This window comes from Hydrocarboniphaga daqingensis (genome assembly GCF_900129825.1).
Taxonomy (GTDB): Bacteria; Pseudomonadota; Gammaproteobacteria; order Nevskiales; family Nevskiaceae; genus Hydrocarboniphaga; species Hydrocarboniphaga daqingensis.
In genome coordinates this window covers 207,675-262,649 of sequence record NZ_FQWZ01000004.1, presented here as the reverse complement: position 1 = coordinate 262,649, position 54,975 = coordinate 207,675, and the positions used below count along the sequence as shown (strand labels likewise).

Below are 54,975 nucleotides of genomic sequence, written 5' to 3'. Positions count from 1 at the left end.
GTGCCAGCAGCAAGGCACCGCCGCCGTGGCCGCCGCGTTGTACCGCCTGGGTCGACGGCAACGCCAGCAGCAGCATCAGCACCAGCAGCAGCGGCGCGGCATAACTACGGTACAGCGCGGTGCGATACCAACTCAGCGGCCGGTCGCCGACGCGCGCGCCGGTCAGCACGTCGAGCAGCGTGGCACTCGACATCGGCAGGCTTGGCGAATCCAGACGGCGCAAGTCGGACGGCTGCAGATTGGATCGCCACGGCGCCTGTGCCTGCTGTTCGCGCTGCAGCGTGCCGTCGCCCAAGCTGATGCTGTCCATCCGGCTCAAGCTCCAGGCGCGATCCTGCCAGTCAAGCGCATCGGCGCTGATGCGTCCGGTGAAACGCCCATCGGCATCGCGTCGGTAGATCGTCACACCGTCCAGATGGCGACCGTCGCGGCTGGCCTGTTTCACCGACACCAAGCCGTCATCGGTACGGAACCACGACAGCTGCCGATCCTGCTTGCGATCAGGATCTTTGGCTGGCGGCGCGGTCGACTGCCACCACGCGGCGAGCGCCGCTTCGCTGCGCGGCACGATGCGGTCGGCGATCGCGAACTGCAGCAGCGCAAACAACACGGCCACCGGCAGCATCGCGCCAACCACCGATCTCAGCCGGATGCCGGCAGCGCGTACCGCAACGTATTCGTGATGACGGGCCAGCGTGTAGAACGTGAACAAGCTGCCGACCAGCATCGCCAACGGCAGCGACAGCACCAACTCGGTCGGCAGACGCAGCATCGTGTAGCGCAGCACGCCGGCAAGGCCCAGGTGCCGCTTGAGGATGTCGGTGGTCACGTCGAGCATTTCCAGCAACTGCAGCAGCGCCGTCAGCGCCACCAGCACGCCGATCGTCCGCGACAGCAGCAGACGCCGCAGGTAGGCCGCCAGCGGCCCGCGCATCATGTCGATACTCCGGCTGGTGCCGGCTTGCGGCGACGCAGCTGAATACCGCCGATCAAGGTTTCGACGACGCCAACCAGTCGTGCCACCGGATTGTCGCCAGGGCTGCGCAAGCTGCCGCGGAACAGCCACAGGCTCACCGCCGAGAACATCGCGAACGGTGTCCATACCGCCGGGATCGCGCCGACCTTGCCGGTCTCGGCCAAGCTCTCGCCCAGCTGAACCCCGTGGTGCAGAAACAGCAGCATCAAGCAGGCGATGACGACGCCCGGTGCACGTCGGCCACGCTTGGCCGCCATACCCAGCGGAAACGCCAGCAGCGGCAGCAACGGCAAGCTCAGACTGCGCACCAAGCGGCCATGGAACTCGCCCGCCAACTCGGCATAAGGCTGCGGTGGCGACGGCTGATGCATCGCCGCCCACAACTCGGTGATCGTCAGCTCACGCTCGCTGTCGCCGCGCACGCGAAACGGCGGCGCGCCCGCATCGAACTGTTCGTTGGCCACGCCGCTGTCGAACGCGATGTCTTCGATGCCGTCGACGCCTGCATCACGAACGATGCGGCCAGGACCGAGCTTGAGCAGCAGCTTGCCGTCGGCCGTCGGCATCAGCTCGCCGGTGGTGGCGGTGGTCACTTCGTCGACACCGTTCGCGTCACGGCGGATGAACACCCGCGTCATCTGCCGGCCGGTGCCATCGACTTTGTCGGCCGTCAGCACGAAGCCGCGACCGGCATCGGCGAACACGTTTTCCTGCACGCGCGCATTCCAGCCGCTATGCAAGGCCTCATACAGATTTTCGCGGTAGCGGTAGCGGCTCTCGGGCTGCAGAAAGCCGAAGAGGTACAGCGCGAACAGCGACAGCAGCAGCGCCACGCCGAGAAACGGCCGCGTCAACTCCGCGATCGAGCGGCCGGCTGCGAGCATCGCATCGAGCTCGTTGTCTTCGCCGAGCTTGGCGACGACCGAGAAAATGCTGGCAAAAAACGCGGCCGGCAGCGCCAGGCCCAGGTAATGCGGCACCAGATTGGCGACCATCACCAGCACCGGTTCAAGCCCCGAGCCGCTCGCGGCGACCAGGTCGAACAAGCGCAGCAGACGCTCCAGCACCAGTGCGATCAGCACCACGCCCAGCGACAGCGCCAGCGGCGGCAGCAGCAGCCGCAGCAGATACGCTTCGAGACGTCCGGTCAGCGCCGCAATCATCGGGTGGCGCGCAGCCTCATTCGGCGGCCTGCCACAGCGCGCGCAACTCGGCCATCAGCGCATCGCGCTGCGCGGCGTCGAGCGTGATGACTTGATCCAGCGCCGGCGGTCCTGGCCATCCGGCATCGACGAAGCGGCTGCCGTGAAACTCGCGCGGCTCGGCATAGCGCGGCAGCACATGAAAATGCACGTCCGGGTCGACCATCATCAGCATCAGGTGATTGATCCGGTCGAAGCCGACCCGCTGCTGCAGCACACGCTCGGCGCGCGCGACCACCGGCTGCAACGCGGTGAAGTCGTCGGCCGGCAAGCTGCCGAACGCGCGTGCATCGCTGCGATGGACGATGGTCAGCGCGCCCAGCGTCGGCGCCTTGGGCCGCAGCAGCACCAGCCAGGGCCCGTGTTCGGCGATCAGCGTCTGCGGGTATCCGAACTTGATGGCAGTGGCATTGGGCATGTCGGCAGCGGCGATGGAGGCGGCAGCGAAGTTTAGCCGCCGATCTGACGCGGCAACGCAAACACGAAATCGCCGGCCGAGACAAAGCCTTGCCGGCCGATGTCCCACATCCGCACGCGCTGGCGCAAGCGCCAGCCGCCGGCGGCAGCCGGCTCCAGTTCCAGCAACTGCCAGCGCGAGCCGCCGTCGCGGGAACTGGGCAGCGCCGATGCTGACGGCAGGCCGAGCACCGGAATCGGCCCGGCCGGGCCGCTGATCGCATCGAGCCGTGCATCGCGCGCGTGGCCGTGAATCACCAGCTCGGCACCGTGCCGGGCCAGCAGCGCGCGCAACTCGGCGGCGTCGGCGAGCGCCTTGCGGCGCGAGATCGCGCCGGCAGCGGGTGGGTGATGGATCATCAGCACGCGGCACAAGCCGCGCCGGCCGAGCTCGTCCAGCAGCGCCGCCAGCCGCTGCAACTGCGCCGTGCCGATGCGGCCGCTGGCCAGCAGCGGCGCCGTCGGCAGCGCCGAACTGACGCCGATCAGCGCCACATCGCCGCGCTGGCGCCAATACGGCCACGCCGGATGTCCGTCGTCGCCGGCAACCCAGGGCTGCCAATGAAGCCAGCCTTGGTCCACCGGCATCGCAACCAGCGCATCGTGATTGCCGGGCACGATGCTGACGCGGTCGCGGGCGTCGAGCGCGTCGAGCCAACGAGCGGCTTGGGTGAACTCACCGGGCAGCGAGAAGTTGACGATGTCGCCGGTAATGGCCCAATGCTCAGGCTGAAACGGGCGCGCGTCGGCGATCAAGCGGTCGAGCAAGTCGGCCTGCTGCGAGCGATGGCGGCTGCGCCACCAGCTTAGGGCGCTGAGCTGGCGTTTGCTGAAGCGCTGGCGCAGCGTCAAGCGCGGCTCGAATGCCAGATGCGGGTCAGACAAATGCGCCAGCCGGAACGGGCCGACGGATGCGGTTGGGGAGGAGGTCACGGATAATGGCGGGCTTTACGGCATCGAAACGATCATGACACAGCTGCAAGCGTCTTCCGGCGGCCCGCGCGCAACCGAACGGCCCCTGGCCCTGGTGGTTGGCGATGCACCCGTGCGGCTGTGGGGTTTGAGTTCGCGGCAGCGGATCGGCCGCCAGCTGCAGCGGCTCGGCGTCGGCATCGTCGACACTGCCGACGCGGTAGCCGGCGCGCGCAGCGTGCTCGTCGTCGATGCCGGCTGGGTGTATGACGAACCGCTGGTCGCCGCGCTGGTGCAAGCCGCCAACGGCACGCTGCTGGTCGACGAGGTCAGCGGCCGGGCAGTCGCCGCCAAGGTCGATGCCGATCAGGCCGCTGCGATCGCTGCCACGCTGCTGCAAGGCGCCGATCCGGCGACACCGCTGGACCGGCGCACGCCGGCAACGCTGGCGAGCCACTACAACAACAAGCTGCGCAAACGCGAAACGCCCTACCTGCTGCCGCTGTCGGCTGCGACGCTGACGTCGATCGAAAAGCGGATGTTCAGCGGCTCGTACAAGGGCGTTACCGACGTGGTCACCAAGTACGTCTGGCCGACGCCGGCGCGCCACGTGACGCGCTGGTGCGCGATCATCGGCATCACGCCCAATCAGGTCACGTTCGTCAGCCTGCTGATGGTGCTCGCGGCGATGGCCTGCTTCTGGCACGGCCAGTTCGGATGGGGCCTGGCCGCGGCCTGGATGATGACCTTCCTCGACACCGTCGACGGCAAGCTGGCGCGGGTGACGATGAACTCATCGAAGTTTGGCGACGTGTTCGATCACGGCATCGACCTGATCCATCCGCCGTTCTGGTACTGGGCCTGGATCGTCGGGCTCGGCGCTGTCGGCCTGCCGCTGGCGCAGACGGGTTTGATTCTGGCGATCGTGATCGGCGGCTACGTCGCCCAGCGTATCGAGGAAGGCATCTTCATCAAGGCCTTCGCCATTGAGATGCACATCTGGCGCCCGTTCGACAGCTTCTTCCGACTGATCACGGCGCGTCGCAATCCCAACCTGCTGCTGCTGACGCTGTCCGTCGTCGCCGGTCGGCCCGACCTCGGCATGATCGCCGTCGCGATCTGGACGCTGCTGTGTTTCGGCGTGCATGCGCTGCAGATCGTGCAAGCGGCGCTGGCGCGCCGGCGCGGCCCGCTGACGTCCTGGCTCAGCCGCTGATGCATCAGGTCGCGCTGATCCACAATCCGCGCAGCCGCCGCAATCGCGGCTTGGCGGTGCGCTTGCCGGCCGGTCTGACGGCGGCCTCGCCGATGACGCCCGCCGAACTGCTGGCCAGCCTGCAGGACTACGCCCGGCGCGAAGTCGACCTGTTGATCGTCAGTGGCGGCGACGGGACGCTGCGCGACGTGCTCGGTCTGCTACCGCGCGCCTACGGCGATGCCCCGCTGCCCGCCATCGCGTTGTTGGCCGCCGGTAACGCAAACCTGGTCGCGTCCGACGTCGGCGCCTGCATGCCGTCACGCGACGCCTACACGCGGCTGATCGCCGCGGCCGGCGCCGGCCGCTGGCGGCGTGAGGAATCGCGCAGGCCGATCGCCGTGCAGCGCACGGGCGAAGCCGCCGTGCTCGGCTTTTTCATGGGCTTGGGGGCGCTCAACCGCGCCACGCAATACAACCACGACCATATCCGCACCGGGGGCGGTGCCTCGGTGGCCATCACGATCGCTGCATCGATGTGGCAGGCGCTGCGCGGCGTCGGCGACTGGGCGCAAGGGGATCCGATGACGCTGCGCATCGACGACGAAACACCGCGTACCGGCTCGCGCTTCCTGTTCCTGGCCAGCAGCCTGCACAACCTGATGCTGGGCCTGTGGCCGTTTTGGGGCAGCCGCAACGGCACGATGCGCTACCTCGACATCGACGCGCCGCCGCCCCAGCTGGCGCGCTCGCTGCTGCCGCTGCTGCGAGGCCGACCGACGGCCTCGATGCTGGCCAGCGGCGCTTATCGCAGCAGCAGCGCCCATGACATCGAGATCCGTTCCACAACGCCGATGATCGTCGACGGTGAACCCTACCCTGCTGCCGACGGCTGCTACCGGCTCGCTGCCGGTCCGGCATTGCGCTTCGTTACGCCATGAGCGCCGCACGAGATCCACTGCAGCGCGCCATCGCGCAGGAACTCGATCGGCCGGTGGCGCCGGCGATCGCCGCGTTCGCCGCACAGCTGGCGCAGCGCGGCGGCAATACCGTGGTGGCGGTGTTGTTCTACGGCTCCAACCTGCGCAGCGGCGATCTGGGCGGCGTGCTCGACTACTACGTGCTGGTCGACCGGCTCGCCCGCTGGCATCCGCGCCGCGTCGCCGCGATCGCCAACCAGTTGCTACCGCCGAACGTGTCGTACGAGACCACGCAGATCGACGGCGTCGATCTGCGCGCCAAAGTCGCTGTGCTGAGCCTGCAGCAGTTCCAGCGCGGCATGCGCCAGGCGGCGATCGACACGACGCTGTGGGCGCGCTTCGCCCAGCCGCTCGGGCTGGCTTGGGTGCGCGATCCAGCGGCGCGCACGCAGACCATCGCCGCCGTCTGCGCCGCTGTCGCCACGGCGGCACGCTGGGCCGCGTTGCTCGGACCCGAACGCGGTCGAGCCGTGGAGTTCTGGCAGGCCCTGTTTCAGCGGACCTATGCCGCCGAACTGCGCGTCGAGCGCGGTGGCTGCCGCGCCCGCAGCCTGATCGAGCACGAGAGCGAGCGCTACACACGGCTGCTGCCGCTGGCCTGGCGCGCGTCGAGCGTCGATTTCCGCGTCCGTGATGGCAACCTGCTGGAGCCGCGGATCAACCCGACACAGCGCCAGCTCGGCGCGCGTGCCTGGAAGCTGCGGCATGCGCTGGGCAAGCCGCTGAACCTGGCCCGGCTGGCCAAGGCGACGTTTACGTTCGAGAACGGCGCCGACTACGTGGCGTGGAAAGTCGAACGCCATGCCGGCATCCAGTTGCAGCTCAGCGCCTGGCAGCGTCGCCATCCGTTATTGGCTGCCCCGGCCGTGCTGTGGAAGCTGCGCCGCGCCAAAGCCTTGCGCTGAAGCGAGCCGAGCGCGCTCACAACGGCGGCCGCGCATAAAAAAAGCGGGCCGCCCTGCCAGGCGGCCCGCCGGATGCGGCAACGTCGGAGGATCAGGCGACCAGTGCGACCGGCTCGCGGCTCGGGATCACGCCCAGGCGCTGGCCGATGTCGGCGAACAGCGCAATCGCGGTATCGATCTGGCGCGGCGTGTGCGCAGCACTGATGCTGGCACGCATCAGCGGCTTGTTGGTCGGCGTCGCCGGCGGCAGCGCGAGGTTCACGTACAGCCCCCCGTGCAGCAGCATGTTCCAGAAGCGCACCGCGGTTTCGTTGTCGTTGACGGCGACCGACACGATCGGGCTGGCCTGCGGACCCACCTGGAAGCCAAGCGAGCTCAGGCCGTGATACAGGCGCTCGGCGTTGTCGCGCAGGCGCACCCGCATGCCCGGCTCCTGGATCATCCGACGCAGCGCCTCCTGCGTGCTGGCGATCACGGCCGGCGGCAGCGATGCGGTGAACATGTACGGCCGGCACGCGACGCGCAGCACTTCGAATCCGTCGATATCGCTGACGCAGAAGCCGCCGACGCTGCCCAGGCTCTTGGAGAACGTGCCGACGATGAAGTCGACATCGGCTTCGACGCCGGCCGCCTCGGACAGACCGCGACCGGTCGCGCCGAGCACGCCCATCGAATGCGCTTCATCGACCAGCAGATAGGCGCCGGTTTCGCGCTTGACCTGCGCGATCTCGGCCAGCGGCGCCGAGTCACCGAGCATCGAATAGATGCCTTCGACGACGATCAGCTTGCTGCCCGGATGGTCCTTCAAACGACGCAGCCGCTTGAACAAGTCGTCCGGGTCGTTGTGGCGGAAGCGGATCACTTCGGCGTGGCCGAGCCGGGCGCCGTCGTAGATGCTGGCGTGGCTGTCGGAATCGAGGATCAGGTAATCCTCGCGGCCGGCCAGCGTCGACAGCATGCTCAGATTGGCTTGGTAGCCGGTGCTGAACACCATGCCGTGGCGACGGCCATAAAACTGGGCCATCGCCAGTTCCAGATCGCGGTGCCCCGAATAGCTGCCGTTGGCGACGCGCGAACCGGTGGTCCCGGTACCGAAGCTGCGGACTGCCGCGACCGACTGCTCGATGCAGCCTTCATCGAAGGTCAGGCCCAGGTAGTTGTTGGTGCCGAGCAGTATCGTCTGGCGTCCATTGATGACGCCCTCGGTCGACGACAGGATGCGGTCGAACGTGACTTTCAGCGGGTTGGAATCAGCCGGGCCAAGCCGGTCGTAGGTCTGTGCCAGATGGTCAAACTTGGAAAGAATGCTCATGCCCGCTCGTTCTGCGTCAGTTGAACAACCGCCTTCACCAGGTCGTCGACGGTCACGATTTCCGCCACCCGATCCAGCGGAATCGATACGTCGTAGTGGTCCTCAAGGGACATCATCAGATTCATCACGGCCAGCGAATCCAGGCCAAGGTCCTGGACGATGCGGGTGCTGCCTTCGATGTCAGCCGGCCGCGTCAGCGCAGCCCTCAGGGCGTCCGTGACGTGGACGCGTATATCGTCAGGGGAGTAATTCATTCGGTCTCAACGGTATGCCCAGGTCCAGTAGGGCCTTGGATCAGCCCTGGTCGCCGGCCTAGACCATGCAAGTAGCGCGACACTGGTCACAAGCTTAGCAAACTGGCGTCACGATCCCGTAACACCCGGGTGAACGGTATGACGATAGCGCCGGACCGCGGGCGACGCACGGTCAAGCCAATGGCAGCCAGCCGAGCCGACGATAGGCGACCACGGCATCGGCAAATCCGTCATGCAGGCCGTAGCGCGGCGACCACGCATCCAGCTGCAGGCGCTCGGCGGGCGCTACCGACCAGTCGCGATGGCGCAGTTCGCGCAGCTTGTCGGAGCTGAGCATGTTGGCCTGGCCCAGGCGCCGGCCCAGGTCGCCGGCCCAGGCCACGCTGCGTAACAAGCTACACGGCACTTCGACAAAGCCGCGGGGATGCGCGCCGATGGCCTCTGCGGCCGCCTGCATGATCTGTCGCCAGCTGTAGCCCGCTGGCGTGGCGTCGCTGGGCACTTCGACACGGCCGCTGGCGCCGCGTTCGATCATCGCGACCATCGCGGCCGCCAGATCGTCGACATGAATCACGGCACTGCGCGCATCGGCGGAACCCAGCAGGGGCACCCAGCGCAGCGCCGCCAGCTGGAAAAACGCCAGCGTTTCGCGATCGCCAGGGCCATAGACCGCCGGCGGGCGCAGCACCGACACCCGCTCGCCCAGCCGATCGGTCGCGGCCTGTTCGCCAGCGCGCTTGCTGAACGCGTAATCGGACAGCGCGGGCTCGCGCGCCGCCAAGCTCGACACCAGCAGCAGATGCGCTTCCGGGACGTGTGCGGCGATCGCGCCGGCCAGATCGCCGCTGCCGTCGCGGTTGGCGCGCAGATAATCGTCGCGGTGCGGCGCCTTGATGCAGCCGGCCAGATGGATCACCGCGTCGACGCCGGTCACCAGCCGGCGCAGCGCGTCGCGCTGGTCGAGGCTGCCTTGTACGACGTCGATGTCCAGTCCGGCCCATTGCGCGTCAGCCGGGTCGCGGCGGACCAGGATGCGCAGATTCCAGCCGGCCGCGGCCAGCTGCGGCAGCAAGCGTCGGCCGATGAAGCCGGTGGCGCCGGTGACGGCGACCGTGCGGCCGGCGTCAGCCGGCGCCGGCAAGCTTGAAGCTCCCCGCCAGGTACAGCGCCCGCGCCTTGGCGCGGCTGAGCTTGCCGGACGAGGTCTGCGGCAACGAGCGCGGCGGCACCGGCACGACGCGCACCTCAATGCCGTGACGCGCCCGCAATACGCCGGAAACCTGTTCGCACAGCGCCGCGCGAGCGGTGGCGTCCGCGGCCCGCGACTCGACCAGCACGACGACGACTTCGCCGGCTTCTTCGTCGATCGCAAACGCAGCGACATCGCCGCTGCGCAGTGCGTCGACTTCACCTTCGGCCGACCATTCAAGGTCCTGCGGCCGGATGTTGCGGCCGTTGACGATGATCAAGTCCTTGGCGCGGCCGGTGATGACGATTTCGCCATCGGCCAGATACCCGATGTCGCCGGTGTTGAGCCAGCCGTCGCCGCACAGAGCGCGCGCCGTTTCCTCCGGCTGCAGGTAGTACTCCTTCATCAAGCTCGGGCCGCGCACGTGGATCAGGCCGACGCCCCACTCCGGCATCGGCTGACCTTGCTCGTCGCGCACCTCGATATCGTGGCCGGGCAGGATGCGGCCGCAGCGGACGAAGTCACGGCTGCGCGGCGCATCGGCGGCCGGGGCGACGGCCAGATGATCGCGCTCAAGGCGGTCGGTATCGACGCGGTCCATTTTCAGGCCACGCCCCAGCGGCGAGAACGACAGCGCCAGCGCGGCCTCGGCCATGCCGTAGCTCGGCGTCAGCGCGCCCGGATTGAAGCCCGAGCCGGCAAACGATTCGCAGAACTTCAGCAATGGACCTGGACGCACCATGTCGCCGCCAATGCCGGCCGCGCGCCAGCGCGACAGGTCCAGGCCTTCGGGAACCCCACCGTTTTCGACCCGGCGTGCACACAATTCAAAGCCGAAACTCGGCGAAAAGCTCAGCGTGCCGCCGTAGTTGCTGATCAGCTGCAGCCAGGTCAGCGGGCGACGTGCGAATTCGCGCGTTGCCAGGTAGTCGACCGAGATCGCGCAGCACAGCGGCGTCAGCAGGAATCCGACCAAGCCCATGTCGTGATAGAACGGCAGCCACGACGCGCAGCGGTCACTGCCGGTGATCTGCAAGCCATGCAGCGAAATGGCATCGATGTTGGCGATCACGGCGCGGTGCGTCACGGCGATCGCATGCGGGAAGCGGGTGCTGCCCGACGAAAACTGCAGATACGCCAGATCGTCGGCGGACGGGGCTTCCAGCTCGCCTTGCACGGGTACGACGTCGTCCAGATGCGCAATCGTCGAGACGAAATGCAGTGGCAGGCCCGCACAAGCCTCGGCCACCCAACTCTCGAATGCGGCCGGGGTCAGCGCCGCAGCAGCGCCGACGCTCTCGACCATGCGACGCAGGTGCTCCAGATAGGTCTGGCGGCCGCCAAGTGCGGCCGGCAGCGGCAGCGGCGCCGGTACCAGACCGGCGATCTGGCAAGCAAAGAACGACCGGGCGAAGTCGCCGTCGGTCTCGGCCAGCAAGGCCACTCGATCGCCGCGCTTCAGACCACGGGCCAGCATGCGCCGCGCCAGCGCTTCGGACTGCTCGCGCAGACGCGCATACGGCAGCGCTTCGGTCAGTTGTCCGCGCCCGCTGTAGAAATACATGCCGGCGTCGACCGACGCCGCATGGTCCAGCGCTTGCGCCAGCGTGGCGAAGCCTGCAACGGAAATAGGGGCCGAACCTGGCGAGGCCGGCAAGCTGTCAGTCATCGGTCGGATCGAACCAGCGGCAAAGGCGGACCGGCGGGCGCCGGGCAAACGGCGCGCATTTTAGCCGCAGCCCGGCCCCGCCGGTAACCGACCCGCCGGCCCGGTCCAAGATCGCAGGCCCATCCATCCGATCAGCGGTCACGTCGTACGTTTCCAGTAGTCTTCCGACCGTGTCACCAGCAGATCGGCGGCATGGCTGCTGCCGCTGGCCTTGCGCTCCCCCTTCATGTGGTCCATGAACCGGCCCAGACGCGAATTGATCAGCACATGATCGGCACGCGCGCCGATGCCTTCGGCAATGTCGTACACCCGGGCGCCGGCGGCTTCGGCACGCTCGCGCGCCACGTCGAACAGATACGAGTCATGGAATTCGCGCTCGGCGAACAGCCGGTCTTCGGTGTAGAAACGCTCGAAATCGGCCAGAAACGCGTGCATCTGCGGGTGGCGCAAGTTGTAGGCGACAAAGCCGCATTCGGAGAACTTGGGCCGGCGCAGGCAGGCGAGCAAGGCATCCGGCGGCGCCAGTTGCTCCAGCTCGGCCTGGTCCACCGGCGCGAAGAACAGCGTGTCGGCGTCGATCCAGATCAGCACGTCGGCGTCGGTCTGACGCGCGGCGTGGAAGATCGCAAAGCTCTTGTGAGCAAAGCGCACCGCATTCCAGCGGTAGCTGGCCTTGCGGGTCCGTAGCGGCAGCGGCATGTCCAAAGGCCCCAGCCGCAGTCGCCGGAACGGCTTGCGCAAGCCGTGGGCGCGCGGGTTGTCGGCGTGGCGCGCCTTGAACGCGACCAACTCGGGCGACGAGGCCAGCAGATCACGTTCGACCAGACGTCCGGGAATCGGGTCAGCGGTGAAACCTTCGCTGTAGAACAGCAAGGGCACGTCGGCCGGCCAGAATTCGGCAAACGTGGCGGCCATTCGCTGCCCGTAGAGCGGGTAGCCGGCAGCATGGCAGGTGGTGACAACGGCAAATCGGCGCATCCGGCTAGCTTATCCCAGCCGGGGGTCACGCAAGTCCCTGCCGCAGCGACGATAATGCCGCGCTCCCATACGGCCGGCTTCGCGACGTGCGCATCGTCTACCTGATCAATGGCTTCAACGGCGGCGGCGCCGCGCTGCCGGTCGCCGACGTCGTCGGCGCGCTGCAAGCCCTTGGCCATCAGGTCGAAGTGGTCGCCTTGATGCGCCAGGACGGGCGCGCCGAACCGCGGCTGCGCGAGGCCGGTGTCCGTTATCGCATCCTCGGCCCGGAGCGGCTCGGTCTGCGCTCGGCGCTGCGGCTGCTGCGCTACTTGCGCGCCAATCCCCCCGACCTGCTGTGGACCTCGCTGGCGCGCGCCACGCTACTGGGCCAACTGATCGGCGGGTTGCTGCGGATTCCGGTGATCAGCTGGCAGCACAACGCCTGGCTCAAGCCAATCAACGTCGCGCTGATGCGCCGCACCCGCGCACTGACGCGGCTGTGGGTAGCCGACTCGGTCGCCGTGCGCGACTGGGCCATTCAGCGCCTCGGCTTGGACCCGGCGCGTTTTCTGGTCTGGCCGCTGTTCGTCGCCGACCCGGCCGCCGCGCCAGCGCAGCCCTGGCCGGGAAAGGGTGCGTTCCGCATCGGCAGTCTCGGCCGCCTGCACCCGAACAAGCGCTACGACCTGCTGATCCGCGCCATGGCCCGGCTGACACAAAAAGCCCCCACCGTGGCGGGCGGGATTCAACTGGTGATCGCCGGCAGCGGCCCGGAGCACGACAGGCTGCAGGCGCTGGCGCGGCAACTGGGCGTCGATAACGTCGAGTTCATCGGCTTCGTCGACGACCCCGGCGCCTTGCTGGCCGGCTTGCATGGCTACGTCCAGCCGTCGCGCAACGAGGGCCTGTGCCTAGCCGCGCACGAAGCGCTGCAAGCGGGTCTGCCGGTGATCGCCACGCCCGTCGGCCAGATGGCAATCAGTGTCGTCGACGGCGTCAACGGTTGGCAGGTGCCAGTGGACGACATCGAGGCGCTGGCCGATGCGCTGCTGGCGATGGCCAGCGACCCGGATCGCGCCGCGCAGCGCGGTGCAGCCGCCCGCGCCGACGTGCTCGAGCGCTACAGCCGCCAGCGCTTCGAGCAGACCGCTGCCGAGATCCTGCGCCGGCTGTGAGCCAGGCGGCGGCCGCGATCAGCGGCCGAGCAACGGACCGATCCGCGCGACCAACACGGCCAGATCGTCGTCGATGGCCGGTCGCCGCGCCGCCGGGGAGCCCAGGCCTTCGATCGCGACCCAGCCCTCGGCGGCGAGCGTGGCGATCCATCGATCCAGGTCGACCGTTGACGCCCACCAGCCGCGATCGACCAGCACCTGCGCCAGCGAGGCCGGCACGCAACCGCGCAGCGCGCGGCGCAGCCGCAGGCGGCGGCGAGCCGGCACCGGCAGCACGCTCACCGGCGCGCCACTGCGCCAGGCATCGGCGATCATCGATGCGGTGTCGCCGGTGACGACGATGCGGTCGGCCAGATGCAGGTATTCGGCATACGCACTGCTGCCGGCACCGGGCTTGAATGCAGCGAACTCGTGCGGCCGGCCGCTTTCGGCGAGGGCCTCGCGTAGCGGCGCCAGCCAATGCGATGGCGTGCGCGGACTGGTGCAGACCAGCAAGCTGCCGGCGCGCGGCGCGGCGATCCACGATCTCAGCGCATCGAGTCGCAAATCGAAATGCCGGCTGGTGCCACCGACGACCAGCGCCGTCCACGGGCGCGGCAACGGCGCGAGCCGCTGCGCTGCGGCATCGCGCTGCCTATCCGCCAATGGCGGCGGCGCATTCAGCGGCCAGCGCAAGCGGTGCACATTGGGCGCGGTGGGCATGCTGTCTTGTGGCATCGGCACGATCAGATCGATCTCAGCAGCGGCGACGCCGCGCGGCCGGCCCAGATGCACGATGCGGGTCTGCCCGCCGCTGCGCTGACGCAGCCACAGCGCGGCATCGAGCGTCTTGCCAAACGAGATCGCCAGCGCCGGCCACGGCGACATCAGGCCGCAGCGCTCGGCGGCCTCGGGCGTCCAGCCAAACGCGCGCGCATCGGCAGCGCCGGGCTCGAACACCGGCTTGTCGGTCCAGAATTCGCCCAAGGACTCGGCCAGCGCCTGCGCCAGCCGACGCTGTTGCGCGACCTCGCCGGGTCGCGGCCCGGTCAGCAGCCAGACCCGCGCCTCAGACGACATCAGGCGTCGGCCGCCGTGATCAGCGTGCGCCCAAGCCCAGCCAGCGCCGCAGCTTGCCGCCGCCGGTGCGGCCGCGAGTCACGGCATTGCCCTTGTGGTGTCGCTCGCTCTTTTTCAGCACCTCGCCGTAAGGGCGGGCGCTGCGGTAGTCGTCGAGCCGGCGTCCGCTGGCCAGCGCGTCGCGGTACTCCTGCTCGAACACCTCGGCCAGGTCCTGGCGCGGATGGGTCAGCACCTCGCCGTCGAACCAGTGACGACGGCCTTCGGCGGCCAGTCGCGGCAGCGAGTAGCGGTGCGAGAACTGCGTGCCCATGTCGGAGTAATGCAGGATGCGGATGCGGTCGATCGGCTGGCCGTCGCCGTCGATGTTGTTGTAGGCCGGGTCCATCGGCTGCACACGCTGCGGCTGCTCGGCGAACTGCCGCGTCACGGTCTTGTGCGCGTCCGGATCGGCGCGCAGCTGCGTCAGCGGCGGCAGCACGTCGCGCGCGGCGGCGCAGTCCCACAGCATCACGCAGAACCGCTGGAAGCCCGATTCGCGACGCGCCGCGAACACGGCCGGCGACGCGATCGGCGTACGCCATAGATCGGCGATGTCGCCGAGCACGATCATGTCGGTGTCCATGTAGATCGCCCGGCCTGCAAAGCCGCAATGCGCCGGCACCGCCCAGCGAAAGCCCGAGAACGGCGTGGCCCAGCGCTCGGTGCGCCATCCGCGGTCGGCCTGGGTCGGGTCCGAATACCAGAAGCTGGCCGGGTCGCGCGACAGCCGCATCCAATGGATCTCGACCGGCAGCGAGGCGCGCTTCTTCAGGCTGTGCTCGAGCACCATCATCTGCTCGAGGTCGCAGTCGTTTGGATCACAACCGACAAAAACACGGACAATGTCTGGATTCATGCGCAACCAAGAGTGCTCAAGCTTTGTGCCGACCGGCTCCACAGCATAAACGCCCCTGCGGCCCGGCCGCAGCGCCGCGCCGATGAGGTCGGGCCGATGAGGCTGGTGTTTCCGTACCTGGCGCAGGCGCATCAAGTGCTGCATTCGCTGCCGATTGCGGCGGCAATCGCCCAGCGTCACCGCGACGTCGAGGTCCACGTCGCGGCGATCAGCGATGCGCAACTGGACTTTGCACGGCGCTTGGTGGCGCGGCACGCGCCCGACGCACCGATCCACTTCGACCGGCTGCCGCTTGGGCCCGGCGACGCGGCGCGGCTCGCGGCCGGGCTCGGACGCAGCCACTTCAAGCAGTACACGCTGCTGCGCAACCGCCGCTATTTCAACGGCTTCGACGCTGTGGTCACGCCCGAGCGCACCTCGCTGTTCTTGCGCCGGATCGGCGTACGCACGCCGCTGATCTGGACCCGTCACGGCGCCGGCGATCGCGAGATCGGCTTTGCCGACGACGTGCGCGCGTTCGACTTCGTGCTGATGGCCGGCCGCAAGATCGAGCAGCGCCTGCTGGCCGGCGGGCTGATCCGCCCCGGCGCCTATGTCAGCGGGGTCTACGCCAAGTTCGACTGGGCGCAGGGCGCCGGCGAGCGATGGTTCGACAACGACCGACCGACCGTGCTGTACAACCCGCACTTTCGCCCCGCGCTGTCGTCGTGGCCGCGCTGGGGCCACACGGTGCTCGACGCGTTTGCCGCACAGTCCGATTACAACTTGGTGTTCGCACCGCACGTGCGGCTCTATGACCCGCCGCGGGCCGCGGACCACGCCGGGTTTGCACGCTACCGAGGCTTGGCGCACATGCGGATCGATCTGGGCAGCGAGCGCAGCATCGACATGAGCTACACACAGGCGGCCGATCTGTATCTGGGTGACGTCAGCAGCCAAGTCGCCGAGTTCGTCGCCCGCCCCCGCCCCTGCCTGTTTCTCAACGCGCACCAGGTGGCTTGGCAGCACGACCCGAACTATCGCTTCTGGCATCTGGGGCCGGTGATCGACCGCGTCGATGAAATTGCCTCGGGCGTGGCCGAAGCACGCTCCGGACACGCCCGATTCACCAGCGCACAGCGCGACTACGTGGCCGAAACCTTCGAGTTGGAACCCGGACCGTCAGCGCCGCGCGGCGCCGACGCGATCGTCGAGTTCCTGCGGGCGGTGCCGCGCTCCAGCAGAACCCGCTAGCATTCGGCCGCTCATGACGCCTTTCAGCCCCTCGCCGGCCGCGCCGGACAAAGCCCGCCTGCGGATGCCGTTACTGCATCACTTCGGCGGCCTGATTTCGACGCGGCGCAACGTCGCCGTCGCACTGTGCGTGGTGTTCGCCAGCATCGCCGACGGCTTCGGTATCGCCACGCTGCTGCCGCTGATCTCGGTGCTGGGCGACGGCGACTCAAATAAGGTCAGCCCGACCAGTCAGATCATCCTTGAATTGCTTCGCGATCTGCATCTGCCGACCCATCCGGCGCTGCTGCTCGGCATCGTCGTCGGCGGCGTGCTGACCAAGGGCGTGCTGATGATCGTGGCGCTGCGCCAGATCGGCGGCGCCGTCGCCGACGTCGCCGCCAAGCTGAGGATCGGGCTGGTCGAAGCGCTGCTGCGCGCACGCTGGAGCTACTACGTGCGTCAGCCGGTCGGGCGCTTTTCCAACGCGCTGGGCGTGGAAGCCAATGCCGCCGGCGACGCCTACAACGCCTCGATGCAGATGCTGTCCCAGCTGGTGCAGGCGGTGGTGTATCTGACGATCGCCGCGCTGGTGTCGTGGAAGCTGGCGCTGTTCACGATCGCCGTCAGCGCTGTGATGCTCGGCTCGCTGAACCGCTTCCTGCTCAGCGCCAAGCGCAGCGCCAAGACCCAGCAGAAGCTGCTGCGCTCGATCCTCGGCCGTCTGACCGACGTGTTGATCGGCATCAAGCCGATGAAGGCGATGGGCCGACAGGCGCGCTTCGCGCAGCTGTTCGACCGCGACCTGCGCGACGTACGCAAGGCGGCCCGTCGCCAGGTGTTCTCGCGCAACGTCAACAAGGCGCTGCAGGAGCCGATTCTGGCGATCTGCTTGGCGCTGGGCATTTTCGTTGCGCTGCGGATACTCGAACTGCCGACCAGCGAAGTCATCGTCATGAGCCTGCTACTGGCCAAGACGGTGATCGTCACCGGCAAGGCGCAACAGGAACTGCAGAACTTCTATGCGGCCCAGCATGGCCTCAAGTCGGTACGCGAGGCGGTGGTCGACACGCGCGCACAGCGCGAACCGCCGCAAGGCGGACGCACGCCGACGCTGCAGCAGGGCCTGAGCTTTCGCGACCTGAGCTTTACTTACGACCAGGGCGACGCGCCAACGCTGCGCGGTTTGAATCTGGACATGCGCGCCGGGGATCTGGTGGCGCTGACCGGCCCGTCCGGCGCCGGCAAAACCACACTGATCGACCTGCTGCTGGGCTTTCATCGAGCGCAGGGTGGCGATGTGTACATCGACGGCGTGCCGCTGGCCGAGATCGACCTGCAGCAATGGCGCTCGCTGATCGGCTACGTGCCGCAGGAACTGATCCTGTTCCACGACACGATCGCTGCCAACGTCACCCTCGGCGAGCCGCGCTTCACCGACGCCGACGTCGAGCGGGCCTTGCTCGCTGCCGGCGCGCTGGACTTCGTCCGCAAGCTGCCACAGGGCTTGCAGACGATCGCCGGCGAGCGCGGATCGGCGCTGTCGGGCGGCCAGCGCCAGCGGATCGCGCTGGCGCGGGCGCTGGTCCATCAACCGCGGCTGCTGATTCTCGACGAGGCCACCAGCGCGCTGGACCCGGAAACCGAGCGCCTGATCATCGACAACGTCGCGCGCCTGGCCCGGGAACAGGGCCTGACGGTGTTGTCGGTTACGCATCATCCGGCCTGGCTCGGCTCGGCGACCCGCGTCGTCCGGCTCGACGCCGGGCAGATCGCCGAGGCTGCGACCAACTGACGGCCGGCGTGATCCGTCTGTGAACTGCATCACCGTTTGCAACGGTTTGTCGAAGACAATGCGAAGTAATGAACAGCATTAATTTTTTCTTCATCAATCTGCAGCGCCGTCCTGACCGGCGTTACGCGATTGAGCGGCAGTGCGAGCGCCTCGGCATCAACGCGGTGTTCGTCGAAGCCTTCGACGCCCAGCAACTGCCCGCTCCGCCCGCATCGGCGCTGTCCAGCGGCGAAATCGCCTGCTACCGCAGCCACCACCGCGTCTGGTCGATGCTGGTCGAACAGCAGTTGGCGCGCGCCGTGGTGTTCGAAGACGACATCGAGCTCGACGCCCGGCTCGACGCGGTATGCCGCGAATTGGCCGCGCTCCCACTCGACGTCGATCTGGTCCGGCTCGGCAGCTTGATGCCGGTACGCGGCAGCCGGGTTGCGACGCTGTCATCCGGCCATCAGCTGGTGGCGCCGAGCTGCAACGGCAGCGGCGCCCACGCCTATTTCCTGACGCGGGCCGGCGCCCGCAGCCTGCTGGCGCGATTCGGCGAACCGCGACAGCCGGTCGACCGTGTCATGGACCAAGCCTGGCGCAACGGCTTGCGCGCGCTGGTCGTCGCGCCGGCACTGGCGACCCCGATCGACGCCCTCGGCAGCGACATCGCCAGCTGCGGGCGCCGCGCGCCGCGCGCGCCCCGCGCGGCCTGGCTGATGCGCAAGCTCGAACGTCACTGGCGCCGGGCCCGCGCGATGGCCTGGGCCTGGCAGCTGCGCAGCCGGCTCCACCCGGCCGTACCGCGGCTGACGGGGCGTCGCGCGCTGCCGATCTGAGTCCGCGTCGGCCGCAGCGAAGGCGGCGCGTTTCATGACACTGGTGCGGCGCTTCACCGATAATCGCGGCCCGTCCGGCCTGCGCCGGCCACCGCTTACGCAATACCGCGCTTCGAGACCATGAGCCAATACGTCTACACGATGAACCGGGTCGGCAAGACCGTCCCGCCGAAGAAGGAAATCCTTCGCGACATCTCGCTGTCATTCTTCCCCGGCGCCAAGATCGGCGTGCTCGGTTACAACGGCGCCGGTAAGTCGACGCTGCTGAAGATCATGGCCGGCGTCGACAAGGACTTTCACGGCGAAGCGCGGCCGATGCCGGGCCTCAACGTCGGCTATCTGCCGCAGGAGCCGCAGCTCGACCCGGCCAAGAACGTCCGCGAAAACGTCATGGAAGCGCTGTCGCACATCACGAACGCGCAAGCCGAACTCGAAAAGGTCTACGCAGCCTACGCCGACGAGAACGCCGACTTCGACAAGCTCGCCGCCAAGCAGCAGGAACTGGAAAACATCCTGGCCGCCAACGACGGCAACAACCTGGACGTGGTGCTCGACAAGGCCGGCGAAGCGCTGAACCTGCCGCCTTGGGATGCCGACGTCACCAAGCTGTCCGGCGGTGAGCGCCGCCGCGTCGCGCTGTGCCGGCTGCTGCTGTCCAAGCCCGACATGATCCTGCTCGACGAGCCGACCAACCACCTCGACGCCGAATCGGTCGCCTGGCTGGAAAAGTTCCTGAAGGACTTCCCCGGCACGATCATCGCGGTCACGCATGACCGCTACTTCCTCGACAACGTCGCCGGCTGGATTCTCGAACTCGATCGCGGTCACGGCATTCCGTGGCAGGGCAACTACTCGACCTGGCTCGAAGGCAAGGAAAAGCGCCTGAGCCAGGAGCAGAAAACCGAAGACGCCCACGCCAAGGCGATGAAGGAAGAGCTGGAGTGGGTGCGCAAAAACCCCAAGGGCCGCCAGTCCAAGAGCAAGGCGCGCCTGAAGTCGTACGAGGAAATGGCGAGCCAGGAATTTCAGAAGCGCGCCGAAACCAAGGAGTTGTACATCCCGCCCGGTCCGCGTTTGGGCGATCTGGTGATTGAAGTCGACAACGTCGGCAAGCGCTATGGCGATCGCTGGCTGTACCAGGGCCTGACGTTCAAGGTGCCCAAGGGCGCCATCGTCGGTATCGTCGGCGCCAACGGCCGCGGCAAGACCACGCTGTTCCGGATGCTGCTGGGCCAGGAGCAGCCCGATGCCGGCAGCATTCGCATGGGCGAAACCGTCAAGCTCGCCTACGTCGACCAGAGCCGCGACGCGCTCAACGGCGACAAGACGGTATTCGAAGAAGTCTCTGGCGGGCTCGACATCATCCGCGCCGGCTCGTTCGAAATGCCGGCGCGTGCCTACCTCGGCCGCTTCAACTTCAAGGGCGAATCGCAGGGCAAGCGCGTCAAGGAGCTGTCGGGCGGCGAGCGCAACCGCCTGCATCTGGCCAAGATGCTGCTGTCGGGCGGCAATGTGCTGCTGTTCGACGAACCGACCAACGACCTCGACGTCGAAACGCTGCGCGCGCTCGAAGAAGCGCTGCTCGACTTCAGCGGCTGCGCAATGGTCATCTCGCATGACCGCTGGTTCCTCGACCGCGTGTCGACGCACATCCTCGCGTTCGAAGACAGCGGCGAGATCGTGTTCCTCGAAGGCAATTACCGGGAATACGAAGACGACTTCCGCCGCCGCACCGGCAGCGAACCCGGCGTCAACCGCCGCTCGCGCCACAAGAAGCTGGCCTGAGGCCAAGACGGGCCCGGCGCAAGGCCGGGCCCTGGTTCAGCGCGGGGGACGATGCCCCGCGCTGGCTTCGAACCAAGCCAGCGGCCCGAACCCGGCATAGGCCGGATCAGCAAACGACTTCTCGCCGCGCCGCTGCAGCCCACTTTTGATCAACACCCGTTGCGAGCCGACATTGCCGAGGTCGGTGATCGCGACGATCTGCGCCAAGCCCAGCGAATCAAATCCGTAGTCGAGCAGCGCCCGCGCCATTTCGGTGGCGTAGCCCTGCCCCCAAGCCTCACGAAACAGCCGGTAGCCGACCTGAATGTAGGCCTCGCCACGGATATGGTTCAGCAGATGAAAGCCGAGCACGGCACCACTGGAGCGCTCGACCGTGGCCCAGACGCCCAGGCCAGGATGTTCGTCGTAATAGCGCAGGATGCGGCCGGACAGCATCTGCTCGGTGCTGGCACGCGATGCGGGTCCGCCGAGATAGCGCATCACATCGGCGTCGGAATTGAGTCGATCCAGCCAGTCGATGTCGGCCGGGCACATCTCGCGCAATTGCAGCCGCGTCGTCACCGGCAACGGCGGACGCGGATTCATCGACGGCCCAGCACGTCGAGAAAGGCCTCGCCGTAGCGCTCGACACGGCGCTCGCCGAAGCCCGGTACCGCGCGCAGTTCGTCTTCGTCGCGCGGGCGCAGCCGCGCCAACTCGCGCAGCGTGCGGTCGTGGGCGATTACATAGGCTGGCACGCCTTCGGACTTGGCCAGATCCAGGCGCAGCTCGCGCAGGCTCTCGAAGATCAGCGCTTCGATCGAATCCAGCGGCTCTTCGTCCATCGCCACCGCGCGTGACGGGCGGCCACTGCGCCCACCGCGAGCACCGCCGTTGCTGGCGGCGCTACGCTCGGCGTCCGGTGGCGGCAGCCAGCGTGCGCTGCGCTGGCCACGCATGATTGCCACGCCGTCGTCGGTCAGCCGAACCACCGGATGCTGGTCGCCGGAGAATCCGATCCAGCCGGCGGTGACGCAGCGCGACAGCGCGCGCTGGATCCAGGCCTCGCTGCGATCGCGCAGCAGGCCGAAGGTCGCCACGCGCGTCAGGCCGTCTCGCTCCAGACGATCCTCGCTTTCGCCGCGCAGCAGCCGCACCGCCTGCTTCAAGCCATAGCGGTTCTGCACGCGGGCGATGCCCGACAGCAGCTTGCGCGCCAGCTGCGTGGCTTCTTCGACCGACACCTCATCGACACTGCCCAGCGCCAGGCACACGTCGCAGCGTCCGCAACCATGCAAGGTCTCGGCTTCGTCGCCGAAGTAGCGCAGGATCGCGTCGTGTCGGCAGGCGGCGCCGTCGGCCCAGCGGATCAGTTCCAGAAACAGGTTCCACTTGTGCTCGATCACGTCCGGGTCGGGCGTGAAGTCGCTGCCCGGCGATTCCAGCAAGCGGCGTCGCAGCGGCAAGTCCGACTGCTGCCAGCACATCAAGCCGACCGCATTGCCGCCATCGCGTCCAGCGCGGCCGACTTCCTGGTAATACGCCTCGATCGAACCCGGCGGACCCAAGTGCACCACGGCGCGCACATCGCCACGGTCGATGCCCATGCCGAACGCGTTGGTGGCGCAGACGATCTCGGCGCGGCCTTCGGTGAACGCGGCTTGCGCCAGCGCGCGCAACTCGCCCGACAGACCAGCGTGATACGCGGTGGCGCGCCAACCGGCGGCCGCGAGGCGCTGCGATTCTTCTTCGGCCAAGCGACGCGTCGGCGTGTAGACGATCGCCGAGCCGCGCCCGGCACCCGGTGCGAACAGCGTCTCGGCCAGTACGGCGTCGACACGCGCGGCGCGCTCGCGCGGGCCGCTGATCTCGGCCGCGCGCAGCGCAAGGTTAGGGCGGGCAAAGCCGCGCAGCAGCTGCGGCGTATCGGCCGGCAAGCCGAGCCGCACCAGAATCTCGTCGCGCACGATCGGCGTCGCCGTCGCCGTGCACGCGAGCACGCGCGGCGGGTTCAGCTCGCGCAGCAACTCGCCGATCTGCCCGTATTCCGGGCGAAAGTCATGACCCCATTCGCTGATGCAATGGGCTTCGTCCACGGCCACCAGCGGGCAGCCCAGCTTCATCAGCCGATCGCGAAAGCCGGGCAATGCCAAGCGCTCGGGCGCGATGTAGGCCAGCTTGTAGGCGCCGCGCATCAGGCCGTCCAAGCGCAGTCGCGCTTCGGCCGCATCGAGCGTCGACGCAAAAAACGTTGCGGGAATGCCGCGCGCGGTCAGGCCGGCGACCTGGTCCTGCATCAGCGCGATCAGCGGCGAGATCACCAGCGTCGTGCCTGGCAGCAGCAGCGCCGGCAACTGATAGCACAGGCTCTTGCCGCCCCCTGTAGGCGCGACCAGCAGCGCGCGCCCACCCTGCATCAGGATGTCGATGGCCTCGCGTTGCCCAGGCCGGAATGCGTCGTAGCCCAACTGGGCCAATGCTTGATCGAGAGTGCTTGCCGCCATAGCCGCACAGGATACCGGCCACGCGGGGCCGGCGGGCGGCGCGGGCACGCCGAGGGCTCGTTATAGTCCAGCGATGGAAACCGCACTCGCCTATCGCTGGCGCCACGAGGCGCTGCAAGCCATTCACTTTCCGCAGAAGCTGAAGCTCGATCAGTTGCTCGGCATCGACCGGCAAAAAGCGCTGCTGGTGCGCAACACGCTGCAGTTCGTCAGCAGGCTGCCGGCGAATCACGTGCTGCTGACCGGCTCGCGCGGCACCGGCAAGTCGTCGCTGGTCAAAGCGCTGCTGACCGAGTTCGCCGATCGCGGCCTGCGGCTGGTCGAAGTACCGCCGCACGATCTGGTCGACCTGCCGCGGATCGTCGCGCCGCTGCGCGACCGACCGGAGCGCTTCATTCTGTACGTCGATGATTTTTCGGTGGCGCCCAACGACGGATCCTTGGCCGCGCTGAAAACCGCGCTCGATGGCGACATCGAAGAAGCGCCAGAAAACGTGCTGATCGTCGCCACGTCCAACCGCCGGCACTTGATGCCCGAGTACACGCGCGAAAACGAGGAGTACCGCTGGGAAGGCGAAGAACTGCACCCCGGCGAAACCAGCGAAGAGAAGATTTCGCTGTCGGAACGCTTCGGCTTGTGGCTGTCGTTTCCGCCGTTCACGCAAACCCAGTATCTGGATGTGGTACGCCAACATCTGTCCGATCTGGGCGTCGACATGCTCGACGACGACGGCGAAAAAGCCGCGCTGCGCTGGGCGCTGATGCGCGGGTCGCGCTCCGGCCGCGTTGCCAAACAATTCGCCCGTGACTGGGCTGGTCAGCAAGGACTCCAAGCACGATGAATGCTTCCGATCAACGCATCGACACCGCACTGCGCAGCCTGGCCGGCAAGCGCATTTTGCTGACCCATGCGGACCGCTTCATGGGCCCGGTACTGGTCGAGGTGCTGCGCGAGCACGGCGCCGAGGTGATTGCCGATACCGACCCGCTGCTCGATGCCGATGCACCCGCGCGGATCATCGCCGCAGCCGGCCATCTGGACGTGCTGATCGCGGCGCTGGCGATCCCGGCCGCCACCAGCAGCGCCGTCGACGCGGGCGAGGATGAATGGCGCGAGGCCTTTGCCGCGATGGTTGATCCGCTGCCGCGGCTGTTTCGCGCGGCGCTGCCGCCGATGATCGCGCGTCGCAGCGGCAAGATTCTGCTGATGGGCAGCGCATCGGCACTGCGCGGCATGAAGCGCGCGTCGACCTATAGCGCGGCGCGCGGTGCCCAGCTGGCCTATGCGCAGTCGGTGGGTATCGAGGTGGCACCGCACAACGTGCAGGTCAATGCCATCGCGCAGAACTTCGTCGACAACCCAACCTACTTCCCGCCCGAGGTGCAAGCCAATCCGCGCTTTCAGGAGCGGCTGCAGCGCGAGGTGCCGCTGGGGCGACTGGTCGGCGCCCGCGAGGACGCCGAGTTCGCCGCGTTTCTGTGCAGCGATGCAGCCAACTGCTTCGTCGGGCAAATCTTCCCGGTCTGCGGCAGCTGGGTGCCGCGCTAGCGCACAGCCGCTCAGCCGAGCTTCTGCTGAAGCTCCTTGACCTTGGCGACGTAGCCCTGCATCGCGGCGTCGGCCTTGGTGCCCTTGAGCTTGGCCCAGGCGTCGAACTTGGCGCGGTCGACGACGGCGAGCATGCCCGGACGCGTGCCGGTGACGTCACCGACCGTGGCCTGCTTGAAGTGCGAATACAGCGCCAGCATGTCCTCGTTACCCGGCTTCTTGCTGAGCTTGACGACGTCTTTCTGCGCTTGTTCGAACTGGGCTTTGATATCGGCCATGACGCGGCTCCTGATGGTGGTGGTGTTGATCGTTGAAAGCGCGCAGCGAGCCGTCAGCGCCGCTGCAGCGTGATGAAGCTGTAGGCGAGCGCGTGACGCTCGTCGGCCTGATGGTCCTCGCGTGCCACTTCGGCGAAGGCATCGGCGTCGATCGGCGGCAGCCGTGTGTCGCCGTCGACCTGCGCGTGGACGCGCGTCAGATGCAGCGTGCGCGCCTGCGGCAGCGTCTGCGCGTAGATCTGCGCGCCGCCGATGATCATCAGCTCGGTCATGCCGGCCGCGTCGGCCGCGGCGATCGCCGCCTCGACGCTGGCGAACACGCGGGCGCCGGGTGCCTCGAACCCCGGATCACGGCTGACGACCCAGTTGTCCCGCTGCGGCAGCGGACGACCCAGCGACTGCCAGGTCTTGCGGCCCATCAGGATCGTCTTGTTCAGCGTCAGTCGCTTGAAGTGCTGCAAGTCGGCCGGCAGGCGCCACGGCAGGTCACCATCACGGCCGATCACACCGTTGTCGGCTGCGGCCACCACCAGCGAGAGCGCGACCATCAGATCGCGACCGGCGCCTTGATGTGCGGATGCGGGTCGTAGCCGCTGAGCACGAAATCTTCCAGCTTGAACGCGAAGAGATCGCGCACCGCCGGATTGATCGTCATCGTCGGCAGCGGACGCGGCTCGCGGCTCAGCTGCAGACGCGCCTGGTCGAGGTGATTGCTGTACAGATGGCAGTCGCCGCCGGTCCAGATGAACTCACCCGGCTTCAGGTCGCAGACCCGCGCGATCATCATCGTCAGCAGCGCATAGCTGGCGATATTGAACGGCACACCCAGGAAAATATCGGCGCTGCGCTGGTACAGCTGGCACGACAGCTTGCCGTCGGCGACGTAGAACTGGAACAGCGCGTGGCAGGGCATCAGCGCCATCTGGTCGAGCTCGCCGACGTTCCAGGCGCTGACGATCAGCCGGCGCGAGTCCGGGTTGCCGCGAATCTGGTCCAGCAGCAGCTGGATCTGGTCGATCTGCCGGCCATCCGGCGTCGGCCAGCTGCGCCACTGCTTGCCGTAGACCGGGCCGAGTTCGCCGGCTTCGTCGGCCCATTCGTCCCAGATCGACACATTGTTCTCGTGCAGCCAGCTGACGTTGGTTTCGCCGCGCAGGAACCACAGCAGTTCGACGATGATCGAGCGCAGATGGAGTTTTTTCGTGGTCAGCACCGGGAATCCGGCGGCCAGATCAAAGCGCATCTGGTGGCCGAACACCGACAAGGTGCCGGTGCCGGTGCGGTCGGATTTGGCCGTGCCATGGTCGAGCACGTGCTGCATCAGGTTCAGGTATTGGCGCATGGGCGCCATGTTATCCCAAGGGCTGACGGCACCGTCGCCCCAGACGATCCGGACTACATCACCCCAGTCGACAGGGAATATTCACTCAGTACCAAAACGGGTGACCGAACTGTCAGAAAACAACCGTAGACTGCAGACGCGTCGGTAAGGGAACCGGGCGCGATTCAATAAACGGCGCATCGACGCCGCTATAACACTTTCAACATTCTGTGGTTGGGGCGAGATGCAAGACCAGAAAACGGTGTTGGTCACCGGAGGCGGCGGTGACATCGGGCGGGCGGCTGCGCTGCAGTTCGCCGAAGCAGGCTACCGGGTCGCGGTTTGCGATCTACGCAGTGCGGCGGCCCAGGAAACGGTGTCCTGCATCCGCCAGACCGGCGGCCACGCCGACGCCTATGTCGCCGACATCGGCGACCGCGGCAGCGTCCAGGCGCTGTTCGCCCAGATCGAAGCGGATTACGGCCATCTGGACGCGGCATTCAACAATGCCGGCCGGGGTGGTGGCGGCGTGCCGTTGATCGACGCCGATGACGATCTGTGGGATGACTGCATGCGGATCAACCTCGGCGGCACTTACCACTGCATGAAGCACGAGGTGCGGATGATGCTGGCCCGCGGCCGAGGCAGCATCGTCAACAACAGTTCGCTGTGGGGCCTGCATGGCGGGCCGACGGCTGCCTACACGGCCAGCAAGCACGGCGTGGTCGGCCTGACCAAGCACGCGGCGATCACCTACGCGCCGATGGGCTTGCGGATCAACGCGATCTGCCCCGGCATCATCTCGGCGGGACTCGGGCTCAAGGTGCTGAACCGGCCGGCCGCCGCGGTCAAGACGCTGCTCGACAAGGTGCCGCAGAAGCGCGCCGGTACCGCCGAAGAAGTGGCCGCAGCGGCGGTCTGGCTGTGTTCGGACGCCGCGTCCTACATCAACGGCCACATGATGGCTATCGACGGCGGTTGCGGCAGCGTCTGAGGCGTAGCGCAGCTCAGGCGGCGGTGGCGACCGCGAAACTTTCGCCGCAGCCGCACTGGGCCGTGACGTTCGGATTCAGGAACTTGAACGACTCGTTCAAGCCCTGCTTCTGCCAGTCGAGCGTCAGGCCCGCCAGCATCGGCAGGTGCTCAGACTTCACGACCAGGCGCGCGCCGTGCGACTCGAACACCTGGTCGTCGGCGCCGATGTCGTCGGCGTAGTCCATCGTGTACGCATAGCCCGAACAGCCGGACTTCTTGACGCCGACCCGCAGGCCCAGCCCCTTGCCGCGCCGGGCGAGCTGGCTGTCGATGCGGCGCGCGGCCGACTCGGTCAGTTGGATCGTGGGCAGTGCAACGCTCATGTCAGTTTCTCTCGGTAGCGGTTCAGCAAATCACGCAGGGCGTCTTCGCCCATCAGGGCACAGTGGGCGCGGTCTTCGGGGATTTCAAGCTCGCGGCGCAGCGTCGATGCGCTCAGGCCGGTCATATCGTCGGTACTGCGGCCCAAGCTCCACTCGGCGATCCACGCGCCCACCGCGATGCTGCTCGGGCAGCCGTAGGCGCGAAAGCGTGCATCGACGACCCGACCGTGCTCGTCAAACTGCATCTGCAGGCTCAGCACCGATCGGGCCGCCGGCGTACCCGCGCGGCCGCTGACGACACCGGGCGTCGACGCGTCGAAGCGACCGGCCCGCGGCGCGTCAACGAAGCGCTGCCAGACCGGCTCGGGATAACCGAACGCGTTGAGCAGCGCTGCTTCAGATGCATCGTCGCGGTCGTGATCCGCATCATGCGTCGGCAGGCCCATTGATTCGTTCATTGGCTACTTTGCTCCAGCGGCGCAGCGCCGCGACCTTAGTCCCACAGCGCCGAAATCTCGCGCAAGCGCCGCACTTGCTGGCAGACGCGCGCCGCAGCGGCGTCGATCTCGGCCTCGGTGCTGCGGCGGCCGACCGAGAATCGCAGCGAGGCATTGGCCAACTCGTCGTCGCGGCCCAGCGCGCGCAGTACATAAGACGGCTCCTGCGTCGCCGACGAGCACGCCGACCCGCTCGACACGGCCAGATCCGGCAGGCTGGCGCGCAAAGATTCGCCCTCGACGCCTTCAAAGCTGACGTTGAGCACATGCGGCGCCGAGCGCATCGGGTCGCCGTTGCGATGCAGCTGCGGCAAGCTCTGCAAGCCGGCCCACAGCCGGTCGCGCAGCGCCGCCAGCCGCTGCGCTTCGGCCGCGCCTTCGCGCTGCAAAATCTCGAAGGCCGCGCCCATGCCGACGATCTGGTGCGGCGCCAGCGTGCCCGAGCGCATACCCTGCTCGTGACCGCCACCGTGAATCTGCGGCGCCAGCCGTGCGCGCGGACGGCGCCGCACGAACAGCGCGCCGATGCCCTTGGGGCCATAGGCCTTGTGCGCCGACAGGCTCATCAAATCGACCGGCACTTGCGAAAGATCAATCGCGACGCGCCCGGCGGCCTGCGCGGCATCGACGTGAAACAGCACACCGCGTTCACGCAGCAGCGGCGCCAGCCGCTCGATCTCGTGCACGGTGCCGATCTCGTTGTTGACCCACATCAGCGACACCAGCGCCGTGTCCGGCGTCAGCGCGTCGATCACCTGTTCGGGCGTCACCAAACCCAGCGCGCCCGGCTTCAGATACGTGACGCGCACACCGCGCGTCTCCAGATGGCGGCAGGTGTCGAGCACGCATTTGTGCTCGGTGCGCGACGTCACCACATGCGCCTGCGTCAGCCCGCGAAACTCCAGCGCGCCCTTGATCGCCAGGTTGTTGGACTCGGTGGCGCCGGAGGTCCAGATGATCTCGCCCGGCTCGGCACCAATCAGCGCGGCCACCTGAGCGCGCGCTTTTTCGACGGCGGCGCGCGCGCGAAAGCCGGGGCCGTGGCTCGATGCCGGGTTGGCGTGCAGCCCGTCTTCGACCATCAGCGGCAGCATGGCGTCGAGCACGCGGCGGTCCAGTGGTGTACTCGCGGCGTAGTCGAGGTAGATCGGCGGGTGGGCGGCAGTGGTCACGCGGCAACTCTCGGCGAGGCGTTCATCGACTCAATCATTGATTCACTCGGGACGCGGGCTGGCGCCAATCCGCTGCCAAACCTCGTCGGGCACGCGGTAGCGTTGGCGCAGATCTCGGTGGTCGTCGACGCCGTTCATCTCACGCTGCACGACGTATTCCCAGCAGATTTGCGCGGCGACGTCGACCAGCAAGCGTCGATCCGACGCGCGCTGCGGGTCGGCCGGCTGCCCGGCATGGCGCAGGTCGAAGGCTTCGAGCGCGAGCAGCGCCACGTCGAGCTTGTGCGCCGCCTGACGCAGGCTGGTCGCGCGGTCTTCGGCGGTCAGCGAGCCGATCATCGACACCGCCGCTCACGCGCCCGCCAGCGAGGCGGCGGTGTCGCGCAGCACGGCCAGGATGCGATCCACGTCGTCGGCGCCATTGGCCTGGCCCAGGCTGATCCGGATCGCGCCCTTGGCCGTGACCGGGTCGACGCCCATCGCCAGCAACACATGCGAAGGCTCGCCCGAGCCGCTGGCACAGGCGGAACCCGACGACACGGCAATGCCGTTGCGGTCCAGCTGCATCAGCAGCGCCTCGCCGTCGTAGCCGGCCAGCGCGCACTGCACGGTGTTGGGAAGGCGCTCGGCGCCTTCGCCAAAAATCCGGATGCCGCGGATGCTGTGCAAGCCGGCTTCGAGCCGGTCGCGCAGCGGCTGCAGATGCGCGATCCGCGCGTCGAGCCGCTCGCGCGCCAGCTCCGCCGCCGCGCCGAAGCCGACAATCGCTGCGACGTTTTCGGTACCGCCGCGCACGCCGCGCTCCTGGGCGCCGCCGTGCAACTGAGCGCGCAGCTCGACGTCCGCGCGCACGACCAGCGCACCGACGCCCTTGGGGCCGTAGATCTTGTGGCTGGACAGCGTCATCAAGTCGGCGTCGAGCACGTCGCGGTCGACCGGCATCTTGCCCAGCGCCTGGACCGCGTCGACATGCAGCCAGGCACCCGCCGCGTGGATCGCCGGCGCCAGCTGCGGCAGCGGCTGGATCACGCCGGTTTCGTTGTTGGCGCGCATCAGCGACACCAGGCGCACGTTGCCTCGCGCCAATTGCGCGGCCAGCGCCGGCTCATCGACGCGGCCGTGTGCGTCAACGGCCACCGCTTCGACGGCCCAGCCGCGCTGCCGCAACGCTTCGGCGGCTTCCATCACGGCCGGATGATCGGTGGCGCCGTACAGCACGCAGCCGGGCGAGGCCTGCGCATCGGCAACGCCCTTGATCGCCAGATTGTTCGCCTCGGTGCCACCCGAGGTCCAGATGATTTCGGCCGGCTGAGCGCCGACCAGCTGCGCGACCTGCGCGCGTGCCGCTTCGACCGCATCGCGCGCCAGCCGGCCGTAGCGATGCAGGCTCGACGGGTTGGCAGCCGGCCCCGACAGGTACGGCAGCATCGCGTCGAGCACCTGCGGGTCGAGGTGAGTGGTCGCGTTGTGGTCGAGGTAGATCGGCATCGGGCCGGCCTAGGCCGCGTCGCGGTCCGGCGGAACCGGCGCCGTACTGGCGGCCGCTGCCGGGGACGGCGGCGTCACCGCCGGGCCTTCGGCGCAGAAGTCCGGCAGCTCAAGCTTGCGCAGCTCCAGCTCCGGCATCCGCGCATCGGCCTGATGCAGAAACTGGCAGACCTGGACCAGCCGCTCGTCGAGCTTCTGGATGTGATCGAGCATGGCGCTGATCGCATTGGCAACCGGGTCGGGCATGTCGCGCGTGATGCCGTACGCGTCAAAGCCGAGCTTGCTGGCAATGTTCTGCGCGCTGGCCGACAGCGTCGACTTGGGTGCGTCCTGGACGATGCGCGCCGGGATGCCGGTGGCCGTCGCACCGGCCGGCACTTCGCGCACGACCACCGCGTTGGAGCCGATGCGGGCGCCGTCGCCGACGCGGAAGCTGCCGAGCACCTTGGCGCCCGACCCGACGACCACGTTGTTCCCCAGCGTCGGGTGGCGCTTGCCGCCGTTAAGGCTGGTGCCGCCGAGCGTCACGCCCTGGTAGAGCGTGCAGTCGTCACCGACTTCGGCGGTCTCGCCGATCACCACGCCCATGCCGTGGTCGATGAACAGGCGCCGGCCGATCTGGGCACCGGGGTGGATCTCGATGCCGGTCATCGCCCGCGCCAGATGCGAGTTGAAGCGCGCCAGCCAGCGCAGTCCGTGCGTCCACAGCCAGTGCGACACGCGATGCCCCCAGACGGCGTGCAAACCCGGATAGCACGTCAGCACTTCCCAGACCGAACGGGCGGCGGGGTCGCGTTCGAAAACGCTGCGGATGTCTTCGCGGATACGGCTGAACATGGCGATGCGATGGATCCGGTAATGCCGTGAGCCGGGATTGTAAACCGCGAGGCTATTCGGGGCCGTCCGCGGTCTCGGGCGCGCCTGCTGCGTCCGGCGGCGGTGGCCGACGGACCGACGCCGACGATGCGGACGGCGGCGTGCGCGCCGGGCCCTTGGTGCGCGGCGTGCGGTGCTTGGGTTTCTCAACCGACGTCAGGATGCCGCGCAGGATGTTCAGCTCATTCAAGTCAGGCCGGGCGCGGTTGAACAGCGTGCGCAGCCGGCGCGTCAGCAGCCGCGGATTGGTAGGGTCGATGAAGCCGGTGCCGATCAGCGTGCGCTCCAGGTGCTCGAAGAACTGCTCCATCTGCTCCATCGTTGGCGCGCGGAAGCGGCCTTTCATGAAGGTCTCGTCGCTGCGCGCGGCGACCGGCTGCGGCGTGATCGCCGCCCGCCGCAGCTCCCAGGCATAAATCTGCACCGCCGCCGCGAGATTCAGCGACGAGTATTCCGGGTTGGCCGGCACCATCGTCAGCCGGTGGCAGCGGTCGGCTTCTTCGTTGGTCAGGCCCGTGCGCTCGCAGCCGAACACCAGCGCCACGGTGGCGCCCTTCCCGGCCGCGTCCAGCAGGCTGCGCGCAGCGGCTTCGGGCAACAGCGGCTCGTCGCCCAAATAGCGCACCCGTGCCGACGTGCCGACCACCCAGGCACAGTCTTCGACGGCCGCGTCGAGGCTGTCGTAGACCTCGGCGCGGCGCAGCAAGTCGACCGCGCCGCTGGCCATCGCGTCGGCGTGTTCGTCAGGAAAGCGGTGGGGCCGGACCAGGCGCAAGCGCGCCAAGCCCATGACCAGCAGCGCGCGCGCTGCCGAGCCAATGTTGCCGGGATGCTGGGTGCCGACCAGCACGAAGACGATCGAGTTCAAAGGGGAGGGAGCCATGTTTGGTATTCTAAGCCCCGTCCCCCTGCTCTCTGGCCCGCCCGTGCACCCACTGGTCAATATCGCCGTTTCCGCTGCCCGCAGCGCCGGCAACTTCATCATGCGTAACCTGGAGCGCGCCGATACGCTGCAGATCGAGCACAAGGGGCGCAACGACTTCGTCACCCAGGTCGACCGCGGCGCCGAGTCCGAGATCATCAAGCTGATCCACAAGGCCTACCCGCAGCACGCGATCCTGGGCGAAGAAGGCGGCAAGATCGGTGACAACGAAGTGGTGTGGATCATCGACCCGCTCGACGGCACGACCAACTTCCTGCACCGGCTGCCGCACTTTGCGGTGTCGATCGGCGTGCAGATCAAGGGCGTGCTGATGCACGGCGTGATCTACGCCCCCTGCACACAAGACCTGTACGTGGCCAGCCGCGGCGCCGGTGCGACGCTGAACAACCGCCGCATCCGCGTCTCGACCTGCCGCGAGCTGGACCATGCGCTGGTCGGCACCGGCGTGCCGATCAAGCCTGAAAAGCTGCCGGCCTACCTGCCGACGCTGGGCGCCGTCGCCGAAGCCACGGCCGGCATCCGCCGCGCCGGCGCTGCGTCACTGGACCTGGCCTATGTCGCGTCCGGCAAGCTCGACGCCTATTGGGAAATGAACCTCAAGCCCTGGGACATGGCCGCTGGCCTGGTGCTGGTGCAGGAAGCCGGCGGCATCGTCGGCGAGCTGTACGGCGAAGGCGACCCGATGAATTCCGGCAACGTGCTGGTGGCCACGCCCAAGATTCACGGACCGTTCGTGGACCTGCTCAATACCGTTCGGCCGCGCTTTGAAGCGGCCCAGGTCGACGCGGCCAGCTGAGCCCGCAGCGCCGGCTGATCCGGCGCGATCGCTGCATCGTCGAGGTCATCCACCACCCCGCACTCAGGACTACAGCGGCTGCCGCCCCGACTGATCGATCGCCATGGAAATCGCCAACCACCTGATCCTCGTCGCTGGGTTGCTGTTCATCCTCAGCATCCTGGCGTCGGTGCTGTCGCCTCGGCTCGGCGTGCCGGTGCTGCTGGTGTTTTTGATCATCGGCATGTTGGCCGGCGAAGACGGGCCTGGCGGGCTGGACTTCCACGACTTTAGCCTCGCCAATCTGGCGGGCACTGCGGCGCTGGCCGTGGTGCTGTTCGACGGCGGCATGCGCACGCGCATGGCCACGTTCCGCGTCGGCTTGCGGCCGGCGGTGTCGCTGGCCACGGTCGGCGTGTTCGTCACGGCCAGCATCGTCGGTGCGTTTGCAGCCTGGGTGCTGGACCTGCCGCTGCTCGAAGGCCTGTTACTGGGCGCCATCGTCGGCTCGACCGACGCCGCCGCGGTGTTTTCGCTGCTGCACAGCAACGCGGTGCATTTGAACGAACGCGTCACCTCGGCGCTGGAAATCGAATCGGGCACCAACGATCCGATGGCGGTGTTTCTGACGCTGGGCCTGCTCGAATATCTGAGCGCGCCGGCCGATTACGTGTGGTACGAGGCCATCGTGTTTTTGGTGCAGCAGATGGGCCTGGGCGTGCTGATCGGCATCTACGGCGGCCGCGCGCTGGTGTGGTCGCTGAACCGCCTCAATCTGTCTGACTCGCTGTATCCGCTGATGGCCTTGTTCAGCGGCCTGCTGATCTTTGGCCTGACCGCGAGTCTGCATGGCAGCGGCTTTTTGGCCGTGTACCTGGCCGGCATCGTGCTCGGCAACCGCCGCGTCCGCGCATTCGGCGGCATCCGCCGCTTTCATGACGGCGTGGCGTGGACGTCGCAGATCGGCATGTTCGTGATCCTGGGCCTGCTGGTGACGCCGAGCAAACTGTTGCCGCTGGCGATCCCCGGCCTGCTGATCAGCCTGGTGCTGATACTGGTCGCACGCCCGCTGGCCGTGGCGCTGGCGCTGGCGCCGTTCCGCTTCCCGCTACGCGAACAGGGCTACATCGCGTGGGTCGGCCTGCGCGGGTCGGTGCCGATCGTGCTGGCCACGTTTCCGTGGCTGGCCGGCATCGACAACGCCGGGCTGATCTTCAACGTCGCGTTCTTCATCGTGCTGGTGTCGCTGGTCGTGCAAGGCTGGAGCGTCGGGCCGATGGCGCGGCTGCTCGGCTTGCAAATGCCGGCGACCACGGCGCTGGTGCATCGCAGCGACTTCGACCTGCCCGGCACCCGCGGCTACGAGATCGTCAGCTATTTGATCGGCGAGAACAGCCCGCTGATCGGCCTCAAATCCAAGGCGTTGCCGATCGACGACACGTCGCGCATCGTCTGCATCGCGCGGCGCGGCAAGGTGATCAGCTATCGCGAATGGGGCACGCTGCGCGCGGGCGATTACATCGCGATGCTGGCCAAGGAAGACGAGCTACCCAAGCTCGACGAGGTGTTCCGCGCCGACCACGTCGCGCCCAAGCTCGAAGCGGCGGCGACGCGCTTCTTCGGCGAATTCAACATTGACATCAAAGCGCCCGCGATGGCGCTGAGCGACGCCTACGGCTTGGACCTGCCGGAATCGGCGCGTGATCGCACCGTTGTGGAGTTCTTCCGCTCGGTGATCCCCCGCCCCGTCGTCGGCGACCGCTTGCGGCTCGGCGACATGGAGCTGGTGGTCAAGAAGATGGACAACGACCGCATCATCGAGATCGGCCTGCGGTTGCCGCACTAGCCAGCAGCGACCAACGCCCTCGTCGCCCTGCAGGCGCCGGGCATCGCGGCCTTCAGGCCATTCCATCCAGCGGGCTGACCACGCCTCGCCCGCCACGACTGAGCACGTGGGTGTAGATCATCGTGGTGCTCACATCCTGATGACCGAGCAGGTCTTGCACGGTGCGGATGTCGCAGCCCGATTCCAACAGATGGGTCGCGAAGCAGTGCCGCAACGTGTGCGGGGTCACCGGCTTGCTGATGCCCGCCACCGTTGCCGCCCGCCTCACGGCCCGTTGTATTGCCTGCTCGTCCAGATGGTGCCGGCGAACCGCGCCGCTTCTCGGGTCCTTCGAAAACCGCTTGGCGACGAACAAGTATTGCCAGGCCCATTCCTGCGACGCCTTCGGATACTTGTCGGCGAGCGCATTGGGCAGGTACACATCAGCCCGTCCGTCATTCAGGTCTTGGGCGTACACGCCGCGCCGCCACTCCAGGTGCAAGCGCAACGGCTCCACCAGCGACGCCGGTAACACCGTCACGCGATCCTTGTTGCCCTTGCCTTCGCGGATCACGATCTCGCGGCGACCCAGATCAACGTCCTTCACGCGCAAACGCAGGCCTTCGAGGATGCGCATGCCAGTGCCGTACAGCAGCCGCACCACCAACGACACGTCGCCGCCCGACGGCAGCCGTGCCAGCAGCGACTGAAGCTCCGGCTTTGACAACACCACCGGCAGCCGACGCGGACGCTTGGCACGCGTGACGCTATCCAACCAAGCGAGATCGACCCCCAGAACTTCTTTATAGAGAAACAGAACCGCCGCCATGGCTTGGTTCTGCGTACTGGCCGAAACATTACGAGCAACCGCCAGGTTGGTAAGAAATGCCTCCACTTCTGCGGAACCCATCTCATTTGGGTGCCGTTTGTTGTGGTAAACGATAAAACGCTTGATCCAATTGACGTACGCCTCCTCCGTTCGCACGCTGTAGTGCAAAGCACGGATCCGGTCACGCACCTGATCCAGCAGTTTGGGTGAATTGGCATTTAACGCTTTTGTCGGCACCGGCACAGGGATCGCCTCAAGGACTAGCCAAGGAAAATCATGGAGATGAGCAAAGACCTGAACAACGGCGGCGCGGAGTGGCGGCGTGATAGCCGTCACTTTTGAGGCCGAATACTAGTTGGACGTAAAAGCACGCATGCCTAGTTTCAAGCCCATATATGGCTGGGGGTGGTTCCAGAGCCCAGGCACAACATCAGTTGCAGTGCCGGAGCCGTTCTCAGTTCTAGTGCAGACGGCTTCCGAAACTGAGATTGTCGGAGTAATTGATCAGCCACATGAATACTCGGGCTTCAACGTGCGACTCGGAATCCGCAGCATCGAGCCGAGTGGTGCCAAGCATTGGAACGTGTGCCTCTCAACAGATGCGCAAGGCCAGATCACCGGGTTCGCTGAGTCCCTATGATCAATTGCGTCCAACAAGGGGCTGCAGGCGACGGCTTCGCCGCGCCTGAGCACAAGCGTTGGGCGTCATAAAAACATGAGCGCATTTGCCAGAGTTAGTGGCGTCATTTTCTGGGGTGCAATTGCTTGGCTGTTTGTCGCAGCTTTGCTCGCAGTTCAGTTTTGGCCGCAGCTGCCAGAGTCAAAGGCTGGCTGGTTCGCATTCATCGCTTTCGGTCCACCCCTCTACATACTTGGTGAGGCCGCGTCTGAATGGTTCTGGTCGTCGCGCTTTGGTGGTGCGCTTTCGCGGCCGTCGCCAACAATGCAGAAAGCTTTTGTTGTTTTGGGCTTGGTCATAGGCGGGACATTCGCTTGGGGGCTGTGGTGGCTCTACTCGTACTAGCAATGCCGCCCAACCAGGCATTCAAGCGGACGGGCTACGCCCGCCGCTTAACTTGAGCGTTGGGCGTCTAAATAAGCAGAAGACCATGACCGAGAAGCGTCACCTGAAAGAAAGGCTTGATCAGATATCGCGTCCACAGCTGATGAATGTATTGGCATGGATTGTTGCCATCGCAGTTTGCATTCTCATTGGTGCGTTCTGGCTCTACTTAACCAACTTTGGTCCAGCCAAGCTAAGCACGGACCCAGCGGTGTGGGGACAGTTTGGTGACTTTGTTGGCGGGGCAGCTAATCCGGTGATCGGTCTGCTCACATTGATTGCGCTCGTACTAACCATCGTCCTGCAAAGCAAACAGCTTGATCTGTCTACCCAGGAGCTTAGCGAAACAAAAGCTGAGCTTAGGCGCAGTACTGAAGCCCAGGAGCTTGCAGCTCGCCTCAACGCGCTAACTGCTCTTTTTGTTGAGTATCGACGCCTTTCCGAGGACAAAGAAGCAGAATTCACCCGAGTACTTTCTGCACCCACTACGCTAGGCGCGAACGTTCAATTGATAGAAGCTGTAAAGCGTGAGCGAGACGGACTCCTAATCAGGAAGCAGCAAATCTTTGACGAACTTGAAAAGCTTTCTGGTTTGGTGCGTCAAGCCGCCCAACAAAGCATTCAACCCGACGAACCCGCCTCCGGCGGGTCCGCGGGTTAATGCTGGCGTTGGGCCTAAAGAAATGAAGCCTTACGTGCTGGTCAGCGCGGCACTGGGCGCGTTAATTCCATGTGGAGCTCTGTCCGTATCAATGGCGTTTCGCCATACATTCAACCTGGAACTATTTTTTCTATGGCCAACCATCCTCTTCTTTGCCTCGGACAATCCCGATCAAGAGATGTCATGGATGATGGTTGCTTTCGCTGTGGCTTCAAACTCGGCGCTGTATGCTGCCGTCTGCACTTTAATTTTCTGGCGTGGTAGAAGCTAAGAGCAACATTTTGGAGCGCGCGTAGTGATCTTCAAGCTTAATTCCAGCTTGCTCAGTGCAGTTCGCTTCGCGGCGTTAGAGAGCAACTCGGCCCAACAAGGCGCTGCACGCGAAGGCTTCGCCTCGCGTGAGCTTTAGGCGTTAGGACTTAGATGGACCTTTCCGGATTCGTGCTAACTGTCTTAACCTCGACCGCAATCAGTGGCGCGCTCGCTGCCGCGCTCGTGTTTCTCAGCCGAACTTGGCTCAGCGAGAGAATTCAGCAGAGCATTCGGCACGAGTACAGCGAAAAGCTTGCGCATCTGAACGCCCAGTTGAGAGCCGAATCCGAGAAGAACGTTTTGCTGCTAAAAACCTCGGTCGAGGCCGAAGCCGAGAGACTGAGATTTGCAACGTCCACGATCGGACATTCCCAGAGAATCGCTATAGAAAAGCGCCTAGCCGCGCTTGATACGCTATGGGACGGTGTTCTAGCGACACGGCAGAACATTCCAACGGTAATGACATTTATCGACATTCTTACGGTCGATGAGTACGTCACCATGAAGGATCACCCAAACTTCAAGGCAATGGTTGGGGAGCTATCCCCGGAAAAGATGGCCGCAATGTTCAACGACAACGTTGGGTCCCGCGAGCGGATCAGGCCCTATGTCGGGGAATACACTTGGGCGCTAGTAACGACCTACCAGGCCGTTATCCTCCGCATCGCATTTCTCGTGCAGATGGGTCGAGAAGATACGAAGAAGCTAAATTGGCACCTAGATTCAGGCATCCAGCAACTGCTCCGCTCAGCGCTCACCGCATCTGACCTGTCCGCATTTGAGGCCACAAAAATTGGCAAGGTCGGATGGATCCAGCGAACTTTCGAATCAAAGGTACTGGCGGCAATCGATATCGTAATTAGCGGTCAAACCTTCGGGGAAGAGGCACTGCGGCAAGCGCAGAACATGGAAAGTAAGGTTCAGGACCTGAAGCGTGCGCAGTCTGAGCCCTAAACATTCGCTCAAGCGGACCAATCAATCGCTTCGCGATTGATTGGTCCGCTTAGCTCAGACGTTGGACCTCATGAAAAGCATCCTATTGGGAGTGCTAGTGCTCTTTTCGGCTTCCGTCATTGCTGCCGAGTCTCCGAAGGTCACTGGCATTTACAGCAACATGCACTTCGCCGCCGAAGATGTCATTGGAGTTGAGGTTTTCATTGTGTTTAGCCGTAACGAATATCAAGCAGTAGTCCAGTGCTCAGAAGGCGAGCCGGGCATTCCGGCGGTTGTGCCAGTTGCGGTGTCCGGTTCGTCAATCTCATTCAAAATTACTTCAGGGCAAAGCGGCTGCCCTACAACCACATTCACTGGCCGGCTGAGTAAATCGGGTTTGTCTGGCACGTTCGAGGGCACAACTGGCTATCCAGGCTTTCTCAAGCGCGGTCGGAGCTATTGGCAGTGAGCTGGTCCAACAAGGTGCTCAACGCGACGGCCCGTAAACGGGCCGCGCGTTAGCTCTGGCGTTAGCAGGACAAGCAATGAAGGTCACGATTTCACCATCCGACTACATCTCGGCCATTCGGCTTGGCTGCAAGCCGCGGCCGGTATTTGCCGTCCTCTTGGGCTTCTTAGCTGCTCTTGCTTTGGTTGGCCTCACACTGGCAGCTCGATCTGCGCTTCTTGGCCGCGCGTCCTGGGTTGATCTCGTAGGCTTTCTCGCCATCTGCTACTTCCCAGCTTGGTATTGGCTCTACTTGCCGTGGCGGGTGCGCAGGCTGTATCAGCAGCAGCGCTCAATACAGGAGCCATTCTCGGTGGATTTTGAGGATCAAGGTCTCCGTTTCCGTACATCCAATGGCGAGGGCTCGCTGCCGTGGCATCACCTACATCGGTGGCGAGAATCGAAGTCTGCTTTTGTTCTTTACCAGTCGGACGCGCTGCTTCACATACTACCGAAGCGGCACTTTGAGTTCCCGGTAAGCGCGGCGCAGTTCCGGGAAATACTGGAACGTGAGGCGGGTCCTGCTAACAAGGCGCTCAAGCCGACCGTCCCGCCTCCGCTTCGCTCCGGCGGGCCGGCGGCTTAGCTGGGGCGTCAACAAATGCGTAAGATCACCATCCCAGTGATTGCGTACATGGCGCTCTCTCTCGTGTATTTCTCGCAGAGTGGCGCGCCTATTCGCGTGCACACACTATCGCTCGCAGTTTTAGCCGTGGCGTTTCTCATCCCGTCCGTCTGGTCCGCACACATTGGGCGCTCTCGTGGTCGCTTGGTCGTCTGCGGTCTTTGTGCTTTTTTCGGCATGCTGGCGTGGGACGCAACGGCGCATCTCGTCATCGCAAAAGCAGAACAGTTCTCCATCCTGCTAAGCACTCCATGGCTATATGCACTCGGCTGGTTCCCTATCGTAGTCATCACCTTTTCTACCGCCTGGGTCGCATCGCCGCCCAACCCGGCACTCCAGCCGACGTCCTCGCCTTCGGCGAGTCCGCGGCTGAGTTGAGGCGTTGGGCAACAGAAGGAGAGAGCGTGTGAATGCAATCGGGGGCTTCGTCAAAACCATTGGCTACATCGTCTGGTTCGGCACTGGCATATGGGGGTTCTTTCTGTGCTTGGCCATCATTTCTAAGATTGCTGGCTTCTGGGGAATTGTTGCCGCTCTAGCTCTCGGCCCGGTTACCTTTCTTGCCGCTCCTCTTTATGCAGGGTTCGCCTGGGACAATTGGTTCCCATTGGTGCTCAACTACGGCGGAGGCATCGCCGCAATGATCCTCATCGGCATCGGCAGCGCGATGAGCAAAGAGTGATGCTTGTTGCCCAACCAACGCTTCAAGCCGACGGCCCCGCCTTCGGCGGGTCACCGGCCTAAACTGGGCGTTAGCTTCCAATGAGCACGGAACAGCGCCACGAGCGGCAATTCGGGTTCCTCGTTGCCCCCATATCCGGCGATTTCATTGGTGGGACGATAGCCCTACTAGATGACCACGCTGAACGAGCCAAGTGTTTTGAGGAGCGGTCTAATCGTGACGGATACTATTATCCACCAGAGATAGCGACCTACACGGTTGATCCACGTACTCATGAGCAGAGGGAAAAGGTAGCTCGTTCGGAGCGGCCTGCCTCAGTTTACGCCTTGCCTCCATCGCATCGGCTCGAGCTCGAATCACCCCTAGATGCATCGAATACAACGTGTTCTGACGATGCGCTGATCATTTATGTTCTTGCGTACTTGTATGGAACTCGATTGCAGTTTTCTGATTGGCACTTTGAAGGCCGCATTCCATACAAACCAACCAACAACATATTTTTCCATCCCGAAACGTGCCTAGATTTTCTCGGGCACGTTTACGAGTGGTGGCGAGACCAACCTACAGACATTCGTACCCGACTGATCAATATTTTATACGTGCTAACTCGGGCGCGAAGCCTTGAGTGGGAGTGGGATGCGTTCACTCATCAATACATGGTTTTCGACGCCATCTATAGGCTTCACACCACCCTAAATCCAAAAGCGCCAAAGGCGAATAATCATCGGGGAAGGTTTGATGTGCTGCTGTCTGAATTCGGCATCCCCACTGATAGTGTTTTGGTGGATAAGCTGTACAAAGCTCGAAATGAGTTGTTTCATGAGGCGATGTGGACTGGATCAACTATAGGTTTTGGATCTCTTGACCGGGATGCTAATTATTATCCCCATCACCTTTCTCGTCTTAACTCGCGGTTGATATGTGGGATCGTGGGCTACCAAAATGATTACTTGGAGTCAGTCTGGTGGGTAATGGGTACATTTTATTTTGGGTTGCGGCGTTAAAGCTAACAAATCACTGCAGGTGATATTTGACCTGCCACACATTTCGGCTGGCTTAAAAGCGTGCGTCACCTCAAATGCACCTGAGCCCCGGCGTTAGGTAACAGTCAGCGATGGATTACTCCCCGATCTTCAACGAGGTATTCAAGCTGTGGTGGCTTATCCCCATCCTGCTTGTTATCGGGGTCTTCAAAACCCCATGGTTCAAAGGGGTGCTTGGAGAATCTCTGGTCAAATTTGCCGCGCGCCTCAGGCTTCCCATCGAAACCTACCACCCGATTCACAACGTAACGCTGCCGACTTCTGAAGGAACTACGCAGATTGATCACATCTTCGTATCTCGGTTTGGCATCTTTGTTGTAGAAACGAAGAACATGAAGGGTTGGATTTTCGGGGATGAAAGTCAGGCCCAGTGGACACAGAAATTATTCAAGACGTCTTTCAGATTTCAGAACCCTCTTCGCCAGAACTACAAACACGTAAAGGCGTTAGAAGCGGTGCTTGATGTGCCGCCTGAGGCTATTCACTCGGTAGTCGTCTTTACCGGCGAGAGCACGTTCAAATCTTCAATGCCAGCGAATGTTACGACGGGTGGTGGTTACATCACCTACATCAAGTCTTTTTGTGAGCCGGTTCTAAGCGAATCGCAAGTTCAGCTGGCAGTGGCGACAATTCAAGCCGTTCGCCTTGAACCCACACGGGAAACACATCGCCAGCATGTTCAGCAACTCAGAAAGCGGGCCGATTTGTCAGCTGAGCGGAAGTGTCCTAAATGTGGCAGCAGATTGGTTTTGCGCACCGCTAGAAGTGGCGGCAGTGCTGGCAATCAGTTCTGGGGCTGTTCCGCCTATCCCAAATGCAGGGTGGTGAAAAATGTCAACTAACAAGGCACTTAAGCGGACAGGCTCCACCCGCCCCCTAGTTAGCGCGTTACAGGCGCAGGCTGACGAGAGTACACAGTGACCCCGAACAATGCTCTACGACCAATGATGCTACCTCCGCCGCGTAACGACAGCGGCGCAGCAGACTAGCGCTGTCGTTAGCCCACGAAAGACACCAAGATGGCCTCCATCCTGAAGAAGATTTTCAACGTCCTGAACGCTGATCTCACGGGAAGGTCGTGGCACAAGGAAGTCGTACATCCGTACTTCCAATCGCTCATCTACTTCGGCCACAAGGACCCGACAAAATGCTATTGGGAAGCCGAACTCACAATTCCCGGGAGCCAAGATCGAGTCGGCGTCACCATGCAGGGCACGTCTCAAGGGCCAACGGCAGCCGAAGAAGCCTTCTGTCGGTCCGTGCTCGCTGATCTTGATCGTCTGTTTCAAATATGTCGCCCAGCGTTTGAGCCGGAATTTTCGTCTTGGACAAAGCAACCGTTACCGTCGGAGTGGCGAGCAGCTTTCAAGCTTGATGGCTTCTCTGTTCCATCAGGCGGAGAGCCGATCGAAAAGTGGGAAGTCACATACCTTGTTGAGTCAGCCGGTCACTCTTTCACGGCACTGATTGAGTCCGGTAAAGCACAGGGCGTTCAGGTCGACGGCTAGCCCGGCTACCCAGGCGCTCCAGCCGGTTGTTCAAGTTCCGCTTGGGTGCAGCTCCACGGTGCATGAAATGAGACGTTAGCGATCAAGGAGAGATGGTAATGAGTCGAGTAAGAGCGACACTTGCAGTCGTTTCGCTTTCTGCCCTCTACATGTTCAGCCTCATTTATCTAATAGGGCTCGTTGCGGGCATTCACTTTCCATGGCAGCCCGACGCAGGCAGGCCTGAGTCTGCCCTCTTGTTTGCTACCAGCATCTCTCATGCACTGGCTGTGATCAGTGCGGCTACCATCGTTGCGGCCCTGGTGGTCCGGATGTTTCGCAATCAATCGGTACGGTTCGGGTTTCTTATAGCAGCGCCCGTCGCACTGATTCATGCGTGGTCAGCCTGGCAGGCCAGTGAATTCGTCCAACTATCTTTGGCAGCTATCGCGATGGCAGCAAAAGACTTCGTCGTGGTGTTGTTCGCTCCTGCAGGCCTTACCGCATTGCTTTCATCACTAACATCACGTCGCTCTACTTGTTAGCAAACACCGCATTGGCCTTCTTCTCGAAGCAGGACTATGTTTACGTCACGAGAGCAGATGCCTCGACCGACATTTCAGGTGCGGCACAGTTCAGATCGTTGTGCCCGTCGCCGGCCACCAGCCTGATGCGAAAGGAGCTGCGATAGTTTGCATCCCATGACGAACAGCATCCGCCATCCCAAAATCGTCAAGCAGACGCCGGTCCTGGCCATGATGCAGCGCACGCCGACGAACGTCCGACTGTATTGCGTCGCAGCTTGCGCGACCTAACGGCTGCACAATCGTCATATGCTGCTGGCAACGATCATCTTCTTGGTGCTGTGCATCCCCACGGTACATTTCCTGTCGGCGATGGACAGCCAAAAAAAGGAAGATCAGGAGCTGCTGAAGAATGGTCAACCGATACTGGGTGAAGTCGTAGACGTCATTACGGGTGACGAGGGGGCGGATCACGTTCGGTACACGTACTCGCCTCCCGGCCTGGGCAGAGAGATAACGGTGCAGCGCGATATTCCGACCACGTGGGTCGGCGACAATCCGCGGAAAGGCGACATCGTCATGGTTCGATATCTGGCCAGCGCTCCTGGCTACTCTACGATTGAACGCCATCCGTCATAGGCAGCCGACTCTGATCAGCGGTGCCGAGCGATGCTGATCCATCCCGATGTGCTCCGGCGTGGCCGCAGCTGAACACAGTAGCCGGGCCACACACAACGAATAACCCACCGCGTCGCCGCCATGTGGGGCTACGCCTACGCTCGTGGCTATGATCGGGATCATCACGTGCAACCCGATCCCTTTCATCCTGCGATGCTCGTCGTGCAGTCCATCACGGCGATGGATTCCTCAATGGGTCGTCGGCGGGGCGGCTTCCGTTGTGATTAGGGCGGGCAGGCAAGGCCACGCTAACATTGCCCCGAAGAAACATTCGCGATTTCCAAGCGTGTTAATTGACCCATCGAGTTACTTCTATGACTGAGTTGCCGAGTTGCCCTTCCTGCACGTCTGCATTCACTTACCAGGATGGAGCGCTCTTGGTTTGCCCGGAGTGCGGGCACGAGTGGTCGCTGGACAACCCGCCAACGCCTGATGAGCAAGCGCAGACGATCCACAAAGACGCAGTCGGCAATGTTCTGGAAGATGGCGATACGGTAACCGTCGTCAAAGACCTGAAGGTCAAAGGCGCCAGTTCAGCGCTCAAGGCGGGTACGAAGGTGCGCAACATTCGACTTGTCGACGAAGACCACAACATCGACTGCAAGATCGATGGCTTTGGTCCGATGAAGCTCAAGTCAGAATTCGTGAAGAAGGCTCAGGGCTAAGCTCCTGATCAAGCTGTCTCGATAGATTCGGGCCCTCGCTGTACGACATAGCCGAGAAGACGATGCGCGTTATCGTGCTGGTAAAAGCCACTGCCGCCAGTGAGAAAGGATTCGTTCCCGACGCATGGACGGCGGCGATGCTCGACGCGATGGGCACGTTCAACGACGCGCTACGCCGTGCCAACGTCTTGATTGATGCCGTAGGGCTGAAGCCCTCGTCCCATGGAGCGCGAATCGCGTTTAACGGCACCGAGCGGACGGTGATCAACGGTCCGTTTGCACCGGCAAACGAACTGGTCGCCGGTTACTGGTTGTGGGAAGTCAACGATATGGCCGAGGCGATCTTCTGGGCGCAGCAGTGCCCCAACCCGATGCCGGGTCCGAGCGAGATCGAAATACGGCCACTCTACGAAGCGTCCGATCTGGACTGACGTCCTGTCGTTGTTACCGGCGAGCGTCTAGCGCCTGGGCGAACCACCCGATGGCGGCCATGAGGCCGCGTGCACCGCGAGGCGACGTTCCGCAGCTTGTCGCAGATACCAGGCCGGTCGAGGCGCACGCTCGGACGCCTTGGACTGCGCGCAGGCCCGCATCGCTGCAGCACGAAGGCGTGCTTCGCCGCGCACGGTATGAGCCGAAGGCGGCGACTGCCCCGTTGCGCCATTGCTGATCCGCCATGCAGGGGCACGTCGATCAAGCGCCGGGAGCCACGCAGCGCCGAATCGATCCGCGCTGCGTTCCCCGGTCAGGCCCTGGCGGCTACGGCAGTTCGTCGACCGCTTCGTCTTGCGGCGGCAGCAGGTCTTCGCGGGAGATGCCGAGCAGGATCGCCAAGCCGGTCGAGACGTAGATCGACGAGTAGGTGGCGACGATGACGCCGAAGATCAGCGCCACGGCAAAGCTGTGCACGCTGCTGCCGCCCATCAACAGCAACGCGGTCAGCACCAGCAGCGTGGTCAAGTGCGTGATCACCGAACGCAGCAGCGTCTGGTTGATCGACAGGTTGACCACTTCGAAAATGTTGGCGCGGCGCTGCGCGATCAGGTTTTCGCGGACACGGTCATAGATGACGACCGTTTCGTTGTTCGAATAGCCGATCAACGCGAGGATCGCAGCCAGCGTGGTCAGGTCGAACTCGACCCAGAACACCGACAGAAAGCCGAGCGTCATCATCGCGTCGTGGATCAGCGCGGCAACGGCGCCGACCGAAAACTTCCACTCGAAGCGGAACATGATGTACGCGGCGATGCCGATGAACGCGAAGATCAGCGCCAGCGCGCCCTTCTCCGTCAGCTCCTCGCCGACCTGCGGGCCGACAAAGTCGATACGTCGCAGCTGGATGTTCTGCTCGGCGGCGCCCAGCGCTTCGAGAATGTTGGAGCTGACCTTGGCCGAGCTGGTTTCCTCAGCCGGCGGCAGGCGGATCAGCACATCCTGGCTGGTGCCGAAAAACTGCACGGTGTTGCGCTCGTAGCCGGCCTTGGCCAGCCGCTGGCGCACGTCTTCCAGCTCGACGGTCTGCGGATAGCTGACTTCCACCAGCACGCCGCCGGTGAAGTCGATGCCGAAGTTCAGGCCCCGGAACGCCAGCAGCAGCACCACGCCGATGGTCAGCAGTGACGACACCCACAAGCCCGTCTTGCGCTGGGCCATGAAGTCGATTTTGGGAACGCGGTCAAAGAATTTCATCGCTTGTGTCTCGTCGTCGTTCCGTGATTACCAGATCGGCAGGTCGGTCATCCGCGCGCGGCGACCGAACACCAAGTGCGCCAGTGCGCGCGAGCCGACGATCGCCGTGAACTGCGATGCCACGATGCCCAGTGCCAGCACGACGGCGAAGCCGCGCACCGGGCCGGCGCCGACGGCGATCAGCACGATGCCCGCGATCAGCGTCGTCACGTTGGCGTCGGCGATGGTCAAGAAGGCGCGGTCGTAGCCGGCCTCGATCGCCTTGGCCGGGCTCATGCCGCCGCGCAGTTCTTCACGGATACGCTCGTAGATCAGCACGTTGGCGTCGACGGCAATACCCATCGTCAGCACCAGGCCGGCAATGCCCGGCATTGTCAGCGTCGCTTGCAGCAGCGACAGGCCGGTGATCAGCAGCAGCAGGTTCAGCGCTAGCGCGAGGATCGCGAAGATACCGAACACGCGGTAGTAGACGATCATGAACAGCGCCACCAGCGCCAGGCCCAGCGCCGCGGCCTGAAAGCCCTGGCGGATGTTGTCGGCACCCAGGCTCGGGCCGACGGTGCGTTCTTCGACGATGTCGACCGGCGCCGCCAGCGCACCAGCCTTCAGCTGCAGCGCCAGGTCCTGCGATTCCTTGCTGCCCAGGCCCGTGGTCTGGAAGTTCTTGCCGAACACGCCGCGGATGCTGGCGACGCTGATGATCTGGTCGATGTCGCGATGCTCGCGCATCGGCTCGCCCTTGGCGTTGTACGTGGTGACGACCTGGCGTTCGCGGAACAGCACGGCCATCGGCTTGCCGACGTTCTTGCTGGTGAAGTCGAACATGCGCTTGGCGCCCTGCCCGTCGAGCGTGACGCTGACCATCGGCGTGCCGCTCTGCTGGTCGATGCCGGGCTGCGCGTTCACCAACTGCGATCCGCTGGCGATGATGTCCTTGTTCAGCAGATACGGAATGTGACCTTCACGCGTGTAGAACAGCTCGGTGCCCGGCGGCACGATGCCGGTGGCCGCTGCACTGCCGGCGTCGGCGTCCTGCACTACGGCGCGATATTCCAGCGTTGCCGTCGCGCCCAGCAGCTCCTTGACGCGCGTGGTGTCCTGCACGCCCGGCAACTGCACCAGGATGCGGTTGGCGCCCTGCTTCTGCACGACCGGCTCGGCCACGCCGAGCTGGTTCACGCGATTACGCAGCGTGATCAGGTTCTGCTGGACGGCAAAGTCCTGGATGCGCTTGGCTTCGACGTCCGTGATGCGCGCTTCCAGCACCAGCGGCTGGCCCGGTGCGTTCTGAAGCGCCAGCTCGCGGTATTCCTTGGCGATGAAACGGCGCGCGGCGTCGAGCTTGGCTTCGTCGGCAAATTCCAGCACGACGGCGTCACCGTTCTGACGGCGGCCGGTGTAACGGATGCCTTCCTTGCGCAGCGTTGCTGGCAGCTCGCTGACGTAGTTTTCGATCGCCTTTTTGCGCACGGTGTCGACGTCGACTTCGAGCAAGAAGTGCACGCCGCCGCGCAGGTCCAAGCCCAGCGCCATCGGCTTGGCGCCCATCGATGCCAGCCAGGCTGGCGTCTTCGACGCCTGGAACAGTGCGACGACGTAGCGGTTGCCGAGTTCGCGCTTGATATCGTCGTTAGCCTTCAGCTGCGTGTCGGTGCTGTCGAAGCGCACCACCCAGTGCGTGCCTTCGCGGCGGCTCGACGTCGGCGTGATGCCCGGCGCCTGCAGCGCAGTGGCGATGCGCTCACCGAAGCTGTCAGGCAAGGCTTCGCCGGATTCCAGCGAAATCTGCACGGCGGGGTCCTGACCGTACAAATTCGGCGCAGCATAGAGCGCGCTGAAAATGGTGACGATCAGCAGGGCGATGTACTTCCAGGATGCGTAGGGACGCATGCGCTACTCCAGATAGCCGATCGCCAGCGCCGCGTGCCGGGCACGCAAACGCTGGCGATGATCGACGGCGACGCTGATTACAGGGTTTTGAGCGTGCCCTTGGGCAGCACGCTGGTGACGGCGGACTTCTGCACCTTGACGTTGACGCCGTCGGCGACTTCGACCGTCAGGTACAGCTCGCCGATGTTGACCACCTTGCCGGCCAGGCCGCCGGCCAGCACCAGCTCGTCACCCTTGGCGATTTTCTCGATCATCTGGCGCTGTTCCTTGCTGCGCTTCATCTGCGGGCGGATCAGCAGGAAGTAGAACAGCACGAACAGCACGACCAGCGGCGCGAACTGCACCAGGGCATTGGGTGGGGTTGCCGGAGCGGCAGCCTGCGCAAAAGCAGGGCTGAAGATGAAGTCGAGCATGATTTCCCTAATAAGAAACAAAGGCCTGGGGGGCCAAAAAATGAGCGGCGGATTATGCCATCTGTTCGGGCCGCCGGGGCTGGCAGGCTGACGCCGTGCCAAGGTCATGGGGCCGTGGCGCAGCGATGCAAGGCCGCATGCGATCATAGGGACATGAGCCTTCTGACCCTATTTGCCACCTGCCCGCGTGGTGTCGAGCCGCTGTTGGCGGCCGAATTGACCGCGCTCGGCGCCTCTGAGACCCGCGAGCGCAAGGGCGGCATCGCCTTTGCCGGCGACTTGAACGCCGCCTACCGCGCCTGCCTGTGGACGCGACTGGCCAATCGCATCCTGATGCCGCTGAACACCTTCCCGCTGGCCGACGCCGACGCGCTATATGCCGGCGCCAAGGCGATCGACTGGCCGTCACTGTTCGGGCTCGACAAGACCTTCGCCATCGAAGTGGCCGGCCATTCCCCCGCCGTGACCCACACGCATTACGCGGGGCTCAAGGTCAAAGACGCGATCGCCGACCGCTTTCGCGAGCGCCACGGCGAGCGGCCCAATGTCGACCTGGACGCGCCCGACTTGCGCATCCACCTGCATCTGGAACGCGCCCAGGCGACGCTGAGCCTGGACCTATCCGGCGACAGCCTGCACAAGCGCGGCTACCGCGTCGGTGCCGGCGAAGCGCCGCTGAAGGAAAACCTCGCCGCTGCGATTCTGGTGCGCGCCGGCTGGGCCGAGATCGCCGCGGCCGGCGGCGCGTTCGTCGACCCGATGTGCGGCTCGGGCACGCTGGTGATCGAAGCGGCGATGATCGCCGCCGACATCGCGCCGGGCTTGAAGCGCGCCCGCTTCGGCTTCGAAGCCTGGGCCGGCCACGACGCGGCACTGTGGCAGTCGATCCGCGCCGAAGCCTCGGGCCGCAAATCAGCTGGCCTGGCGCGGATGCCGGTCTTGATCGGCGGCGACGTCGACGAAGGCGTGCTGCGCTACGCGCATCTGAACGCCGAGCGCGCCGGCCTGCTCGGCCATCTGCGCTTTGAACAGCGCGACGCGCTCGAAGCCCGCGCGCCGGCCACCAGCGGCTTGCTGGCGACCAATCCGCCGTATGGCGAGCGCCTTGGCGCCGAGAGCGACATCATCAAGCTGTATTCGCTGTTCGGCGCCACGCTCAAGCAGCACTTCGCCGGCTGGCGCGCGGTGGTGTTCACCAGCCGCCCCGACCTGAGCCCGCGCTTGGGCTTGCGCGCCAGCACGATGCACTCGCTGTTCAACGGCGCGATCGAATGCAAGCTGCTGCGCTTCGAGATTGCGGCGCGCGAGCCCCAGGCCGACGGCCAACGCGCCGAGCCACTGGCACCCAGTGGCGGCGAAGACTTTGCCAACCGGCTGCGCAAAAACCTCAAGCACTTGGGCAAATGGGCCAAGCGCGGCGGCATCTTGAATTACCGCGTCTACGACGCCGACCTGCCCGACTACGCACTGGCGATCGATCTGTATCAGACGCCCGATCTGCAAGTGCATGTGCAGGAATACGCGGCGCCCGACACGATCGACCCGCAAAAGGCCGAGCGCCGTTTGCGCGAAGCGCTGGCGCAGCTGCAGGCGATCCTCGACGTGCCGGCCGCGCGCATCCACTACCGCCTGCGCAAGAGCCAGAAAGGCACCAGCCAGTATCAGAAGCAGGACGAGAGCCGCGAGTTTCTGACCGTGGTCGAACACGGCTGCAAGCTGTGGGTCAACTTCGACGACTACCTCGACACCGGTCTGTTTCTCGACCACCGGCCGATGCGGCTGCGCATCCAGAAAGAAGCCGCCGACAAGCGCTTCCTGAACCTGTTCTGCTACACCGGCAGTGCCACCGTGCATGCGGCCGTCGGCGGCGCGTCGCACACCACATCGGTCGATTTGTCGAAGACCTATCTCGACTGGGCCGACCGCAATTTGCTGCTCAACGGCGTCGACACGCGCGGTCCTTGGAATACGCATCAGTTGATCCGCGCCGATGCAATGGCCTGGCTTGCCGCCCAGGCCGCCGACGCCCGCGCGCCGCGCTATGACCTGATCTTCTGCGACCCGCCGACGTTCTCCAACAGCAAGAAGATGGAAGGCGTGCTCGATACGCAAGCCGACCACGCCGAGATGATCCGCAATGCGATGGCCCTGCTGGCGCCCGGCGGCCGGCTGTACTTTTCAACCAACCGTCGCCGCTTCAAGCTCGACGAGGCGCTGATCGCCGAGTTCAAGGTGCAGGACATCACCAACCAGACGCTGGACGAAGACTTCAAGCGACCGCCGCCGGCTCATCGCAGCTGGAGCATCGAGCAGCACGGCTAGCCGCAAGCCAGCACGCCGCAGGCGACGCGGCCTGCGCCGCGTGCGAAGCACCGATGTTTGGACATCAGCGCATCAACGCGGGCGTGCCCGCGTCGGCGTGGCGTGGTTTGGGCTAGTCTGTGGCGATCACGACAAGGCCACGATCAGGAGCCGCTGCGATGCCCGGCACGCTATTCCGTCTTGAACTCCGCCCGCAGATTCCGCCCGCGCTGAGCCGCCTCAGCGATCTGGCATCGAACCTGATGTACAGCTGGGACCGCGACATTCGCGGTGTGTTCTGGCGCCTCGACAAAGATCTGTGGCGTGCTTGCGGCAACAATCCCAAGTTGTTCCTGCGCCGCGTGTCGCAGGCGGTGCTTGAAGCCGCGGCCGACGACGACGACTTTCTGCAGGACTATCACGGCGCGCTGGCTGCCTACGATTCGTATCTGGCCGCCGATGCCAAGCCCGCCGTGCTGGCGCACTTGCAGCCGGGCCAGGATTTGATTGCGTACTTCTGCGCCGAGTTCGGTCTGCACGAATCGCTGCCGATTTATTCAGGCGGCCTCGGCATTCTGGCCGGCGACCATTGCAAGGCCGCCAGCGACCTGGGCCTGCCGTTCGTTGCGGTCGGCTTGTTATATCGCGAAGGCTATTTCATCCAGACCATCGACGGCGTCGGCCGCCAGGTGGCGACGCCGCAGACGGCGAACTTCGACGAACTGCCGATCCGGCTCGCGCGCGATGCCACCGGTAACGAACTGCGCGTGGCGGTGCCGATCGCCGATCGCATCGTCCAGCTGCGCATCTGGCAGGCCGACATCGGCCACATTCCGCTGTATCTGCTCGACTCCGATCTGCCCGACAACAGCGAGGCGGACCGCTCGATCACCTTCCAACTGTACGGCGGCAACACCGACACGCGGATTCAGCAGGAGATCGTGCTCGGCGTCGGCGGCGTGCGCGCGCTGCGTGCGCTTGGCGTCGCGCCAAGTGCCTGGCACATCAACGAAGGCCATGCAGCGTTTCTGATTCTGGAGCGCGTGCGCGAGCAAGTCGCGCGCGGCCTGGACTTCGACAGCGCGCTCGAGAACGTTGCCGCAGGTACCGTATTCACGACGCACACGCCGGTACCGGCCGGCCACGACATCTTCCACCACGCGCAAGTGCAGTGGTTCTTCCAGCAACTACTGCCCCACTACGGCGCCGACGAAGCCCGCGTGCTGGCGCTCGGCGCCGATGGCCACGGCGAGACGCGCTTCAACATGACCGCACTGGCGCTGCGCGGCTCGCGCCATCACAACGGCGTATCGAAGATCCACGGCGGTGTGGCATCGACAATGGAGCGCAGCTTGTGGCCGCAGATCACGCCAGCTGAAAATCCGATCGGCTCGGTCACCAACGGCGTGCATCTGCACACGTTCATCGCCCGTGCGTGGACCCAGCTGTTTCACGACTCGCTGCGCGGCTGGCGCAACCAGCTGCTCGACATCGACTACTGGCAGCGCATCGACGAGATTCCCGACCATCGCTTCCGCGCGGTACGGCGCCAGCTCAAGCGCGATCTGCTGATCGACATCGTCGAACGGATCGAGCGCCAGCACCGCCGCAACGAGCTGCCCGAGGCGCTGATCGCGCAAGCGACGCAGCACCTCCGCACCCACGATACGCGCACGCTGGTGCTCGGCTTTGCGCGGCGCTTTGCGACCTACAAGCGCGCGACGCTGATCCTGCGCGACCCGGCGCGTTTGTCACGACTGCTGAACGACGCGCAGCGACCGGCGATCCTGATCTTTGCCGGCAAGGCGCACCCCAAGGACCAGCCGGGGCAGGACTTGATACGGCAGCTGCATGAGATGTCGCTGCGGCCGGAGTTCATCGGCCGTCTGTTCATGGTCGAAGGCTACGACATGCTGCTGGCACGCAACCTCGTGCAGGGCTGCGACGTGTGGCTCAACAACCCCGAATATCCGATGGAGGCCAGCGGCACCTCGGGTGAGAAGGCGGGTATCAACGGCGTCGTCAACGTGTCGGTGATGGACGGCTGGTGGGCCGAGGGCTATCAGCCCGAGCCGCAGCAGAACGGGTTTGCGATCGTGCCGGTACTCGACCCCAACATCCGCGATGCCGAAGAAGCGCGGCAGTTGCTCGACCTGCTCGAACGCGAGGTCGTGCCGCGCTATTACGGAGCTGACGGCGATGGCTATTCCGCCGAATGGCTGCGTCTGTCGCGCAATTCGATGAAGAGTTTGATCCCGCGCTTCAACTCGTCGCGGCAGGTGATGGACTACGTTCGCGGCTACTACGCGCCGGCATCGGCGGCCGCGCGGCGCCTCGACGCCGACGATGCGGCGCAGGCGCGCGAGCTGGCCGCGTGGAAGCAGCGGGTGCGACAAGCCTGGCCGGGCGTGTCGATGCGCTTGGCGCAGACCCCATCGTCCGTCGTCGCCGCCGGTGAACGTCTGCGCTTGCTCGTCGACGTGGAACTCAATGGCCTGGACGCACGCGATCTGGTCGTCGAATGCCGAGTCGGCCGCCTCGACGCCCACAACCAGTTCGTTGTGCAGCAGGTCGTCACGCTGGCCGTCGACGACGGTCGCTGGCGGGCCGACGTCGAGCCGCTATGCGGTTTGCAGCACTATCAGATCCGCGCGTATCCGCATCACCGGGCGCAAGCGCACCGGTTCGAAATGGGCTTGATGATCTGGCTCTAGCGCAGTCAGCGGCCGGTCGCCGGCTCAGCGCACCATCGGCGGCTGGCCGAGCATCTCGGTGGTGACCAGCACCACACCACCGGCCGACACATGGAAGTGCTTGTGGTCCTCGTCGAGGTCGACGCCGATCTGGCTACCTTCGGGGATCACGCAGCCTTCGTCGATAACAGCGCGCCGGATCGTGCAGCCGGGGCCGACCTTGACGCGCGGCAGCACGACGGAATCCTCGATCAGGCTGCCGCGCTCGATCGTCACGTTCGAGAACAGCACCGAATGCCGCACTTCGGCGCCCGACACGATCGCGCCGCCAGACACCATCGAGTTCACGGCGCAGCCACGCTGGTGCGGGCTGTCGAACACGAACTTGGCCGGCGGCGTTTGCTGCTGGTAGGTCCAGATCGGCCATTCCTCGTCGTACAGGTTCAGCTCGGGCACGACGTCGACCAACTCCAAGTTCGCCTTCCAGTACGCGTCGATCGTACCGACGTCGCGCCAGTAGCCGGCGCGGTTGACGTCGTGCACGTCGCGCAGCGCGTAGGCGTAGACGCGGTTGTTCTTGATCGCTTGCGGAATGATGTCGTGGCCGAAGTCGTGGCTGCTCATACTCATGCCGGCGTCGCGCGTCAGCAGGTCGAGCAA

57 protein-coding genes (2 of these 57 running past the window's edge) are annotated in these 54,975 nt (G+C 65.1%); 29 read left to right on the top strand and 28 right to left on the bottom strand.

The annotated features are described in order from the left end of the window. The 4 genes in view from BUB09_RS09740 to BUB09_RS09725 are tightly spaced (at most 32 nt apart) and all read right to left on the bottom strand, a layout consistent with a single transcriptional unit that may run on beyond the window. Positions 1-937: the 5' portion of an LptF/LptG family permease gene (locus BUB09_RS09740; protein WP_072897100.1), read on the bottom strand. The gene continues 152 nt to the left of window position 1, outside the view; only the first 937 of its 1,089 coding nucleotides appear in the window; its start codon is at positions 935-937; the stop codon falls past the left edge of the window. Continuing rightward, positions 934-2,139, bottom strand: a complete 1,206-nt coding sequence (locus tag BUB09_RS09735; protein WP_072897098.1) for an LptF/LptG family permease — start codon at positions 2,137-2,139, stop codon at positions 934-936. The genes BUB09_RS09740 and BUB09_RS09735 overlap by 4 nt, the downstream gene beginning before the upstream one ends. A 16-nt stretch (positions 2,140-2,155) precedes the next feature. Further along, on the bottom strand, positions 2,156-2,596 hold the full coding sequence (locus BUB09_RS09730; protein WP_072897096.1) for an HIT family protein: 441 nt from the start codon (positions 2,594-2,596) through the stop codon (positions 2,156-2,158). Positions 2,597-2,628: 32 nt separating this feature from the next. After that, complete coding sequence (locus BUB09_RS09725) at positions 2,629-3,567, bottom strand: metallophosphoesterase family protein (protein WP_072897094.1); 939 nt, start codon at positions 3,565-3,567, stop codon at positions 2,629-2,631. A 34-nt stretch (positions 3,568-3,601) separates the two neighbouring features. On the opposite strand from BUB09_RS09725, the gene BUB09_RS09720 reads away from it, so the two are divergent. The 3 genes from BUB09_RS09720 to BUB09_RS09710 are packed head-to-tail and all read left to right on the top strand — an operon-like array spanning position 3,602 to position 6,626. Next, positions 3,602-4,762 (top strand): CDP-alcohol phosphatidyltransferase family protein, encoded by a 1,161-nt coding sequence (locus BUB09_RS09720; protein ID WP_072897092.1) that lies wholly within the window; start codon positions 3,602-3,604, stop codon positions 4,760-4,762. After that, positions 4,762-5,682: a diacylglycerol/lipid kinase family protein gene (locus tag BUB09_RS09715; protein ID WP_072897090.1), complete on the top strand. Its 921-nt coding sequence runs from the start codon at positions 4,762-4,764 to the stop codon at positions 5,680-5,682. The genes BUB09_RS09720 and BUB09_RS09715 overlap by 1 nt, the downstream gene beginning before the upstream one ends. Further along, positions 5,679-6,626, top strand: a complete 948-nt coding sequence (locus tag BUB09_RS09710; RefSeq protein WP_072897088.1) for a hypothetical protein — start codon at positions 5,679-5,681, stop codon at positions 6,624-6,626. The genes BUB09_RS09715 and BUB09_RS09710 overlap by 4 nt, the downstream gene beginning before the upstream one ends. Positions 6,627-6,717: 91 nt before the next feature. Here the strand turns inward: BUB09_RS09710 and spt are convergent, their stop codons facing one another. The 5 genes from spt to BUB09_RS09685 form a co-directional block, all read right to left on the bottom strand. Further along, positions 6,718-7,938, bottom strand: a complete 1,221-nt coding sequence (gene spt / locus BUB09_RS09705; protein ID WP_072897086.1) for a serine palmitoyltransferase — start codon at positions 7,936-7,938, stop codon at positions 6,718-6,720. After that, positions 7,935-8,192, bottom strand: a complete 258-nt coding sequence (locus BUB09_RS09700) for an acyl carrier protein (RefSeq protein WP_072897084.1) — start codon at positions 8,190-8,192, stop codon at positions 7,935-7,937. The genes spt and BUB09_RS09700 overlap by 4 nt, the downstream gene beginning before the upstream one ends. A gap of 172 nt (positions 8,193-8,364) precedes the next feature. Beyond that, positions 8,365-9,333, bottom strand: a complete 969-nt coding sequence (locus tag BUB09_RS09695; protein ID WP_072897075.1) for an NAD-dependent epimerase/dehydratase family protein — start codon at positions 9,331-9,333, stop codon at positions 8,365-8,367. Continuing rightward, the gene (locus BUB09_RS09690; RefSeq protein ID WP_072897073.1) at positions 9,317-11,050 is read right to left on the bottom strand and encodes a fatty acyl-AMP ligase; all 1,734 of its coding nucleotides are present in this window, start codon (positions 11,048-11,050) and stop codon (positions 9,317-9,319) included. Before BUB09_RS09690 ends, BUB09_RS09695 begins: the two co-directional genes overlap by 17 nt. Positions 11,051-11,188: 138 nt before the next feature. Beyond that, entirely contained in the window at positions 11,189-12,028 is an 840-nt protein-coding gene (locus tag BUB09_RS09685) for a hypothetical protein (protein WP_139250230.1), read from the bottom strand. Positions 12,029-12,114: 86 nt separating this feature from the next. On the opposite strand from BUB09_RS09685, the gene BUB09_RS09680 reads away from it, so the two are divergent. Continuing rightward, entirely contained in the window at positions 12,115-13,185 is a 1,071-nt protein-coding gene (locus BUB09_RS09680) for a glycosyltransferase (RefSeq protein ID WP_072897070.1), read from the top strand. A gap of 18 nt (positions 13,186-13,203) precedes the next feature. Here BUB09_RS09680 and BUB09_RS09675 read toward each other — a convergent pair whose 3' ends face one another. Together BUB09_RS09675 and BUB09_RS09670 are read right to left on the bottom strand one after the other, a co-directional pair. Continuing rightward, complete coding sequence (locus tag BUB09_RS09675; protein ID WP_072897068.1) at positions 13,204-14,244, bottom strand: ELM1/GtrOC1 family putative glycosyltransferase; 1,041 nt, start codon at positions 14,242-14,244, stop codon at positions 13,204-13,206. Positions 14,245-14,263: 19 nt separating this feature from the next. After that, positions 14,264-15,142 carry a glycosyl transferase gene (locus BUB09_RS09670; RefSeq protein ID WP_072897066.1) on the bottom strand — a complete coding sequence of 293 codons (879 nt, stop codon included), beginning with the start codon at positions 15,140-15,142 and terminating at the stop codon, positions 14,264-14,266. Positions 15,143-15,238: 96 nt separating this feature from the next. On the opposite strand from BUB09_RS09670, the gene BUB09_RS09665 reads away from it, so the two are divergent. The 4 genes from BUB09_RS09665 (at position 15,239) to ettA (ending at position 20,755) form a co-directional block, all read left to right on the top strand. Continuing rightward, on the top strand, positions 15,239-16,375 hold the full coding sequence (locus BUB09_RS09665) for a CDP-glycerol glycerophosphotransferase family protein (RefSeq protein WP_072897064.1): 1,137 nt from the start codon (positions 15,239-15,241) through the stop codon (positions 16,373-16,375). Positions 16,376-16,388: 13 nt separating this feature from the next. Continuing rightward, positions 16,389-18,149 carry an ABC transporter ATP-binding protein gene (locus tag BUB09_RS09660; protein ID WP_084083319.1) on the top strand — a complete coding sequence of 587 codons (1,761 nt, stop codon included), beginning with the start codon at positions 16,389-16,391 and terminating at the stop codon, positions 18,147-18,149. Between the two features lie 68 nt (positions 18,150-18,217). Continuing rightward, a complete protein-coding gene (locus BUB09_RS09655) occupies positions 18,218-18,970 on the top strand; it encodes a glycosyltransferase family 25 protein (RefSeq protein WP_072897062.1) in 753 nt (250 codons plus the stop codon). 120 nt (positions 18,971-19,090) lie between these two features. Beyond that, positions 19,091-20,755 (top strand): energy-dependent translational throttle protein EttA, encoded by a 1,665-nt coding sequence (gene ettA / locus BUB09_RS09650; RefSeq protein WP_072897061.1) that lies wholly within the window; start codon positions 19,091-19,093, stop codon positions 20,753-20,755. Between the two features lie 36 nt (positions 20,756-20,791). Here ettA and BUB09_RS09645 read toward each other — a convergent pair whose 3' ends face one another. Together BUB09_RS09645 and BUB09_RS09640 are read right to left on the bottom strand one after the other, a co-directional pair. Beyond that, positions 20,792-21,340, bottom strand: a complete 549-nt coding sequence (locus tag BUB09_RS09645; RefSeq protein WP_072897059.1) for a GNAT family N-acetyltransferase — start codon at positions 21,338-21,340, stop codon at positions 20,792-20,794. Further along, on the bottom strand, positions 21,337-23,238 hold the full coding sequence (locus BUB09_RS09640) for a RecQ family ATP-dependent DNA helicase (RefSeq protein WP_072897057.1): 1,902 nt from the start codon (positions 23,236-23,238) through the stop codon (positions 21,337-21,339). Before BUB09_RS09640 ends, BUB09_RS09645 begins: the two co-directional genes overlap by 4 nt. Before the next feature lie 73 nt (positions 23,239-23,311). Here BUB09_RS09640 and BUB09_RS09635 point away from each other — a divergent pair, with 73 nt between their 5' ends. After that, positions 23,312-24,079, top strand: a complete 768-nt coding sequence (locus BUB09_RS09635) for an ATP-binding protein (protein WP_072897055.1) — start codon at positions 23,312-23,314, stop codon at positions 24,077-24,079. Then, positions 24,076-24,786, top strand: coding sequence for an SDR family oxidoreductase (locus BUB09_RS09630; protein WP_072897053.1), 711 nt, complete (start codon positions 24,076-24,078; stop codon positions 24,784-24,786). The genes BUB09_RS09635 and BUB09_RS09630 overlap by 4 nt, the downstream gene beginning before the upstream one ends. 11 nt (positions 24,787-24,797) lie before the next feature. Here the strand turns inward: BUB09_RS09630 and BUB09_RS09625 are convergent, their stop codons facing one another. Genes BUB09_RS09625 through BUB09_RS09615 form a run of 3 tightly spaced genes read right to left on the bottom strand, consistent with a single transcriptional unit; the run spans position 24,798 to position 26,406 of the window. Further along, the gene (locus tag BUB09_RS09625; protein ID WP_072897051.1) at positions 24,798-25,064 is read right to left on the bottom strand and encodes an acyl-CoA-binding protein; all 267 of its coding nucleotides are present in this window, start codon (positions 25,062-25,064) and stop codon (positions 24,798-24,800) included. A gap of 53 nt (positions 25,065-25,117) precedes the next feature. After that, positions 25,118-25,612, bottom strand: coding sequence for a dihydrofolate reductase (locus BUB09_RS09620; protein ID WP_072897049.1), 495 nt, complete (start codon positions 25,610-25,612; stop codon positions 25,118-25,120). Continuing rightward, positions 25,612-26,406 carry a thymidylate synthase gene (locus BUB09_RS09615; RefSeq protein WP_072897458.1) on the bottom strand — a complete coding sequence of 265 codons (795 nt, stop codon included), beginning with the start codon at positions 26,404-26,406 and terminating at the stop codon, positions 25,612-25,614. The genes BUB09_RS09620 and BUB09_RS09615 overlap by 1 nt, the downstream gene beginning before the upstream one ends. Positions 26,407-26,629: 223 nt before the next feature. On the opposite strand from BUB09_RS09615, the gene BUB09_RS09610 reads away from it, so the two are divergent. Further along, a complete protein-coding gene (locus tag BUB09_RS09610; RefSeq protein WP_072897028.1) occupies positions 26,630-27,379 on the top strand; it encodes an SDR family NAD(P)-dependent oxidoreductase in 750 nt (249 codons plus the stop codon). 13 nt (positions 27,380-27,392) lie between these two features. On the opposite strand, the gene BUB09_RS09605 is transcribed toward BUB09_RS09610, so the two are convergent. Genes BUB09_RS09605 through BUB09_RS09575 form a run of 7 tightly spaced genes read right to left on the bottom strand, consistent with a single transcriptional unit; the run spans position 27,393 to position 32,659 of the window. Beyond that, on the bottom strand, positions 27,393-27,743 hold the full coding sequence (locus tag BUB09_RS09605) for a HesB/IscA family protein (protein WP_072897026.1): 351 nt from the start codon (positions 27,741-27,743) through the stop codon (positions 27,393-27,395). Next, positions 27,740-28,201: an iron-sulfur cluster assembly scaffold protein gene (locus BUB09_RS09600; RefSeq protein ID WP_072897024.1), complete on the bottom strand. Its 462-nt coding sequence runs from the start codon at positions 28,199-28,201 to the stop codon at positions 27,740-27,742. The genes BUB09_RS09605 and BUB09_RS09600 overlap by 4 nt, the downstream gene beginning before the upstream one ends. A gap of 35 nt (positions 28,202-28,236) precedes the next feature. Then, positions 28,237-29,412 (bottom strand): aminotransferase class V-fold PLP-dependent enzyme, encoded by a 1,176-nt coding sequence (locus tag BUB09_RS09595; protein WP_072897023.1) that lies wholly within the window; start codon positions 29,410-29,412, stop codon positions 28,237-28,239. 42 nt (positions 29,413-29,454) lie between these two features. Beyond that, positions 29,455-29,751 carry a DUF6665 family protein gene (locus BUB09_RS09590; RefSeq protein WP_072897021.1) on the bottom strand — a complete coding sequence of 99 codons (297 nt, stop codon included), beginning with the start codon at positions 29,749-29,751 and terminating at the stop codon, positions 29,455-29,457. 12 nt (positions 29,752-29,763) lie between these two features. Then, complete coding sequence (locus BUB09_RS09585; RefSeq protein WP_072897019.1) at positions 29,764-30,900, bottom strand: cysteine desulfurase family protein; 1,137 nt, start codon at positions 30,898-30,900, stop codon at positions 29,764-29,766. 9 nt (positions 30,901-30,909) lie between these two features. Further along, positions 30,910-31,737, bottom strand: a complete 828-nt coding sequence (cysE, locus tag BUB09_RS09580; protein ID WP_084083318.1) for a serine O-acetyltransferase — start codon at positions 31,735-31,737, stop codon at positions 30,910-30,912. A 52-nt stretch (positions 31,738-31,789) separates the two neighbouring features. Further along, the gene (locus BUB09_RS09575) at positions 31,790-32,659 is read right to left on the bottom strand and encodes an RNA methyltransferase (RefSeq protein WP_084083317.1); all 870 of its coding nucleotides are present in this window, start codon (positions 32,657-32,659) and stop codon (positions 31,790-31,792) included. Between the two features lie 43 nt (positions 32,660-32,702). Between BUB09_RS09575 and BUB09_RS09570 the strand changes: the two genes are divergently transcribed. Both BUB09_RS09570 and BUB09_RS09565 read left to right on the top strand, forming a co-directional pair. Further along, positions 32,703-33,515 (top strand): inositol monophosphatase family protein, encoded by an 813-nt coding sequence (locus tag BUB09_RS09570; protein ID WP_072897016.1) that lies wholly within the window; start codon positions 32,703-32,705, stop codon positions 33,513-33,515. A 103-nt stretch (positions 33,516-33,618) separates the two neighbouring features. Next, entirely contained in the window at positions 33,619-35,340 is a 1,722-nt protein-coding gene (locus BUB09_RS09565; RefSeq protein WP_072897015.1) for a potassium/proton antiporter, read from the top strand. Between the two features lie 52 nt (positions 35,341-35,392). Here the strand turns inward: BUB09_RS09565 and BUB09_RS09560 are convergent, their stop codons facing one another. Then, the gene (locus BUB09_RS09560) at positions 35,393-36,391 is read right to left on the bottom strand and encodes an integron integrase (protein WP_245793251.1); all 999 of its coding nucleotides are present in this window, start codon (positions 36,389-36,391) and stop codon (positions 35,393-35,395) included. Between the two features lie 866 nt (positions 36,392-37,257). Here BUB09_RS09560 and BUB09_RS09555 point away from each other — a divergent pair. The 14 genes from BUB09_RS09555 to BUB09_RS09515 all read left to right on the top strand — a co-directional run bounded on the left by BUB09_RS09555 (position 37,258) and on the right by BUB09_RS09515 (position 45,760). Further along, positions 37,258-37,872, top strand: a complete 615-nt coding sequence (locus tag BUB09_RS09555) for a hypothetical protein (protein ID WP_139250229.1) — start codon at positions 37,258-37,260, stop codon at positions 37,870-37,872. A gap of 22 nt (positions 37,873-37,894) precedes the next feature. After that, positions 37,895-38,143: a hypothetical protein gene (locus BUB09_RS16995; protein WP_139250228.1), complete on the top strand. Its 249-nt coding sequence runs from the start codon at positions 37,895-37,897 to the stop codon at positions 38,141-38,143. Between the two features lie 152 nt (positions 38,144-38,295). Next, entirely contained in the window at positions 38,296-39,138 is an 843-nt protein-coding gene (locus BUB09_RS09550; protein ID WP_072897011.1) for a hypothetical protein, read from the top strand. Positions 39,139-39,208: 70 nt separating this feature from the next. Next, complete coding sequence (locus tag BUB09_RS16990; RefSeq protein WP_139250227.1) at positions 39,209-39,586, top strand: hypothetical protein; 378 nt, start codon at positions 39,209-39,211, stop codon at positions 39,584-39,586. Positions 39,587-39,662: 76 nt separating this feature from the next. Continuing rightward, positions 39,663-40,211, top strand: a complete 549-nt coding sequence (locus tag BUB09_RS09545; RefSeq protein WP_072897009.1) for a YcxB family protein — start codon at positions 39,663-39,665, stop codon at positions 40,209-40,211. Between the two features lie 15 nt (positions 40,212-40,226). Continuing rightward, positions 40,227-40,628: a hypothetical protein gene (locus tag BUB09_RS16985; RefSeq protein WP_139250226.1), complete on the top strand. Its 402-nt coding sequence runs from the start codon at positions 40,227-40,229 to the stop codon at positions 40,626-40,628. A gap of 28 nt (positions 40,629-40,656) precedes the next feature. Further along, positions 40,657-40,932 (top strand): hypothetical protein, encoded by a 276-nt coding sequence (locus BUB09_RS09540; protein WP_072897008.1) that lies wholly within the window; start codon positions 40,657-40,659, stop codon positions 40,930-40,932. Between the two features lie 80 nt (positions 40,933-41,012). Next, positions 41,013-41,936, top strand: coding sequence for a hypothetical protein (locus BUB09_RS16980; RefSeq protein WP_139250225.1), 924 nt, complete (start codon positions 41,013-41,015; stop codon positions 41,934-41,936). 110 nt (positions 41,937-42,046) lie between these two features. Further along, positions 42,047-42,817, top strand: coding sequence for a nuclease-related domain-containing protein (locus BUB09_RS09535; RefSeq protein WP_072897006.1), 771 nt, complete (start codon positions 42,047-42,049; stop codon positions 42,815-42,817). A gap of 177 nt (positions 42,818-42,994) precedes the next feature. Continuing rightward, entirely contained in the window at positions 42,995-43,483 is a 489-nt protein-coding gene (locus BUB09_RS09530; protein WP_072897004.1) for a hypothetical protein, read from the top strand. Positions 43,484-43,632: 149 nt separating this feature from the next. After that, positions 43,633-44,007, top strand: a complete 375-nt coding sequence (locus BUB09_RS16975; protein WP_175550161.1) for a hypothetical protein — start codon at positions 43,633-43,635, stop codon at positions 44,005-44,007. A gap of 288 nt (positions 44,008-44,295) precedes the next feature. Continuing rightward, positions 44,296-44,625, top strand: a complete 330-nt coding sequence (locus BUB09_RS09525; RefSeq protein ID WP_072897002.1) for a DUF3592 domain-containing protein — start codon at positions 44,296-44,298, stop codon at positions 44,623-44,625. A 353-nt stretch (positions 44,626-44,978) separates the two neighbouring features. After that, positions 44,979-45,329: a zinc ribbon domain-containing protein YjdM gene (locus BUB09_RS09520; RefSeq protein WP_072897000.1), complete on the top strand. Its 351-nt coding sequence runs from the start codon at positions 44,979-44,981 to the stop codon at positions 45,327-45,329. A gap of 62 nt (positions 45,330-45,391) precedes the next feature. After that, positions 45,392-45,760 carry a YciI family protein gene (locus BUB09_RS09515; RefSeq protein WP_072896998.1) on the top strand — a complete coding sequence of 123 codons (369 nt, stop codon included), beginning with the start codon at positions 45,392-45,394 and terminating at the stop codon, positions 45,758-45,760. A gap of 328 nt (positions 45,761-46,088) precedes the next feature. Here BUB09_RS09515 and secF read toward each other — a convergent pair whose 3' ends face one another. The 3 genes from secF to yajC form a co-directional block, all read right to left on the bottom strand. Next, positions 46,089-47,018, bottom strand: a complete 930-nt coding sequence (gene secF / locus BUB09_RS09510) for a protein translocase subunit SecF (RefSeq protein ID WP_072896996.1) — start codon at positions 47,016-47,018, stop codon at positions 46,089-46,091. 27 nt (positions 47,019-47,045) lie between these two features. Next, complete coding sequence (gene secD, locus BUB09_RS09505; RefSeq protein WP_072896994.1) at positions 47,046-48,908, bottom strand: protein translocase subunit SecD; 1,863 nt, start codon at positions 48,906-48,908, stop codon at positions 47,046-47,048. A 77-nt stretch (positions 48,909-48,985) separates the two neighbouring features. Then, positions 48,986-49,321, bottom strand: coding sequence for a preprotein translocase subunit YajC (gene yajC, locus BUB09_RS09500; RefSeq protein ID WP_072896992.1), 336 nt, complete (start codon positions 49,319-49,321; stop codon positions 48,986-48,988). A gap of 153 nt (positions 49,322-49,474) precedes the next feature. Between yajC and rlmKL the strand changes: the two genes are divergently transcribed. Together rlmKL and glgP are read left to right on the top strand one after the other, a co-directional pair. Further along, a complete protein-coding gene (rlmKL, locus tag BUB09_RS09495) occupies positions 49,475-51,643 on the top strand; it encodes a bifunctional 23S rRNA (guanine(2069)-N(7))-methyltransferase RlmK/23S rRNA (guanine(2445)-N(2))-methyltransferase RlmL (RefSeq protein ID WP_072896991.1) in 2,169 nt (722 codons plus the stop codon). Between the two features lie 158 nt (positions 51,644-51,801). Further along, positions 51,802-54,336, top strand: coding sequence for an alpha-glucan family phosphorylase (gene glgP, locus BUB09_RS09490; protein WP_072896989.1), 2,535 nt, complete (start codon positions 51,802-51,804; stop codon positions 54,334-54,336). Positions 54,337-54,360: 24 nt separating this feature from the next. On the opposite strand, the gene glgC is transcribed toward glgP, so the two are convergent. After that, a protein-coding gene (gene glgC, locus BUB09_RS09485; RefSeq protein ID WP_072896988.1) for a glucose-1-phosphate adenylyltransferase crosses the window boundary here: on the bottom strand, positions 54,361-54,975 show its 3' portion. 657 nt of this gene lie beyond the right edge of the window; the window shows 615 of its 1,272 coding nt (coding positions 658-1,272); its start codon lies off the right edge, out of view; the stop codon is at positions 54,361-54,363.

What these genes read in the sequence shown, in the direction of transcription:
- BUB09_RS09735 (WP_072897098.1), bottom strand. Translation starts at nt 2,139, where the DNA reads ATGATTGCGGCGCTGACCGGACGTCTCGAAGCGTATCTGCTGCGGCTG.
- BUB09_RS09730 (WP_072897096.1), bottom strand. Translation starts at nt 2,596, where the DNA reads ATGCCCAATGCCACTGCCATCAAGTTCGGATACCCGCAGACGCTGATC.
- BUB09_RS09720 (WP_072897092.1), top strand. Translation starts at nt 3,602, where the DNA reads ATGACACAGCTGCAAGCGTCTTCCGGCGGCCCGCGCGCAACCGAACGG.
- BUB09_RS09715 (WP_072897090.1), top strand. Translation starts at nt 4,762, where the DNA reads ATGCATCAGGTCGCGCTGATCCACAATCCGCGCAGCCGCCGCAATCGC.
- BUB09_RS09710 (WP_072897088.1), top strand. Translation starts at nt 5,679, where the DNA reads ATGAGCGCCGCACGAGATCCACTGCAGCGCGCCATCGCGCAGGAACTC.
- spt (WP_072897086.1), bottom strand. Translation starts at nt 7,938, where the DNA reads ATGAGCATTCTTTCCAAGTTTGACCATCTGGCACAGACCTACGACCGG.
- BUB09_RS09700 (WP_072897084.1), bottom strand. Translation starts at nt 8,192, where the DNA reads ATGAATTACTCCCCTGACGATATACGCGTCCACGTCACGGACGCCCTG.
- BUB09_RS09690 (WP_072897073.1), bottom strand. Translation starts at nt 11,050, where the DNA reads ATGACTGACAGCTTGCCGGCCTCGCCAGGTTCGGCCCCTATTTCCGTT.
- BUB09_RS09685 (WP_139250230.1), bottom strand. Translation starts at nt 12,028, where the DNA reads ATGCGCCGATTTGCCGTTGTCACCACCTGCCATGCTGCCGGCTACCCG.
- BUB09_RS09675 (WP_072897068.1), bottom strand. Translation starts at nt 14,244, where the DNA reads ATGTCGTCTGAGGCGCGGGTCTGGCTGCTGACCGGGCCGCGACCCGGC.
- BUB09_RS09670 (WP_072897066.1), bottom strand. Translation starts at nt 15,142, where the DNA reads ATGAATCCAGACATTGTCCGTGTTTTTGTCGGTTGTGATCCAAACGAC.
- BUB09_RS09665 (WP_072897064.1), top strand. Translation starts at nt 15,239, where the DNA reads ATGAGGCTGGTGTTTCCGTACCTGGCGCAGGCGCATCAAGTGCTGCAT.
- BUB09_RS09660 (WP_084083319.1), top strand. Translation starts at nt 16,389, where the DNA reads ATGACGCCTTTCAGCCCCTCGCCGGCCGCGCCGGACAAAGCCCGCCTG.
- BUB09_RS09655 (WP_072897062.1), top strand. Translation starts at nt 18,218, where the DNA reads ATGAACAGCATTAATTTTTTCTTCATCAATCTGCAGCGCCGTCCTGAC.
- ettA (WP_072897061.1), top strand. Translation starts at nt 19,091, where the DNA reads ATGAGCCAATACGTCTACACGATGAACCGGGTCGGCAAGACCGTCCCG.
- BUB09_RS09645 (WP_072897059.1), bottom strand. Translation starts at nt 21,340, where the DNA reads ATGAATCCGCGTCCGCCGTTGCCGGTGACGACGCGGCTGCAATTGCGC.
- BUB09_RS09640 (WP_072897057.1), bottom strand. Translation starts at nt 23,238, where the DNA reads ATGGCGGCAAGCACTCTCGATCAAGCATTGGCCCAGTTGGGCTACGAC.
- BUB09_RS09635 (WP_072897055.1), top strand. Translation starts at nt 23,312, where the DNA reads ATGGAAACCGCACTCGCCTATCGCTGGCGCCACGAGGCGCTGCAAGCC.
- BUB09_RS09630 (WP_072897053.1), top strand. Translation starts at nt 24,076, where the DNA reads ATGAATGCTTCCGATCAACGCATCGACACCGCACTGCGCAGCCTGGCC.
- BUB09_RS09625 (WP_072897051.1), bottom strand. Translation starts at nt 25,064, where the DNA reads ATGGCCGATATCAAAGCCCAGTTCGAACAAGCGCAGAAAGACGTCGTC.
- BUB09_RS09620 (WP_072897049.1), bottom strand. Translation starts at nt 25,612, where the DNA reads ATGGTCGCGCTCTCGCTGGTGGTGGCCGCAGCCGACAACGGTGTGATC.
- BUB09_RS09615 (WP_072897458.1), bottom strand. Translation starts at nt 26,406, where the DNA reads ATGCGCCAATACCTGAACCTGATGCAGCACGTGCTCGACCATGGCACG.
- BUB09_RS09610 (WP_072897028.1), top strand. Translation starts at nt 26,630, where the DNA reads ATGCAAGACCAGAAAACGGTGTTGGTCACCGGAGGCGGCGGTGACATC.
- BUB09_RS09605 (WP_072897026.1), bottom strand. Translation starts at nt 27,743, where the DNA reads ATGAGCGTTGCACTGCCCACGATCCAACTGACCGAGTCGGCCGCGCGC.
- BUB09_RS09600 (WP_072897024.1), bottom strand. Translation starts at nt 28,201, where the DNA reads ATGAACGAATCAATGGGCCTGCCGACGCATGATGCGGATCACGACCGC.
- BUB09_RS09590 (WP_072897021.1), bottom strand. Translation starts at nt 29,751, where the DNA reads ATGATCGGCTCGCTGACCGCCGAAGACCGCGCGACCAGCCTGCGTCAG.
- BUB09_RS09585 (WP_072897019.1), bottom strand. Translation starts at nt 30,900, where the DNA reads ATGCCGATCTACCTCGACCACAACGCGACCACTCACCTCGACCCGCAG.
- cysE (WP_084083318.1), bottom strand. Translation starts at nt 31,737, where the DNA reads ATGTTCAGCCGTATCCGCGAAGACATCCGCAGCGTTTTCGAACGCGAC.
- BUB09_RS09575 (WP_084083317.1), bottom strand. Translation starts at nt 32,659, where the DNA reads ATGGCTCCCTCCCCTTTGAACTCGATCGTCTTCGTGCTGGTCGGCACC.
- BUB09_RS09565 (WP_072897015.1), top strand. Translation starts at nt 33,619, where the DNA reads ATGGAAATCGCCAACCACCTGATCCTCGTCGCTGGGTTGCTGTTCATC.
- BUB09_RS09555 (WP_139250229.1), top strand. Translation starts at nt 37,258, where the DNA reads ATGACCGAGAAGCGTCACCTGAAAGAAAGGCTTGATCAGATATCGCGT.
- BUB09_RS16995 (WP_139250228.1), top strand. Translation starts at nt 37,895, where the DNA reads ATGAAGCCTTACGTGCTGGTCAGCGCGGCACTGGGCGCGTTAATTCCA.
- BUB09_RS09550 (WP_072897011.1), top strand. Translation starts at nt 38,296, where the DNA reads ATGGACCTTTCCGGATTCGTGCTAACTGTCTTAACCTCGACCGCAATC.
- BUB09_RS16990 (WP_139250227.1), top strand. Translation starts at nt 39,209, where the DNA reads ATGAAAAGCATCCTATTGGGAGTGCTAGTGCTCTTTTCGGCTTCCGTC.
- BUB09_RS09545 (WP_072897009.1), top strand. Translation starts at nt 39,663, where the DNA reads ATGAAGGTCACGATTTCACCATCCGACTACATCTCGGCCATTCGGCTT.
- BUB09_RS16985 (WP_139250226.1), top strand. Translation starts at nt 40,227, where the DNA reads ATGCGTAAGATCACCATCCCAGTGATTGCGTACATGGCGCTCTCTCTC.
- BUB09_RS16980 (WP_139250225.1), top strand. Translation starts at nt 41,013, where the DNA reads ATGAGCACGGAACAGCGCCACGAGCGGCAATTCGGGTTCCTCGTTGCC.
- BUB09_RS09535 (WP_072897006.1), top strand. Translation starts at nt 42,047, where the DNA reads ATGGATTACTCCCCGATCTTCAACGAGGTATTCAAGCTGTGGTGGCTT.
- BUB09_RS09530 (WP_072897004.1), top strand. Translation starts at nt 42,995, where the DNA reads ATGGCCTCCATCCTGAAGAAGATTTTCAACGTCCTGAACGCTGATCTC.
- BUB09_RS16975 (WP_175550161.1), top strand. Translation starts at nt 43,633, where the DNA reads ATGTTCAGCCTCATTTATCTAATAGGGCTCGTTGCGGGCATTCACTTT.
- BUB09_RS09525 (WP_072897002.1), top strand. Translation starts at nt 44,296, where the DNA reads ATGCTGCTGGCAACGATCATCTTCTTGGTGCTGTGCATCCCCACGGTA.
- BUB09_RS09520 (WP_072897000.1), top strand. Translation starts at nt 44,979, where the DNA reads ATGACTGAGTTGCCGAGTTGCCCTTCCTGCACGTCTGCATTCACTTAC.
- BUB09_RS09515 (WP_072896998.1), top strand. Translation starts at nt 45,392, where the DNA reads ATGCGCGTTATCGTGCTGGTAAAAGCCACTGCCGCCAGTGAGAAAGGA.
- secF (WP_072896996.1), bottom strand. Translation starts at nt 47,018, where the DNA reads ATGAAATTCTTTGACCGCGTTCCCAAAATCGACTTCATGGCCCAGCGC.
- secD (WP_072896994.1), bottom strand. Translation starts at nt 48,908, where the DNA reads ATGCGTCCCTACGCATCCTGGAAGTACATCGCCCTGCTGATCGTCACC.
- yajC (WP_072896992.1), bottom strand. Translation starts at nt 49,321, where the DNA reads ATGCTCGACTTCATCTTCAGCCCTGCTTTTGCGCAGGCTGCCGCTCCG.
- rlmKL (WP_072896991.1), top strand. Translation starts at nt 49,475, where the DNA reads ATGAGCCTTCTGACCCTATTTGCCACCTGCCCGCGTGGTGTCGAGCCG.
- glgP (WP_072896989.1), top strand. Translation starts at nt 51,802, where the DNA reads ATGCCCGGCACGCTATTCCGTCTTGAACTCCGCCCGCAGATTCCGCCC.